The organism is Arthrobacter sp. StoSoilB13 (assembly GCF_019977255.1).
Classification (GTDB): Bacteria; Actinomycetota; Actinomycetes; order Actinomycetales; family Micrococcaceae; genus Arthrobacter.
In genome coordinates, this window is sequence record NZ_AP024648.1 from 461372 (window position 1) to 519042 (window position 57671).

The 57671-nt window shown below is 61.9% G+C and carries 42 protein-coding genes, 3 rRNA genes and 9 pseudogenes (1 of these 54 cut by a window edge); 31 read left to right on the forward strand and 23 right to left on the reverse strand.

Going from position 1 to position 57671, the window contains the following annotated elements; translation table 11 throughout:
• Positions 1-23: 23 nt before the first annotated feature.
• The 5 genes and pseudogenes from LDP01_RS14415 to LDP01_RS14435 form a co-directional block, all read right to left on the reverse strand.
• Positions 24-1535 (reverse strand): amino acid permease, encoded by a 1512-nt coding sequence (locus LDP01_RS14415; RefSeq protein WP_224093486.1) that lies wholly within the window; start codon positions 1533-1535, stop codon positions 24-26.
• A gap of 142 nt (positions 1536-1677) precedes the next feature.
• Positions 1678-3094 (reverse strand): annotated as a pseudogene (locus LDP01_RS14420) (aspartate ammonia-lyase).
• A gap of 13 nt (positions 3095-3107) precedes the next feature.
• Positions 3108-4133, reverse strand: coding sequence for an asparaginase (locus tag LDP01_RS14425; protein ID WP_224093487.1), 1026 nt, complete (start codon positions 4131-4133; stop codon positions 3108-3110).
• Complete coding sequence (locus LDP01_RS14430) at positions 4130-4858, reverse strand: FadR/GntR family transcriptional regulator (protein WP_224093488.1); 729 nt, start codon at positions 4856-4858, stop codon at positions 4130-4132. Before LDP01_RS14430 ends, LDP01_RS14425 begins: the two co-directional genes overlap by 4 nt.
• A 251-nt stretch (positions 4859-5109) precedes the next feature.
• Positions 5110-5256, reverse strand: a complete 147-nt coding sequence (locus LDP01_RS14435; RefSeq protein ID WP_224093489.1) for a helix-turn-helix domain-containing protein — start codon at positions 5254-5256, stop codon at positions 5110-5112.
• Positions 5257-5264: 8 nt separating this feature from the next.
• Here LDP01_RS14435 and LDP01_RS14440 point away from each other — a divergent pair, with 8 nt between their 5' ends.
• The 3 genes from LDP01_RS14440 (at position 5265) to LDP01_RS14450 (ending at position 6980) form a co-directional block, all read left to right on the forward strand.
• Entirely contained in the window at positions 5265-5771 is a 507-nt protein-coding gene (locus LDP01_RS14440) for a hypothetical protein (RefSeq protein ID WP_224093491.1), read from the forward strand.
• A gap of 78 nt (positions 5772-5849) precedes the next feature.
• Entirely contained in the window at positions 5850-6458 is a 609-nt protein-coding gene (locus LDP01_RS14445) for a hypothetical protein (protein WP_224093493.1), read from the forward strand.
• Positions 6459-6518: 60 nt separating this feature from the next.
• Positions 6519-6980, forward strand: coding sequence for a DUF3817 domain-containing protein (locus LDP01_RS14450; protein ID WP_224093495.1), 462 nt, complete (start codon positions 6519-6521; stop codon positions 6978-6980).
• A gap of 109 nt (positions 6981-7089) precedes the next feature.
• Here LDP01_RS14450 and LDP01_RS14455 read toward each other — a convergent pair whose 3' ends face one another.
• From LDP01_RS14455 to LDP01_RS14475, 5 genes are all read right to left on the reverse strand, one after another.
• Positions 7090-7707, reverse strand: coding sequence for a hypothetical protein (locus tag LDP01_RS14455; protein WP_224093497.1), 618 nt, complete (start codon positions 7705-7707; stop codon positions 7090-7092).
• Positions 7708-8038: 331 nt separating this feature from the next.
• Positions 8039-8719 carry a DUF6318 family protein gene (locus LDP01_RS14460; RefSeq protein WP_224093499.1) on the reverse strand — a complete coding sequence of 227 codons (681 nt, stop codon included), beginning with the start codon at positions 8717-8719 and terminating at the stop codon, positions 8039-8041.
• 110 nt (positions 8720-8829) lie between these two features.
• Positions 8830-9207, reverse strand: a complete 378-nt coding sequence (gene hslR, locus LDP01_RS14465) for an Hsp15 family ribosome-associated heat shock protein (protein WP_055975330.1) — start codon at positions 9205-9207, stop codon at positions 8830-8832.
• Between the two features lie 59 nt (positions 9208-9266).
• The gene (locus LDP01_RS14470) at positions 9267-10370 is read right to left on the reverse strand and encodes a sulfite oxidase (RefSeq protein WP_224093502.1); all 1104 of its coding nucleotides are present in this window, start codon (positions 10368-10370) and stop codon (positions 9267-9269) included.
• A gap of 161 nt (positions 10371-10531) precedes the next feature.
• Complete coding sequence (locus LDP01_RS14475) at positions 10532-11566, reverse strand: aldo/keto reductase (protein WP_224093504.1); 1035 nt, start codon at positions 11564-11566, stop codon at positions 10532-10534.
• A gap of 289 nt (positions 11567-11855) precedes the next feature.
• On the opposite strand from LDP01_RS14475, the gene LDP01_RS14480 reads away from it, so the two are divergent.
• Positions 11856-12347 carry a flavin reductase family protein gene (locus tag LDP01_RS14480; protein WP_224093506.1) on the forward strand — a complete coding sequence of 164 codons (492 nt, stop codon included), beginning with the start codon at positions 11856-11858 and terminating at the stop codon, positions 12345-12347.
• On the opposite strand, the gene LDP01_RS14485 is transcribed toward LDP01_RS14480, so the two are convergent.
• The gene (locus tag LDP01_RS14485; protein WP_224093508.1) at positions 12344-13213 is read right to left on the reverse strand and encodes a hypothetical protein; all 870 of its coding nucleotides are present in this window, start codon (positions 13211-13213) and stop codon (positions 12344-12346) included. The two genes, LDP01_RS14480 and LDP01_RS14485, sit on opposite strands and share 4 nt — an antisense overlap.
• Before the next feature lie 186 nt (positions 13214-13399).
• On the opposite strand from LDP01_RS14485, the gene LDP01_RS14490 reads away from it, so the two are divergent.
• On the forward strand, positions 13400-13804 hold the full coding sequence (locus LDP01_RS14490) for a YchJ family protein (protein WP_224093512.1): 405 nt from the start codon (positions 13400-13402) through the stop codon (positions 13802-13804).
• 111 nt (positions 13805-13915) lie between these two features.
• Here the strand turns inward: LDP01_RS14490 and LDP01_RS14495 are convergent.
• Positions 13916-15881 (reverse strand): annotated as a pseudogene (locus LDP01_RS14495) (acyl-CoA dehydrogenase family protein).
• A gap of 62 nt (positions 15882-15943) precedes the next feature.
• Complete coding sequence (locus LDP01_RS14500) at positions 15944-16246, reverse strand: hypothetical protein (RefSeq protein ID WP_224093514.1); 303 nt, start codon at positions 16244-16246, stop codon at positions 15944-15946.
• 342 nt (positions 16247-16588) lie between these two features.
• Between LDP01_RS14500 and LDP01_RS14505 the strand changes: the two genes are divergently transcribed.
• The 3 genes and pseudogenes from LDP01_RS14505 to LDP01_RS14515 all read left to right on the forward strand — a co-directional run bounded on the left by LDP01_RS14505 (position 16589) and on the right by LDP01_RS14515 (position 22579).
• Positions 16589-18046 carry a DUF3375 family protein gene (locus tag LDP01_RS14505; protein WP_224093516.1) on the forward strand — a complete coding sequence of 486 codons (1458 nt, stop codon included), beginning with the start codon at positions 16589-16591 and terminating at the stop codon, positions 18044-18046.
• Positions 18039-18860, forward strand: a pseudogene (locus tag LDP01_RS14510) (DUF4194 domain-containing protein); the annotation flags it as partial. The gene LDP01_RS14505 and the pseudogene LDP01_RS14510, both read left to right, overlap by 8 nt.
• Positions 18861-19108: 248 nt before the next feature.
• Positions 19109-22579: an ATP-binding protein gene (locus LDP01_RS14515; protein ID WP_224093517.1), complete on the forward strand. Its 3471-nt coding sequence runs from the start codon at positions 19109-19111 to the stop codon at positions 22577-22579.
• Between the two features lie 65 nt (positions 22580-22644).
• Here the strand turns inward: LDP01_RS14515 and LDP01_RS14520 are convergent, their stop codons facing one another.
• Positions 22645-23148 (reverse strand): FBP domain-containing protein, encoded by a 504-nt coding sequence (locus tag LDP01_RS14520; RefSeq protein ID WP_224093844.1) that lies wholly within the window; start codon positions 23146-23148, stop codon positions 22645-22647.
• A 370-nt stretch (positions 23149-23518) separates the two neighbouring features.
• Here LDP01_RS14520 and LDP01_RS14525 point away from each other — a divergent pair, with 370 nt between their 5' ends.
• From LDP01_RS14525 to LDP01_RS14550, 6 genes and pseudogenes are all read left to right on the forward strand, one after another.
• Positions 23519-24601, forward strand: coding sequence for an iron-siderophore ABC transporter substrate-binding protein (locus LDP01_RS14525; protein ID WP_224093518.1), 1083 nt, complete (start codon positions 23519-23521; stop codon positions 24599-24601).
• 5 nt (positions 24602-24606) lie between these two features.
• A complete protein-coding gene (locus tag LDP01_RS14530) occupies positions 24607-25722 on the forward strand; it encodes a FecCD family ABC transporter permease (RefSeq protein ID WP_224093520.1) in 1116 nt (371 codons plus the stop codon).
• Positions 25719-26831 (forward strand): FecCD family ABC transporter permease, encoded by a 1113-nt coding sequence (locus LDP01_RS14535; protein WP_224093521.1) that lies wholly within the window; start codon positions 25719-25721, stop codon positions 26829-26831. The genes LDP01_RS14530 and LDP01_RS14535 overlap by 4 nt, the downstream gene beginning before the upstream one ends.
• A gap of 1 nt (position 26832) precedes the next feature.
• On the forward strand, positions 26833-27657 hold the full coding sequence (locus tag LDP01_RS14540; RefSeq protein WP_224093522.1) for an ABC transporter ATP-binding protein: 825 nt from the start codon (positions 26833-26835) through the stop codon (positions 27655-27657).
• Positions 27654-28706 carry a siderophore-interacting protein gene (locus LDP01_RS14545; protein ID WP_224093523.1) on the forward strand — a complete coding sequence of 351 codons (1053 nt, stop codon included), beginning with the start codon at positions 27654-27656 and terminating at the stop codon, positions 28704-28706. Before LDP01_RS14540 ends, LDP01_RS14545 begins: the two co-directional genes overlap by 4 nt.
• A gap of 310 nt (positions 28707-29016) precedes the next feature.
• Positions 29017-29854: pseudogene (locus tag LDP01_RS14550) on the forward strand (SGNH/GDSL hydrolase family protein).
• Positions 29855-29870: 16 nt separating this feature from the next.
• Here the strand turns inward: LDP01_RS14550 and LDP01_RS14555 are convergent.
• On the reverse strand, positions 29871-30158 hold the full coding sequence (locus LDP01_RS14555; protein ID WP_224093524.1) for a YciI family protein: 288 nt from the start codon (positions 30156-30158) through the stop codon (positions 29871-29873).
• Between the two features lie 68 nt (positions 30159-30226).
• Between LDP01_RS14555 and LDP01_RS14560 the strand changes: the two genes are divergently transcribed.
• Both LDP01_RS14560 and LDP01_RS14565 read left to right on the forward strand, forming a co-directional pair.
• Entirely contained in the window at positions 30227-30706 is a 480-nt protein-coding gene (locus LDP01_RS14560; RefSeq protein WP_216927438.1) for a MarR family winged helix-turn-helix transcriptional regulator, read from the forward strand.
• Positions 30707-30755: 49 nt separating this feature from the next.
• Positions 30756-31520: an SGNH/GDSL hydrolase family protein gene (locus tag LDP01_RS14565; protein ID WP_224093526.1), complete on the forward strand. Its 765-nt coding sequence runs from the start codon at positions 30756-30758 to the stop codon at positions 31518-31520.
• Positions 31521-31544: 24 nt separating this feature from the next.
• Here LDP01_RS14565 and LDP01_RS14570 read toward each other — a convergent pair whose 3' ends face one another.
• The 3 genes from LDP01_RS14570 to LDP01_RS14580 are packed head-to-tail and all read right to left on the reverse strand — an operon-like array spanning position 31545 to position 34256.
• The gene (locus LDP01_RS14570) at positions 31545-32366 is read right to left on the reverse strand and encodes an FAD:protein FMN transferase (RefSeq protein ID WP_224093527.1); all 822 of its coding nucleotides are present in this window, start codon (positions 32364-32366) and stop codon (positions 31545-31547) included.
• Positions 32350-32799, reverse strand: a complete 450-nt coding sequence (locus LDP01_RS14575; RefSeq protein WP_224093531.1) for an FMN-binding protein — start codon at positions 32797-32799, stop codon at positions 32350-32352. The genes LDP01_RS14570 and LDP01_RS14575 overlap by 17 nt, the downstream gene beginning before the upstream one ends.
• Positions 32796-34256: a ferredoxin reductase family protein gene (locus LDP01_RS14580; protein WP_224093533.1), complete on the reverse strand. Its 1461-nt coding sequence runs from the start codon at positions 34254-34256 to the stop codon at positions 32796-32798. The genes LDP01_RS14575 and LDP01_RS14580 overlap by 4 nt, the downstream gene beginning before the upstream one ends.
• 395 nt (positions 34257-34651) lie before the next feature.
• Here LDP01_RS14580 and rpmB point away from each other — a divergent pair.
• The 6 genes and pseudogenes from rpmB to rrf all read left to right on the forward strand — a co-directional run bounded on the left by rpmB (position 34652) and on the right by rrf (position 41806).
• Positions 34652-34890 (forward strand): annotated as a pseudogene (gene rpmB, locus LDP01_RS14585) (50S ribosomal protein L28).
• Positions 34890-35057: a 50S ribosomal protein L33 gene (gene rpmG / locus LDP01_RS14590; protein ID WP_003798558.1), complete on the forward strand. Its 168-nt coding sequence runs from the start codon at positions 34890-34892 to the stop codon at positions 35055-35057. Before rpmB ends, rpmG begins: the two are co-directional and overlap by 1 nt.
• 4 nt (positions 35058-35061) lie before the next feature.
• Positions 35062-35367, forward strand: a complete 306-nt coding sequence (gene rpsN / locus LDP01_RS14595) for a 30S ribosomal protein S14 (protein ID WP_216927432.1) — start codon at positions 35062-35064, stop codon at positions 35365-35367.
• Between the two features lie 981 nt (positions 35368-36348).
• Positions 36349-37872: ribosomal RNA gene (locus LDP01_RS14600) — 16S ribosomal RNA — on the forward strand.
• Positions 37873-38389: 517 nt separating this feature from the next.
• A 23S ribosomal RNA gene (locus LDP01_RS14605) occupies positions 38390-41542 on the forward strand.
• Between the two features lie 147 nt (positions 41543-41689).
• A 5S ribosomal RNA gene (gene rrf, locus LDP01_RS14610) occupies positions 41690-41806 on the forward strand.
• Together the 16S, 23S and 5S rRNA genes form the textbook arrangement of a ribosomal RNA operon.
• 157 nt (positions 41807-41963) lie before the next feature.
• Here the strand turns inward: rrf and LDP01_RS14615 are convergent.
• The gene (locus LDP01_RS14615; RefSeq protein WP_224093538.1) at positions 41964-43019 is read right to left on the reverse strand and encodes a patatin-like phospholipase family protein; all 1056 of its coding nucleotides are present in this window, start codon (positions 43017-43019) and stop codon (positions 41964-41966) included.
• A gap of 251 nt (positions 43020-43270) precedes the next feature.
• Here LDP01_RS14615 and LDP01_RS14620 point away from each other — a divergent pair.
• Both LDP01_RS14620 and LDP01_RS14625 read left to right on the forward strand, forming a co-directional pair.
• Positions 43271-43763 (forward strand): annotated as a pseudogene (locus tag LDP01_RS14620) (SRPBCC domain-containing protein).
• A 265-nt stretch (positions 43764-44028) separates the two neighbouring features.
• The gene (locus tag LDP01_RS14625; protein ID WP_263433792.1) at positions 44029-44289 is read left to right on the forward strand and encodes a GNAT family N-acetyltransferase; all 261 of its coding nucleotides are present in this window, start codon (positions 44029-44031) and stop codon (positions 44287-44289) included.
• Here LDP01_RS14625 and LDP01_RS23975 read toward each other — a convergent pair.
• The 3 genes and pseudogenes from LDP01_RS23975 to LDP01_RS14635 all read right to left on the reverse strand — a co-directional run.
• On the reverse strand, positions 44253-44591 hold the full coding sequence (locus tag LDP01_RS23975; RefSeq protein WP_527249080.1) for a substrate-binding domain-containing protein: 339 nt from the start codon (positions 44589-44591) through the stop codon (positions 44253-44255). The genes LDP01_RS14625 and LDP01_RS23975 overlap by 37 nt on opposite strands.
• A gap of 136 nt (positions 44592-44727) precedes the next feature.
• Positions 44728-45024, reverse strand: coding sequence for a hypothetical protein (locus LDP01_RS23980; protein ID WP_527249081.1), 297 nt, complete (start codon positions 45022-45024; stop codon positions 44728-44730).
• 395 nt (positions 45025-45419) lie between these two features.
• A pseudogene (locus tag LDP01_RS14635) lies at positions 45420-47117 on the reverse strand (glycoside hydrolase family 13 protein); the annotation flags it as partial.
• 205 nt (positions 47118-47322) lie between these two features.
• On the opposite strand from LDP01_RS14635, the pseudogene LDP01_RS14640 reads away from it, so the two are divergent.
• From LDP01_RS14640 to LDP01_RS14670, 7 genes and pseudogenes are all read left to right on the forward strand, one after another.
• A pseudogene (locus LDP01_RS14640) lies at positions 47323-48622 on the forward strand (sugar ABC transporter substrate-binding protein).
• A 116-nt stretch (positions 48623-48738) separates the two neighbouring features.
• Positions 48739-50427 carry an ABC transporter permease subunit gene (locus tag LDP01_RS14645; protein ID WP_224093540.1) on the forward strand — a complete coding sequence of 563 codons (1689 nt, stop codon included), beginning with the start codon at positions 48739-48741 and terminating at the stop codon, positions 50425-50427.
• A gap of 32 nt (positions 50428-50459) precedes the next feature.
• The gene (locus tag LDP01_RS14650; RefSeq protein WP_224093848.1) at positions 50460-51365 is read left to right on the forward strand and encodes a sugar ABC transporter permease; all 906 of its coding nucleotides are present in this window, start codon (positions 50460-50462) and stop codon (positions 51363-51365) included.
• Positions 51366-51367: 2 nt separating this feature from the next.
• Positions 51368-53288, forward strand: a pseudogene (locus tag LDP01_RS14655) (glycoside hydrolase family 13 protein).
• A gap of 92 nt (positions 53289-53380) precedes the next feature.
• The gene (locus LDP01_RS14660) at positions 53381-54838 is read left to right on the forward strand and encodes an FAD-binding oxidoreductase (RefSeq protein WP_224093542.1); all 1458 of its coding nucleotides are present in this window, start codon (positions 53381-53383) and stop codon (positions 54836-54838) included.
• 357 nt (positions 54839-55195) lie between these two features.
• Positions 55196-56560: an MFS transporter gene (locus tag LDP01_RS14665; RefSeq protein ID WP_224093544.1), complete on the forward strand. Its 1365-nt coding sequence runs from the start codon at positions 55196-55198 to the stop codon at positions 56558-56560.
• A 35-nt stretch (positions 56561-56595) separates the two neighbouring features.
• Positions 56596-57108 carry a pyridoxamine 5'-phosphate oxidase family protein gene (locus tag LDP01_RS14670; protein WP_527249082.1) on the forward strand — a complete coding sequence of 171 codons (513 nt, stop codon included), beginning with the start codon at positions 56596-56598 and terminating at the stop codon, positions 57106-57108.
• 81 nt (positions 57109-57189) lie between these two features.
• On the opposite strand, the gene LDP01_RS14675 is transcribed toward LDP01_RS14670, so the two are convergent.
• Positions 57190-57671 carry the end of an amidohydrolase family protein gene (locus LDP01_RS14675; protein ID WP_224093548.1) on the reverse strand. Its footprint extends 748 nt past the window's final position, so only the last 482 of its 1230 coding nucleotides appear in the window; its start codon lies off the right edge, out of view; the stop codon is at positions 57190-57192.

Sequence of the window (57671 nt, forward strand, 5' to 3'; positions counted from 1 at the left end):
GAACTGGAGCTATTGGGGACCCGTTAGGAGTCGCCGCCGCGCATGGGGCGGTTGGCAATAACCGGGGCGCTGCCGGTGTAGCCGTCGCGGGTCGCAGCAAGCTCATGGATCTGCTTGCGGCACAGGTACCAGCCAACCACCATCAGTGCGCATGCGATCGCCGTGACCAGCATGGTGAGCGGGGAGTCGATGAAGACCATCACCAACACACCTACCAGGAACAGGAGCGAGAGGTAACCGGTGTACGGCGCACCGAACATCCGGAAGGACGGGCGCTTGAGCCAGCCCTTGTCCGCCCAGCGTTTGAGTTGCATCTGGCACAGGACGATGGTGGCCCACGTGACGATGATGCCCACGGAAGCAACGTTCAGGACGATTTCGAACGCCTGTGACGGGACGAGGTAGTTCAGCGGAACGCCGAGGAGCGAGACACCTGCCGTGATCGCAATGCCACCGTAGGGGACACCGGCCTTGTTCATGCGCTGGGCAAACTTCGGGGCGGACCCTGCAACGGACATCGAGCGCAGGATACGGCCGGTGGAGTACAGGCCGGCGTTCAGCGAAGACAGCGCGGCGGTGAGGACCACGAGGTTCATGATCACGTCCACGCCCTGGATGCCGATGGAACCGAAGAACGTCACGAACGGGCTGACGCCCTTCTCGTAGGACGTGTAGGGGAGCAGCAGAGCGAGCAGGATGACCGAGCCAACGTAGAACACTGCGATACGGAAGACCACGGAGTTGATGGCCTTGGGCATGATCTTCTCAGGGTTCGGAGTTTCACCGGCGGCGGTGCCGATGAGCTCGATCGATGCGTAAGCGAACAGCACACCCTGCATGAGGATGATCATGGGAAGGATGCCATTGGGGAAGATGCCGCCGTTGTCGGAGAGGAGGCTGAAGCCAACTTCCTGGCCCTCCACCGGGGTGCCGAAGATGACGAAGTAGCTGCCTACCACCAGGAAGGCCACCAAAGCAGCGACCTTGACCAGGGCGAACCAGAATTCAAGCTCGCCAAAGACCTTGACCGAGACCAGGTTCAGGCTCAGGACCACGACAAGTGCGATAAGCGCCCATGCCCACTGTGGAACCACACCGATCCACGGGACGTATTTGCCGAAGAAGTTCATGTACAGCGCCGCTGCTGTGATGTCCACGATGGTGGTGGTGGCCCAGTTGATCCAGTAGAACCAGCCGGAAACGAAAGCTGCCTTCTCACCGAAGAACTCACGGGCGTAAGAAACGAAGGATCCGGACGAGGGGCGGTGGAGAACGAGCTCACCGAGAGCGCGGAGGATCAGGAATGCGAAGAAGCCACATACGGCATACGCGATGACGAGCGAAGGGCCCGCAGCGTTGAGGCGGCCACCGGCGCCGAGGAACAGCCCGGTGCCGATTGCACCGCCGATCGCGATCATTTGGATCTGGCGGGGCTTCAGATCCTTGTGGTAGCCCTTGTCCTCCTTGTGGAGGGCTTTCTCGCTGGCATGCGCTTGGGCCGGGACCGTGTGGTCCGTGATGGGTGGGTTGGTCATTGGAATCCTTAGGGGTGTCCTGTTGGGGGTGTCCTGGACGCGTCCGATCGGGGGCCGGAGCGCAGGACAGGGCCTCGTGGGGGTGTGCCTTATCGGGCGGGACGGCTCTCTTGAGCCGCTGGGCTTACTGGCCGGTTTCGGCTTACTTGCTCAGGTTTGCCAGACGTTCCGGGCTGAGCAGTTCCTCAAGCTGGGCAGCAGTCAGCAGACCGTGCTCCAGGACGAGTTCTGCAACACCCTTGCCGGTAGCCAGCGCTTCTTGGGCGATGGCCGTGGCGGAGGCATAACCGATGTGGGGGTTCAATGCCGTGACGAGACCGATCGACTGCTCCACGGTAAGCCGTAGCCGTTCGGTGTTTGCTGTGATGCCCCGGACGCAGCGTGCCGTAAGGGTGCGGCACGCTGCTTCCAGGTGGGAGATGCTCTTGTGCAGGCTGTGCACAATGATCGGTTCGAAGGCGTTCAGCTGAAGCTGGCCCGCCTCCGCGGCCATGGTGACTGTGACATCGTTGCCGATGACTTCGTACGCCACCTGGCTGACCACTTCCGGGATCACCGGATTGATCTTGCCGGGCATGATCGACGAGCCGGACTGAACAGCCGGCAGGTTGATCTCGCCCAAACCCGCACGCGGTCCAGAGGACAGCAGGCGGAGGTCGTTGCAAATCTTGGAGAGCTTCACTGCCACACGCTTGAGGACGCCTGACAGATGAACGAAAGCGCCAACGTCCTGCGTGGCCTCAATGAGGTCCGCAGACGTCAGGAGCGGAAGGCCAGTGATTTCGGCCAGATGACGGCAGGCAGCATCTGCGTAACCGACTGGCGCGTTCAGGGCCCGTGCCAATGGCGGTGGCCCCAAGGTTGATCTCGTGGATCAGCATGTGGGACTCGTCCAGGCGGGCACGGTCCTCGCCAATGGTCACGGCGTACCCACCGAATTCCTGGCCCAAGGTCATGGGAACGGCGTCCTGAAGCTGGGTGCGGCCCATCTTCACTACCGTGCGGAATTCACGGCCCTTCTCGGCAAACGCCAACTCGAGTTCTTCCAGGGCGAGGAGGAGTTCCTTCACCGAGAAGATCGTGGCGAGGTTCACCGCCGTCGGGTAGACGTCGTTGGTGGACTGGCTCAGGTTGACGTGGTCATTGGGGTGCAGCTTTGAGTAATCACCCTTGGGGTGGCCAAGGATTTCCAGTGCACGGTTGGCGATGACCTCGTTGGCGTTCATGTTGGAGCTGGTGCCCGCGCCGCCCTGGATCACGTCCACCATGAACTGCTCCTGGAGCATGCCATCCATGACGTCCTGGCATGCCTGGTCAATGGCTCCGGCGCGTTCGGCATCCAGGAGGCCGAGCTCATGATTCGTGCGGGCTGCCGCTTGCTTTACCGCGGCGAGGCCGCGGACCAGATGGCGGTTGGTGGACAGAGGCTGTCCTGTGATGGGGAAATTCTCGATGGCCCGCAGGGTGTGGACGCCCCAGTAGGCGTTCCCGGGGATATCGCGGTCCCCCAGGAGGTCGTGTTCGGAACGGATGGGGATCGCCTGATCGACGGTGGTCATAGCTGTCCTTGGTTTAGTTCTTGCTGAAAAATTGCGCTGCGCGGAGCTCGCCGACCGGAAGGCCGCCGCCCAGCACCGGTGGGCTTTGAAGCGTGTCCAGGCTGCCGCCGTCGACGCCCAACTGGCGGAGAACCTCAACGGTGACGGGCATGCGCGCGCGGTCACCGCCGTCGGAAATCTTCACGGCCACGCCGCGGCCGTCCGGCAAGCCCACCAACTGGAGGCCTTCAAAACCGTCCTTGGCCAGCAACCCCGGGACTGCGCGCATCAGCGCAGTGACGTCGCGGCCTTCCCCGGCAACCATCTCCGGGAAACGGCGCATGGCGTGGGCAACCTTGCCTTCGACGGTGCTTTGGTCAGCGGCGGCGAGGCGGCCATAGGCGCGGGCCATGCCGTGAAGCGTGTGGGCAAAAAGCGGCGTACCGCAGCCATCCGTGCTCACTGCGGCTGCATCCTCGCCGGTCAGTTCGGTGATGGTGTCACGAACCAGGACCTGAAGCGGGTGCTCCGGGCTGAGGTAGCCCTCCACGGGCCAACCGTTAATAACGCACACTGCGGTCATGGACGCGTGCTTGCCGGAGCAGTTCTGGGCAAGTTGGGTTGGGCCGTTGCCAGCGCGGAGCCATTCTTCGCGCTCAACGACGCCGTATGGCAGGTCAGTGCTGTTGCCCAGTGCCGCTTCGGTGAGGCCGTGAAGCGCCAGGATCTCGGCGGCGCCGTCGCGATGCGCTTTGCTGCCCGAGTGGCTGGCCGCCGTCAGGGCGAGGAGGTTCTGGGGGATGTCCAAGCCAGCGCGGAGGAGGGCAACGGCCTGCAGCGGCTTAAGGGAAGAACGCGGATACATCGGCGCGTCCGGCTCGCCGGCTTCGATGGCACTGCTGCCATCGGCGTTCAGGGCGATCAACGATCCATAGTGGATGCTCTCCACCAAGCCGTCGCGGGTCTGTTCGACGAGCGGGACGTGGTTGGGTGTTCTCTGTGCTGTTTGGGCCGCTGCTGCCGCGGTCGCTTGAGGCATGGTGTCCTTTGGGTGGTTCATTTGCTGAGGATCGTGTCCAGTGCGACGCTGACGGCCTGAAGGTGATCGGCCATCGCTTTGCTCGCTGCTTCGGCGTCGCCTGCTTCGATTGCGTTCAGCACGGCAACGTGTTCCTCGTCCGAGCGGTGTTGCCGGTCAGCGACGAGGTTGAGGGTTTCGGACTGGTGGGCCAAGGCGTCGCGGATATCGGAGACGACGCTGGCGAACACCCGGTTGCCACTGGCCCGGGCGACGGCGGAATGGAAGCTGGCGTCCAGGTTTACCCACGCTTCGGGATCGTTCTCGTTGAGCATTTCCTGGACGATGTCCTTCAGGTGCTCAAGTTCTTCCTCGGTGCGGCGCTGCGCTGCCAGTCCGGCTGCGGGAATCTCAATGTGCGGACGTGCCTCGTTCAGATCACGCGCACTGTACTGGCCCAAGGTAAGGTCATTGGCGACCTTGTTGGCCACAATGAACGTGCCCTTACCGGTCTTGGTCACGGTCAAACCCAGCGTGTTGCAGGACCGCAGTGCTTCGCGGATGACCGAGCGGCTCACGCCATACTGGGCTGCCAGCGTTGCTTCAGAACTCAGCTTGGTGCCGATATCGAACTGACCGCCCTCGATAGCCCTTCTGAGTGCCGCGAAGACAGCCTCAGCCGCGGAAATGCGGGAGATCGGCGTATGCCCAGCGGAAGAGCCCTGAGGGGCTGGCTGTCCGGCTGTCCGGCTGTCTGACAGGTTCACGTTATCGAATATGGCACGGGTCACAAGGCCGTGTCAACGCTGAAAGATTCGCTTCACGCTTTGGGGCCGGGGGCGCTCCGCTGATTGCGGCGGGGACCTAGCTCACGCGCGCATGACCCTCGATAGACCGGAGGATGCCGAACAGCTTCACCACACCTTTCGTCGCCGAACAACACGTCAGGACCTGACGGTGCCAACTCGTTGTAGGCCGCAGTGGGTCCCATCCATAAACGTGGCGAGTGCTCGGGCATTTACCATCGGACCAGGCCAGTCTCGCTGTTGCGTATGGCAATTTCGAATCCCAAGGCTTGGAAGACGTCCATGAATTTCGACGTCTCCACCGTGGCCTTGCCGGACTCAACGTCGCAAGCCCGGCACCGCAGACGCGCGGTTGACACAATGGACCATGCTCTTCACCAAAAAGTCCCTCACCGCCCAAGGTTTCACGGGCTTCCGAGCCTTGGACGACCTCGACGTCATGCGCTTCCCCCAAGGTCCCGGGGTCTTTGCCCTGCTTTGCCCTGCCGGCTTCGAGCCCGTTTTCCTCAACAAGAGCACCGCCGGAACCTTCAAGAAGAAAGACCCATCCCTCAAGCGTGACGGTTTGGAGGCGGAGTGGGTTCCCGATGCTTCCCTGTTGTACCTGGGCAAAGCCAGCGCCGGAAGCCAGGGAAACCGGGGGCTTCGGAAGCAGATCCAGGAGTTCATGGATTACGGCCGCGGGCGACCCACCGTCGTCTGGGATGCCCGCCTCATCTGGCAGCTTCGGGACGCCTTGGACCTGATCATCGCGTGGAAAGAACTACCTCCTTCGGAAGTGAACGCAGCCGAGGCTGCCTACCACGCTGATTTCGTTGCGACCTATGGCCGCCTGCCGTTTGCGAATCTGGTTCAAGCCCGCTCCAGGAAGTAGGGCGTCAAGCACGACGGCGGCACTGGGCTTCTGTTCGGGGCCTGCCATGGGAGCGGCGGGCGGCGCATAATGTCATGCATGACGGCCAGTAACCCCGCTGGAGGCAAACCGCATGGACCTCGGATCACTGTCGAGGTGCCTGTCCTCCGCATAGGCGCCGGGCAAACCGACTACGAGGGACTAAGCCATTACGTCGACTTCCTCCGGAAGCCGCAAGGGCTGCACATGACGTTGCTGCACGTGGGTATCCTCGATGATCTGGTCCAGGACATTGAAGCCTGGACCAAAGGAATTTCGCGGTCAGAGAAGGTACTTCCGGAGCTTGTGGGTTGGCTGACAGGGTTGCCTGTATTGCAAGGATTTCTGGGAAAGTCGGACAAGCTGATCCCCCTGGGCGGTGGCCGCCTCATGGGCCTGGAAGTGGACGTTCCCCAAGAGGTGCACGACTATCAGGCCCTTCTGGTCCAGGGGCTCCATGTGCTTCTGGACGACCTGGGCCTGAACAACATCGACGACTTCATCCTGAGTTCACCTGCCCTTGGTTACAGGTCACCCCGGTGGTTGCCCCACATTGCTGTTGGCAAGGCCCGGACCCGCCATGAGCCGCCGATGGAAATTGCCCCCGTGCCTGTCGAATTCGGGGACTCGCAGATCCGGAATCGCGGCTCGCTTCCTCTCCTGGGGTGAACGTGTTTGTCCTGTCACGGTAAATTGGACGTGACTCCCGTTTCCCAGCTGAGGACTTCCATGCTGCCCCGCACCCTGTTTCGTACCGTTGCTTTTGCCGAAGCTGTGACGTGGACGCTGTTGCTGATTGGGCTGTTCCTTAAGTACGTCACGCACACCACGGAAGTGGGCGTCAGTGTAGCCGGAGGCATCCATGGCTTTGTCTTCCTTTGCTATGGAGCCACAGCAGCCTTCACATGGATCAACCAGAAATGGAATGCCCGCACAGGACTGCTTGCCATCGTTTCGGCGGTAATTCCCTATGCGACCATCCCGGTGGAGAGGTCGCTTGATCGGCGGGGATTGCTCGACGGCGGGTGGCGGCTGGCCGCTGGCGGCGAGAAGCCCCGCGGCGCCCTGGAAAAGGCGCAGGCATGGGTGCTGGGCAATCCCATTCTGGCGGTTGTTTTGGTTTTGCTGGGCGTCGGTGCAGTATTCAGCTTCCTGCTTTTCATGGGACCGCCGGACACCTGGTTCTCCTGATCACTCTCGCTCTGTGGCTCCTTGACCTTGTTTGGAGCCCAAAGCTGCACTTTTCCGGCGATTTGGGTCTCTTTTTGTCTCCATGAAGGTCAGGAAGCCACGGGCTCAGTCATTTTTCGGCGTTGGGGCAGCCCCAGGATGTGGGGTTTTCCTGGCAGCTGTCGGCGACGAGTGCTTTTTCTGTTTTCCAGACCTGGATGGTTTTTGGTGGGGTGGTCAGGTCCAGGGTTCCGTTGATGGGCAGGGGTGGGCCGTTGTTCACGGAGTAGGTGCCGGTGAAGCTGGTGGTGATGGTGGCGGGGTAGTTCCCTGTAGCCGTGTAGCTGTGGCTGGTGCGGGTGTCGTTGAGGAGCCAGTCGGCTTCGGGGATCGAATAGCCGGCTGCGGGGGTGGGGCCGAGGCTGGTGCCGTCGCCGAAGGTGTAGGTGAAGCTTGCCGGGGTTGCTCTCAGGTGGACGGTTTGGCCGAGGATGGTGATGTTGAAGGCTTGTTCGGTGGTGGTGGTGTAGAAGTTTGTTGGTCCGCCTTTGAGGGTGTGGGGGAAGGGTTGGGCTTGGAGGGTTCCCGGGTTGACGGGGAGTTGGCGGAAGTCGTTCAGGATCCGGGCTGCGATGTTCGCCAGGACGTTCTGGGGGTTGGCGTCGTACAGGCAGGTGGGTCCGCTGATCGCCGGGTAGTCTGTCCACTGCGGGTTCGCGATTGACTTTGGAGCTTGTTTCCAGATCACGGGTGTTCCTTCTTCGCCACCTGGCGTTTTAGCGGGGCATTCCATCGTTAGGCAGCCCCTGTCCGGTGTGTCTGACCCTCCCGAGCGGCAGTGCACATCGGCCATGTACTGGTTGGGGTCGTCAGTGGCGGAGGACGTGGTAGCTCCACCAGCGCTGGGTGTGGCTGTCCCTGTCGTCGGGTCAAACTCCCATCTGGATCCAACGTCTATGGTTCCGGCGGTTTTGTTAGCCGTAGCCCAGTCCTCTTCATGCTGGGCGGCCCTGCTGAGCGGCGACGTGGCTGACAGGCCTGCGATTAGGGTAGGTACCAGAGCGAGCCTCCATGCATAATCAGCGAATGACACCCGTGTCAACCACCTTCCAGCTCGTTTGGAAGGTGGCAACCACAACAAAGGCATCATTCGTTTCTGCATCTGCCTGACGTCCCTCAGTACCGTCTGCGTTGTAGTAGTTGATGGCGTCCTGAATAACCTGGACCTTGGCTTGATGGGTGTTCTCTGTGTCGTCCCAAACAATCTCAATGGTTGGGATACGCACCTTGCCGCCCACTAGCCAGCGGCCATTCTTGTTGCTGTCCGTTGAGGCTTTTTGGAAGTATGTGCATGCTTGGCATTCGGGAGTGCTCAGTGCTCGGAGGTTTGAGATGTCGCCCGTCTCGTCGGCATAGTTACCGACTGCGTACCAGTACCGGATAAACGCCTCTAGCCCCGCCTTCGAGTTCTCCTTCGCCAATTCGGGCATCACCGGCACTGGCACATTCTTTGCCTTGCCCTTCGCGTCGGCTGGCTTGTAGACAGCGGCGGGAGTAGCACTCCCCGAAGATTCAGTAGCCGAAGGACGTGGCGACAAAACCCCTGAGGTGGGTGACGCCGTCGTCGAGCTTGTTTCGGAAGGAGGACCGCCGGGCTGGCCGCCCTGACAGCCAGTGAGAAGCAGCGAGGCTGTCAGTCCGAGTCCGAAGACCGTTCCTCGAACAAGGGCACGTGAAGAATTGGCAGAAAGGCGTGACATGACAGGCTCCCCCAGCAGCTGTTTGACGATGTGTCGGCCAGTCTAGGCGGGGCAGAGGCAGGGTTTCACGTCGAAGAGGACCGCTTGTGGATAACTATTAGGGCTCGTCCCTAACCCCGCAATTTCTCCATGTCCCGCCGGTCCTTCTTGGTGGGTCGGCCGGCGCCGCGGTCGCGCTGGGGAAGGCCGAGCTTGGGGGCGACGGGCCGTGGGGGAGTGTGGTCGGTGAAACAGTGCGACGCAGCCTCGGCTCCGACGCGTTTGGCGATCAGTCGCCTCACTTCGAGGATCCGTTCCCAGCCGGATTCGCGGACCCTGATGGTGTCGCCAATAATCACGCTTTGCGAGGCTTTCGCGGGGTTTCCGTTGATGCGGATGTGGCCGGCGCGGCAGGCAGCGGTAGCCGCGGATCGGGTCTTGTAAGCGCGGATCGCCCACAACCAGGCATCCACCCGGACATTCGCTGGAGATGAAGACGGGATACTCATGATTTGAACGAGTCTAGTCCGGCGTTGACAGCGATCTCGAGAAGCCGGACGGACAAGCCCTACCGAACTGTTACCTCAACCCGCTGGGCCATGTTGTTCCCTATGCCCTGGTAGTTCCACACTTGATCGCTGGGCTGCAGCGCACCCGAGGAGTCCATCGCACGGCACCGCAACTCGTGCTCTCCCGGGCTCGCGACCCACACCATGGTCCACGAACGCCAAGCAAAGTCACCGACAGCAGGTTCCAGGTGGGCCGGCATCCACTCGCCGTCGATTCCTACCTCCACGCGTTCCACTTCACCGTGCCCGGACCACGCCCTGCCGTGCAGCATGACTGGGCCGGCATCCACTACCCGGCGTCGGGTGAAGAAGTCAGGAATCCCGGGCGGCACCATCAGGGAACGGACGCGAATGTGCGTCACGGGCAAACCTGGCCCATCGGGTCCCTGGAGGTAGTGGTAGGCCACGGCCTGTTGGAATCCCATGAACCGTGAAGTCACTGCCTCAATGGACGTCAACCACTTCACGCTTGCCATGCCATACCAGCCCGGCACCAGCAGCCGCAGCGGGAAACCGTGCTGGATCGGGAGCGGGTTGCCGTTCATGGCGTAGACCAGCATGACTTCGGGGTGCATCGCCTCGGCGATCGAAAGACTGCGGGCGTATGGTTCCTCAACTCCGCCTTGGATACCGCTGTCGGCGCCCGTAAAGACAAGCTCGACGGCGTCATCCGCCAAACCTGCCTCCTCCAGCAGTGGTGCCAAAGGGGTTCCTGTCCACTCTGCAGTGCCTACTGCTCCCAGCACCCAGGGCTGGCTGAGCGGACGTGGCTGCAGGAGCGAGCGTCCATTTCCGGCGCATTCCATGGTGACTGGCATGGTCACGGAGGGCCGCGCCTTGATGTCGTCGAGGCTCAGTTCCAAGCTGTGATCAACCGCGCCACCGAGCCGCAGGCGCCATGCCTCGGCGGAAACGTGCGGGATATCGAAGTGTATGAGCAGATAGTGCAGGCCCGCCGGCGTGATGTCGTCGTGGAGGGCTTCGAGCGGCATTGAATGGTTGCGGCCGGAGAGCTGCAACTCTTCGTGGGTCAGGGGACCTTCGGTCGGCTGTCCCGGGATGACGGCTTTCGCCGCTTCTTGCTTGACATGGGGTTTGGACATGGGAGGCGGCGTTCTACTGGACCTGACGCTGCGGGCGTGCCGCAGCACTTAGGACAAGGATCACGCCATGGTCCAATGCCGTCAATAGGTGATTGTGCGCCCTGCCCGACGTGCTTCACTAGGACTGAAGGCCACGGAGCGGGCCTCACAGCGCAAGGAACCTACCGGCGTCGAAGTTCCGGGTACTCCAGATGGGGAGCGACCGTGCCGGCGTCCCGCTCAAGGAAGTTGACGGCGGGGGCCACGATGTCATCGATTTCATCCAACACCGCTTCGCTGAGCACCACGTCGGCGGCCTTCAGGTAGTCGGTGAGATGGTCCTCGGTCCGCGGTCCAATGATCACACTGGTCACGGCGGGGTGGTTCAGGGCAAAGGCGACGGCAACCTGGATGAGGGTCAGTCCGTACCTGGCCGCCAGCTGTGCGAGTGCGTCCGCCGCGTGCAGCTTGCTCTGGTTGAAGGGAGCGGCCACGTCGAAGCGGCCGGGAACCGCAGCCGCACGTGAGCTTTCGGGCTGGCCCGCGCCAACGCGGTAACCGCCAGCCAGCCAACCGCCGTCGAGTGGTCCATAACTCAAAACCCCGACGCCGTATTGCTGGGTGATGGGGAAGACGTCGCGTTCGTTGGCGCGAACCAGAAGGGAGTAGGGAACCTGGTCCACCACCGGGGGCGTCAGGTGGTTGGTGTTCGCGATCCACTGTGCCTCGACGAGCTGCGCCGGACTGAACACTGAGGTGCCGTAGTAGAGGATCTTGCCCTGCCGGATGAGATCGTTCAGGGTGGTGATCGTCTCAAGAAGATCAGTGTTGTAGTCGGGACGGTGCGCTTGGTAGAGGTCGATCCTGTCCGTGTTCAGCCGCCTCAAGCTGTCCTCCACAGCCCGGACAATCCACCTGCGTGAGTTCCCGGCATGCGCTGGATTGGACCCCATCTGGCCGTGGAATTTGGTGGCGAGAAAAACGTCGTCGCGCCGTCCGTGGATTGCCTGGCCCACCACGACTTCGGCCTCACCCTGCGAGTAGATATCGGCGGTGTCGATGCTGGTGATGCCGCCGTCCAATGCCGCCTGGATGATGCGGATGCTCTCCGCAGGGCCGGTGGGAGCGGTCCCGGTGCCAAAGTTCAAAGTACCCAGCGTGAGGGGGCTGATCAGGGCGCCAGTGCGTCCAAGCGTTCGTAGCTCGTTGAGGCTCATGTCGGCTTCCTGTGGTGGGTCAGTGGTTTGACAGCTGCGGGCCAGTGGATGGCTCAACCGTCATCAAGGGATGTCCAATCGAGGCTACACAGGGCCGTGGGACCCCGAAATGCAAACGGTAGAACTTCTTCGTTTTTCGTCTTGCGAGGTAATGGAAGGGGCCTTACTTCGCGACATTTCTTGACACGCGGCAACACAAATGTCTTTCGAATCAACAAATATTGCCGTTCCCGGAAGCGGGTGAATTATGGGAAAGGAACTCAAGCAACGCACGATAGGGGACAGCACAATGACACAGACGACCGTGGAAGAAACGGCGGCCATCAAGGCTGCATTTGCGCAGTTCCCGTCCGGAGTGGCTGCCTTCAGTGCCATGGTGGATTTCACGCCGGAGGCACTGGTGGCGTCGTCCTTCACTGTGGGCGTGTCATTGGAACCGCCGTTGGTGATGTTCGCGGTACAGAACTCCTCCACAACGTGGCCCAAGCTTCGGCAGGCCAGCAGGTTGGGTGTGTCCGTGCTGGCCGAGGGCCAGGAAGCTGCCTGCCTTCAGCTGTCCTCCAAGACCCGGGACCGCTTCGCCGGATTGTCCACCAGTGTCAGCGACTCGGGGGCCGTTCTTATCGACGGCGCGGTGCTGGGTTTCGAATGCGAAGTTGTCTCCGAAACGCCGGCGGGGGATCACGCGATCGTTGTCCTCGAGGTCAAGGCCACCACCATCAACCACGAATCCAAGCCACTGATCTACCACGGAGCATCGTTCCGGCAGCTCGCAGCCTAGGAGTTGCGGCTTGCCCCGCTGAGCGATCCTTTACGGATGGGGCTCGAAGACTTTCCATTCTTGGAAGTGTTCGGGCCTGATTTCTTCGGGCTGTTCCCTTGGGTGGGGCCGTTCCCTTGGCCGGACCTGTTGGATTGAGGCCCGGACTTTTCAGGACCGCTGCCAGGAGACTGCTGCGCGTCCGGGGCCTTCGGGGCGGACGGTTCGTCTTTGCTGGACGGCGGTGTTGGCTCGTCCAGCTCCCGGACCGTCACCTTGATGGCGGGCGGTTCCTCTGCCTTTGCGCGCTCGGCCGCCCTCCGGTCAGCTTCCGCGACGGCGTCGGCCCAGTCCTTTGCAAGTACGGGGGGTTCCTTGCTGGCGGCCACAAGCAAGGGGTGGTGGGCGGTTTGCGTTTCCACCACTTCCTTAACGTGGACCGGCTTGGGCACCTTTTTATGGCGAACCTTCCACGCACCGTCCTTGACGGCAGAAGTGGCATCCGAGACCCGGCGTCGAACATCGCCAAGGAGGTCCTTCTTGGGTTCCGCGGCAGCAGGATTGTGTGCGGGCTCGGCAGCGGGTCCGGCAGGAACGTAGGCAAGATCTTCAAGCGGCGACTCAACACCGCGACTGGAGTAATCGACGTCGTCACCCGCCGGTGAGGGTACGCGTTCCGGAGCCGGGGGCAAGTGGACGATGGTGACTGTTTCCTTCTTGGGGAAGATGCCGACCATCGCCAAAAGAATCACCGACACAAGCCGTCCCACTCCGGCAACTACCAGAGTGATGATGACGACCACACCCAGGCCCAGGAACATGAGGATAGCCATCCCCACTGTGCCCAAATATGTCAGGTTGATGGCGAGTGTTGTCGGATCCTCCACGTAGCCTCCCCTGGCTGTCGTTTTGCGATGCGCGCATTGCCCACCCAGCTTGCACATCTAGCCTACGGTCCAGCACCGACGGAATCACGCCGCGCACCACCCTCGGGCAGGGTTGTTTCGAAGCTGTTATACGGCGTGGGAAAATGTGTTGCCCAGCTCTCATTTTCAGCCTCAGATTGGGACCCAGTGACCCCTGATTTCAGCCGACTCCGCGACGGTGCATGCCCCTGCCTCTCCGGAGAGCAGTACGACGATTGTTGTGGGCGGTTCCACCGCGGTGAGGCCGACGCACCCACAGCCGAGCAGCTGATGCGCTCCCGGTATGCGGCATTCGTCATTCTGGACCCGGCGTACCTCCTGCGAACGTGGCACGCCTCAACCCGCCCGGCTTCCTTGGAACTGGACGCTGACATGCACTGGCGCAGGCTCGACATCCTGGGCACGTCCAAGGGCGGGCCCCTGGACAGCACCGGGACTGTTGAGTTCGCTGCGCACTATCGGTCCGACGGGGAACGGGGCGTCCAGCGGGAACTCAGCCGTTTCGTACGCGAGGACAAGGTCTGGTACTACGTGGACGGCGACGTGCGCTAACGCTCCTTCCCGGTTGCCACGGCAAAAACGGCCGAACCGGAGCTTCAGCCCGCGTATCCTTGCGGACGCGGCGAGGTGCGCCTGGGACTAAATGGGAAGGAACGCGCCGGATTACCGATACTTGCGGTGCAGGTTCTCCTTGCTTGAGGCACCAGGGGACGCATCGGCGATCCACGGCCCGGTGCCTTCGGACTGGTCCAGGACTCCGGCCTCAAGCCAGGCGTAATCCCCGGCGAGGACTTTGCGCGAAAGGTGGTGGTCGCCGTCGTCGGTGTTCCGCCACAGCTGGTCGAAGTATTCGTCCACCCGCACCCGAGCCTGCTCACAGTAGGCCTCGGCGAGTTCAAAGGCGGTGGCGCCGTGTTCCGGATGGGTACGAAGCAGCATTTCGGCACGTGAGCAACATGCTGCCATGGCGAACAGTTCGGCGCCGATGTCCACGATCCTGCCCAGGAACGCTTGCTTGTGTTCCAGCTTCGCCTGCCAGCGCCCCATGCCATAGAAAGTCTGCCTGGCGAGCCGTCGCGAGGACCTTTCAACAAACCGCAGGTGCTTGCCCAGACGCCCGAACTCGCCGTAGGAGCGCGGGTCCATGCCTGCCCCGGCAACGAGTTTCGGCAGCCAGCGGGCGTAGAAACCTGAAGCGCCGACGGCGGCTCTCGCCTTGTCCTGCAGGCTCGCGTCCGCTGAGGCGAGGTCACCTGCGGCGGCAAGGTGCGCGTCCACGGCTTCGCGGGCGATGAGGAGTTTCATGATCTCGCTGGAACCCTCGAAGATCCGGTTGATGCGGAGGTCCCGGAGGAGTTGCTCGGCCGCCACGGCGCGCTCGCCCCTGGCTTCAAGGGACTCGGCGGTTTCAAAGCCACGGCCGCCGCGGATCTGAACCAGTTCATCGGCGATCCGGCAGCTGAGTTCGGTGGACCAGAGCTTGGCCAGCGCGGCTTCGATGCGCACGTCCTTTTGGCCGGCGTCGGCCATCTCGGCCGACAACTCAAACACGGCTTCCAACGCGAAGGTCGTGGCGGCGATGAACGCAATCTTCTTTCCAACGGCCTCATGCTTGCCTACCGGACGGCCCCATTGCGTACGGGCGTTTGACCATTCGCGGGCAATCTTCAGGCTCCACTTCCCAGCCGCAACGCAGAGCCCGGGGATGGAAAGACGTCCCGTATTGAGCGTGGTGAGAGCGATTTTGAGGCCCTGGCCCTCGCGGCCCAGGCGGTTCTCCACCGGCACGCGCACTTGGTGGAAACGGGTCACGCCATTCTCGATACCGCGCAGGGCCCATGAAGCTGTTCCGGTTTTCCACCGTAATGCCGGGGGAGTCCATCTCCACGACGAACGCGGAGATGCCGCCTTTGTGCGTGGTGCCGTCGGCGTCGGTGTGGGCCGGAACTCTTGCCATGACTACCACGAGTTCGGCGATCACACCGTTGGTGGTCCAGAGTTTCACGCCGTCCAAAAGGTAAGACCGGCCGTCGTCCGACAGAACGGCAGTGGCGCCCATCCGGGCGGGGTCGCTGCCGACGTCGGGCTCGGTCAGGAGGAAAGCCGTGATGGCGCCGGCGGCGCAGCGCGGAAGGTATTCCTGCTTCTGCTCGGGCGTGCCGAATTCTTTGACGGGCTCCGGAACGCCAATGGACTGATGCGCCGAAATCAGTGCGCCCAGGCTCGGATGGACGGAGCCCACCAAAGCCAGCGCGCGGCCATAATAGACCAGGGACAATCCCAGGCCACCGTATTCGCGGGGGATTTTCATGCCGAAAACGCCCAGATCCGCGAGGCCTGCAAGGTACTCATCCGGGATCTTCGCGTCGCGTTCGATCACCCGTCCGGACATGGACCTGCAGAACGCCTCGAGCTTGGCCATGAACTCTTCACCGCGCTCCACGTCCTCCGTTTTGGCTTGTGGCCACGGATGGATCAGGCTGAGGTCGAAGCTGCCCAGGTACAGGCCCTTGGCAAAGCTGGGCCGGTTCCATTCAGTTTCGCGGGCGGCCTCGGCGACGGCGCGGGCTTCTTCTGCTGTGGCGTTGACGCTTGCGGCGGTGAGACTGTTGTCAGTAGCGGACGTCATGGAATAACTCCTCTAGCCGGTTGTGCCGGATGGAGCCAGGGTCCGCCTCGGGTGGGAACCCTTCAGCTGTCCCTCAATGCTACCCGCGGGTAGCTACCCGTGCCAGAGGAAACCTGGGGCTGGAATTCGGCCGGGATTTCCACTTGTCCTGCGTGATGGACCAGGCTGTCCCACGCAAAATTGATGCCATGCACCAAGCCGCCCAGGACTGCCTTGACGGTGTACCAGGCCATTCCCATGGCACCGATCAGAACGATTGTTGCTATGGCCGCTGCTGCGATAAACGCCACCAAAATGGCGGCGAAGACCAGCGTTCCAATGAATACGTAGGTGGCTGTTTCCAGAGCAGTGAAGTCGAAATCCATGGTTCCCCCTATGCGACAGTGCGTGGGTAGACGCGGCGTGGCTGCGTCGATGATCCGACATTAGGGGTGGGCGTGGTTTTCGGCCAGCACAGAATCGCGCCGCGGCCGTGTCGATATGGGATCGAAACCGAACCGGGCGGTATGTAACGGAATGAGTACGACGGCGGCGTGCGGCTTCGGCACCTGCCCCGCCCAACTGTGAGTCTAGGTCGCAGTAGAGCGCGTTTAGGGGCCCGTAAACGTGCTCTGCTGCTACTTAGATGGGTAGGGACGCTCTGCGTTAACCTTGTACGGGGCAGTTTCCGCTGCCAGCCAGGTTTCGCAGCAGCTGAAGGAGAGTAGTTGTCCCGTTCAGCGATGTCCTCCGCCGACGCCATCAGTGCCCGGCTTCGCGACCTTGAGCAACTGACCAAAGGTCCCGCCTGGGCCCTGACACGTTCGGCACCTTGGGTGATCGCGGTGCTGCAGGCTTCCTTCACCCGCACCCGGCCGCAGCTTCCGCTGGAAGAGTTCCATGCCGACGTCGACGCCTTCCTTGAGCAGCTCCGCCGCCAGGAACCAGGGCTGGGTGGCCAGCAGAACGGCAAGGCCTTCGGCGACGAGTGGACGCGCAAGCAGTTCCTGACACGCCGCAACCAGTCCGGCCAGATTGTCTACGAGGTCACCGAAGCAGCAGCGCGTGTGCTCGCATTCCTGGACAGCCTTTCCAGCGAGCGCTCCACGCTCAACGGTTCCCGCCTGGGCACGCTGCTTGGCGATGTGGAGAAGCTCGCCAACGAGACCAACCCGGACCAAAGCGCACGTTTGGAGGCACTGGAGGAAGAAATCCAGGAGCGCCAGCAACTCGTCCAGGACATTAGCTCCGGCGAATTCGACGGCCTCCTGGACGACGAAGAAGCTGTTGAGGCCGCAGGCAATATCCTTGACCTCGCCGCCAGCCTTCCCGCTGATTACAAGAAAATGCGCGACCGCATCGAGGAGTTGGTGGGCGAGCTCCGCAACCAGATCATCGAGGAGTCGCTGAGCAAGGGCGCAACCATGGCCCAGGTCCTGGAGGCCGACAAACGCCTGCGCCAAAGTCCCGAGGGCAGGACGTTCCGCTCCTTCACAGCCTTCCTGGAAGACCCGCAGCAGCAATTGCGTTTCCGATCCGCGATTGGCGAGGTCCTCAGCCGGCAGTTCGCGGACGATCTTTCGCACGAAGACCGCGAAACGCTGAAGAACCTCGTGGCTGAACTGCGAACCCAGCACAGCCAGATCCAGAGAATCTACGGCAAGCTCTCCGAAAGCCTGAACACCTACATCCAGAGCGACGACGTCCGTCAGTCCGTCAGCCTGCGAAAGGTTCTCGCTGAGGCAGAGCAAGCCATCCGGTCCATGCCCTACGAACGTGACCGGCCCGGCCTGGTACGCGGCCCCGTTCTGTATAACGCCGGATTCGAGTCGTTGGCCATGGTCAAGCTCTTTGACCCGGACGAGTTCGCGACCCCGCCCCGGCTGGCGGACCCCATCGCCTTCAGCGATTCGGACCGGGTGCGCTCGGCACGCACCGGCAAGGCCAAACCGGCTGTTGTGCGGGCCGCGATGGCCGGCGCAGCCACCCTGGGCGAGGCATGGGAAAACCTGCCCGCCGAGGAACGACACATCAACACCGTCCGATCCCTGCTGTCCATGGCGCTGCACACCGGCGCGGGATTCGACCGGGCCGCCTGGGAACACATCGACTTCGAACAAATCGACGGCAGTATCCGCACTGCGTACCTGCCTGTCGTCACGCTGAATGAGGATTCTGATGACTGAGGAAATCACGACGACGGACGTCACCGAGGAGGAACAAGTCACCCTTGAGGAGGCTGAAGTCCCGGCTGAAACGGCGCCCCACGCCAGCCAAGGCGACCCATTCCGCGTTACCCCGCGGGACACGTTCGTTGACGGCGCTGCGCTCTTCCCCGGTGACACAGGCGTGCTGCCGATGAAGGTCCGTCACGCGCTGGTCAAACTGCTGAAAGGCCCCTACATCGACGGCGGCCGGGACGAGAAGCTCTGGACCACCCTCCTGGACAACCAACTCATCCTCCGCAGCCGCCTTTCGGAACTGTTCCTCACCCTCCAGCTCGATCACGACCGTAAGATCGCAGTCCTCCGCCCCGTTGACCCTGAGATCATCGGCGCCAGTTCACGATCAAGCATCCTGAGGCAGCAGCGTGCACTGAGCCGTGTGGAAACCATCGTCCTGCTCCGCCTGCGGCTCCTCCTTGACCGCCACGTCACAGCCCAGACGGACCCCACCATCACCCGCGAAGAGATCTCGGACCTCGTGGCCAACTACACTCCCCCCGGCCAGCAGGATGCACTCCGCGACTCCGACGTCGTCACCCGCACCATCACCAAACTCCTGGCCCGCCAACTCCTCCTCCCCACCCCCTTGGACGACACGTACACCATCAGCAACGCCCTCCCCCTGGCTCTCCCGTTCGAAAACATCGGCGACATCCCGGTCCAAATCGAAGCCCTCATCGCCGTAGCAGCCGACGAGTCGGGCACGGAGCCCCTACTGGACATCGACCCAGACTCAAACGACCTGGACGACGACGCGGAAGGTGTCGGGCCCACGGAGGTGAGCGCCGACGTCGAGCGTTTTTCGAATGAAACCGGTGGTGCCGGTTCTGGGGCCGGGAACGGCACGAGCGGCGACGCCGGGGACATGCGGCAGCATGCGTCTAAGGTGGGCCCACAACCGCAGGGTTCCCTAACCGAGCTTGCGAGGTCAGGGGGCGGTTGGGGAGGCACGAGCGAGCATGCAGAGCATGTGTCCGGTACCGCCGCGGACGCAACAATGACCGACAGCGAAGGAGCAGCCAAGTGACCATCGCAACCATGCTCCCGCTCGGCGAGCTCACCAACCCGGGCCAGATGCGTTTGGCACTCGTGCAGGTGGTCAACTGGGGCACCTTCCATGGGGCCCATACGATGCACGTGGATCGCAACGGGACCCTCCTGACGGGCAATTCGGGCGTCGGCAAGTCGACGCTGTTCGATGCCATGCTCCGTGTCTTTGATGCCCGACCGCGCTCAAATGAGGCCGCTGCGCAGCGTTCCGGTGGCGCTGTGGAGGACAAGAGGACCACGTTCACTTATATGCGCGGCAAGGTCGGTGATAAGGCTGTTGGGGATGGTTCGGCCAGTGCCTTCCAGCGCCCTGGTGCCACTTGGTCCGCCGTCGCTCTGACGTTTGATAATGCGGCAGGCACGAAGGTGACGGTCTCTGCGCTGTTTGATTTGCCGAAAAATGGCACGGAGTCCAGCGTCGGGCGTTTTTACGTGATCGACAACAAGCCGCTGGACCTGGAAGCGATCGAGGGGATCGCCCGGAAGAGGTTCACCAAGGGTGCGCTGGAATCGATCTTCCCTGACGGGCAGGTCTTCGACGTCCATAAGGCGTTCGCGGAGCGGTTCCGCAGGCTCCTGGGCATCAACTCTGACCAGGCGCTTCCCCTGCTGCGCGTCATCCAGGCCGGGAAAGGCCTTGGCGGCAGCGTTAATACGTTTTTCCGCGACCAGGTACTCGATGCTCCGGCTACGTTGGCTGCGGCTGATGATGTGGTGGAGGAATTCAGCAACCTGATGTCTATCCGGCAGCGGTTGGAGGATGTCCGGCAGCAGCGCGATCAGCTGGCGCCGGTACCTGGGCTGAATAAGGATTATGCGCAGGCGTTGTTGGACGCGAACAGGCTTCGCGAGTTGGCTGGCGAGGAATTTGAGGCGTACAAGCAGCAACTTGCTGTCACCGTCCACGCCAAGACCTTGGCGCGTTTCAAGGAATTGGCACAGTCCAAGGCACAGGAACTCGCTGCCGAGCGCACGGTCCGGGATGCTTTGGCCAAGGAGCTCCGTGAGCTGGAGCTGGATTACAACAACCGCGGCGGTAACGCGATTTCGGCTATCGAGCAGTCGTTGGAGAACGCCCGCGTCAGTCTGAAGTTGCGACAGCAGGTGGAGGAATCTGCCCGGAAGGCGCTGGCCGATGCTGGGCTGAACCTTGACTGGTCGGCCGAGGGCTGGGACCAGGCCCATGAGCAGGCGGCTGCCCGTTCGGCGGAGTTGAAGGACGACTCGGAGGCTTTGAAGGAGCTCCGTTTCGAGGCCTTCGACGGCCACGCGACCAAGAAACGCGAGCTGGCTGCGGCTGAGCAGGAGCTGTTGTCGTTGCGGTCGCGCAAGTCCCTCTTGCCGCCGTCGAGCATAGAAAACCGGGCCGCGATCGCAGCCGCGACCGGCATCCCCGAGGAACGGATGCCGTTTGGCGGTGAGCTGATCGACCTCGCCGAGGGCCAGGATCAGTGGCGTCCGGCCGCGGAACGTGCGCTCCGCAACCTCGCCACCACGCTGTTGGTCCCGGGAGAGCACTTCGCTGCGGTTACGCGGTACTTGAACGACAACACGGTCCGGGGTGCACTGCGCGCAGTTGATGTGTCCAAGCCCGTTGCCGGTGGCGCGCTGGCTGTGGAGGACGTGTCCGACGGCGACCTCTTGACCAAGTTGAGCATCCTCACCTCGGGCGCCAACGCCGACGCCGGGGCATGGATCCGCGAGCGGATCGCCTTGGACTTCGCGTACCCGTGCGTGGAGGACCCGGACGAGCTTGCGGCGATGGACAAGGGCCTCAGCCTGGGTGGCGTGGTCAAACGCAACCGGCACACCGTGGAAAAGGACGACCGTTTCACGAGCCGGCAGGATTACGTCCTCGGCTTCGACAACGCATCCAAGCTCGAACTGGTGGCGGCCCGCGTGGGCGAGCTGGAAAACGAGCTGGCCAAAGCTGCCGAATTGGCGCAAAGCCGTGAAGATTCCCACCAAGGGATGGCCCGGCAATTGGAAGCCCTTCGCAGGGTGGCCGAGGATGAGCGTCCATGGGAACAGGTCTCCGCAGCGGTTGCCGCGGAGGAGCTTGCCCGGATTGAGCAGCGGCTTTCCGATGCGTTGGCTGCCCAGGCGGACCTTGAACCGTTACGCGCCAACATCGAGGCAGTACGGGAAAAGCACCAGTCCGCCACAGGTGCGGCGGCCGTGCTGCAGAGTGAATACAAAGCGCTCGACCAAAAGATGATCACGGCTGATGGCCTGCTCGATGCCGCCAGGTTGAAACTTGAGCAAGCACCGCCGTCGAGCTCCACCGTGGCCGCGCTGGAACCGTACTTTGCCGGCGTCGGCGAGGTATCCGAGCTGTACGAACTCGACAACCTGGCCAACAGCGTCCGCAACAAACTGCTCGACGAGCTGCACGGCGCCGAATCGCGCAGCCAGGCGACGGCCGAGCGTTTGACGCGAATTTTCGAGGCCTTCGTGCGTGATTGGGGCAGCGCCATCAGCGCTGACCATGGCACGTCCATCGGGGCTGCCGGGGACTTCGAATCGCGCTATCACGCGATCGTGAGCGATGGCCTACCCGCCCAGGAGGCCGAATTCCGGCTGTTCTTCAACCAGCGCACGCACGAATCATTCAGTACGCTGCTGCACCTGCTCGATGAGGAGCGCCGGAGTATCACCAGCCGGATCCTGCCCCTCAACGGCATCTTGTCAGAGGTCAATTTCCACGAGGGCAGCTATCTGGAACTGGACATCAAGCAGACGCTTCCGGCTACGGCCAAGCAGTTCAAGGATGCGATCCAGAACGCGCTGAAGGCCAAGCACACGCGGCCCTCCCGCAGCGCATCTGCCGCAGCTGGAACGGAGGTCGACGACGACGCCGAGCTCACCGCCCGCTACAAGTCGCTGGAGACCCTGGTGAAGCGTCTCGGTTCCCAAACCCCTGAGGACCGCCGTTGGCGCGCCGAAGTGCTGGACGTCCGCGGCCACCTGTTTATCCAGTGCAAGGAGCACAAGGAGGTGGCCGGGAAGTCGGCGAAAACCGGCAAGACCGGCAAGAAGAAGACCGAGGTCTTCATGCATGCCGATACGGGCTCCATGTCCGGCGGTGAACGTCAGCGCTTCACGGCGTTCATCATGGCCGCGGCCCTGAGCTACCAGCTGGGTATTGCCGAGCAGGGCTTCACTACCTACGGCACCGTGATGATGGACGAAGCGTTCGTGCTGGCATCCGAGGAATTCGCAGGAGCCGGCATCAAGGCGCTTCACGAGTTCGGCTTCCAGTTATTGCTGGCCGCGCCGGAAAACGTGATCGACCTCTCGCGTCACCTTGGCTCGGTCACGGAAATCCTTCGGGACAAGCGGACCAACCGGTCGGGCGTGCTCACGTCTCCCGTCATTGCGGGCACGGGAGAGCCCGGCGCATGGCGGTCAGAGGCGAATCCCGTGGATATCGTCCTGCGCTAAAGCAACGCGGGGTCACCTACGGCCCATGCTGAGGCCATTTATGGGCCGTAAGTGACCTCGCGTTGCTAGCGGGTGGAGGTGCCCCGGACCCGGTCCAGGAACTGGGCTGTGCGCTCCTCAAGCCCGGCGATTTGCCGAACCACGACGACGGCCGGGTCAGGGTTGATTTCATTGGCAGGCGGCTCCTTGCGCACATTGGCGCTGCAGCCGAACTCGGCACAGATCAGGGTCCCCACGGTGTTGCCGTCCTTGCCTGACTGTCCGGCCTTCTTGGCGACCCACAGATAGACGTCGTCTTTGGAGAAGACGTCACGGCACAATTCACAGAGGACCACACGCTTCTTTCCGGAGCCTCCTTCAGGCGCCCGGAGCATGATTCCGGTGAGCTTGCCCCGGTGCGGGACAACCAGGTAGCCGCGCTGGGGCATTTTTTCGTCGCGCCAGCCGAGGAATTCAAGGTTTTCCCAGTCGATGGTTTCAAAGTCGCGCGGAAGGTTGAGCCTGGCGGCTTCGGACCGGCTGGCATTGATGAATGACGAACGGATTTGTTGGGCAGTAATTTTCTGCATGGCAAAGCTTCTTTCGGAGTTGATCGACGGCGCGCTGAACAGGAGCGCCAGCTGGAAAGGAGCGTCGGTCATCTGTGAAAGCGAGGCACAGCAAAGAGACCCAAACAGGAGTTCGGAGTGCGTGTACCTAGAGTGATGCCGACGGGTGGGGGAGTGCCAAGCAGGCCAAAATGGCCACCTCGCCATCCATGGCTGCAGCAACTGAAATCGTGCGCACGCTCATCTCCTCGTCGTTCTCCTTGGAAGCGGTAGTCCGCTGCCGATATCTTAGCAATGTGCACGGTGGACATTACGTGACGCAAACGTTTCGTAATTATCCAAAGGGTAGGCTAGCCTTACTTAGGTTCGCATCCCTTACCTAAGGAGTCCCGTGGCTTCCCTTCTTCCACGCCGCGCCCTGCTGAAGACCGCAGGCACCGCGACAGCCGCTTTGGCCGCCGTCGCCCTTTCCCTCACTGGCTGCTCCACCGGGCCCGCCACCTCCACTCCGGCAACGGAGCAGGCAGAAACCGCTGCTTTCCCGGTGACCATCAAGCACGCTTTCGGTGAGACCACCATCAAGGAACAGCCCAAGCGCGTAGTCACCATCTCCTGGGTGAATGACGACGTCGCAATAGCCCTGGGCGTTGTCCCGGTTGGCGTTCCCAAGAACGAGTGGGGCAACAACGACAAGGGCTCCACCCCGTGGAAGGATGCCGCGCTGGAGAAGCTTGGCGCCGGATTCGGTTCGGACAAGGCTCCCGTGCAGTTCTCCGAGGCGGACGGGATCAACTTCACTGAGATCGCCAAGCTGAACCCGGACGTCATCCTCGGCGCCTACTCCGGCCTGGAGGAAGCCGATTACAAGAAGCTTTCCGAAATCGCTCCCGTGGTTGCCTACCCGGAGCTCGCCTACGGTACGCCCTGGCAGGAAAGCACCACCATCATCGGTAAGGCCCTCGGCAAGGAAGCCGAAGCCAAGAAACTGATTGAAGACACTGAAGCCACCGTCAAGGACAAGGTTTCCAAGTACCCGCAGATCAAGGACAAGACCTTTATCTACGGCAACCTCGAACCGGCCAAGGGTGACGGCGTGAACGTCTACACGGCCATCGATAACCGCCCGCGCTTCCTCTCCGAAATCGGCATGAAGCTCGCTCCGGTAGTGGAGCAGAACACGAAGACCAACAAGGACTTCTTCATTGCGTGGTCCGCTGAAAAGGCCAACGAGCTCGAGTCCGATGTCTTCGTGACGTGGGTGCCCGAAGCCGCCACGGCCGACGCCATCAAGGCCGACCCCCTGCTGGGCCAGATACCCGCGGTCAAGTCCGGCGCACTCGTCGCCGACGCCGATCAGACCCTGACGCTGTCCATTTCCGCCTCCTCGCCGCTGAGCCTGCCGTGGGCCCTGGACACGTTCCTGCCGCAGCTGGGCAGTGCAGCGGACAAGGCAACGGACGCGGCAGGCAAGTAACTGCAATGAAATTGAGTACGACGACGGCGGCTTCCGTGGGGCAGGTTGGCGGCACATCTGTGCCTGGTAACCAGCGCGATAGCGCACCCCGGAGCAATGTGGCCGGAGGGGGAACCGGTTCCAGGGCAACAAGCGGGCGGAGTGCCTGGCTGCTGGTCGCCGTCGTCGTACTCGTCGCCGCGTGCGCAGCATCCTTGGCGATCGGCGCGCGCGGGCTTCCCCTGTCCACCATTTGGGAAGCCATCACCAACTTCAATCCTGAAAGCGGCGACCACGCAGTGGTCATCGCACGGATTCCCCGCACAGTATTGGGTCTCCTGGCAGGCGCCGCCCTGGGCTTGGCCGGAGCCGCAATGCAAGGAGTGGCCCGCAACCCCCTGGCTGATCCCGGGATTCTGGGACTCAATGCGGGTGCGGCCCTTGCGGTTGTCGTGGGCATCTATGTTTTCGGCGTCGGTTCGCTCACCGGCTACATTTGGTTCGCCTTCATCGGCGCCGCAGCTGCCGCCGTCGTCGTTTACGCCATCGCGTCCAGGGGACGTGACGGTGCGACGCCGGTCAAGCTCGCCCTCGCGGGCGCGGCGCTGAGTGCCGGCCTGTTCTCGCTGATGAATGTCATCCTGGTCTCAAGCCAGGACACCCTGGACCGCTTCCGGTTCTGGCAGGTGGGAAGTATTGGCGGACGCGACTGGTCCGTTCTGCTACCTGCTCTTCCCTTCCTGGCCGTCGGCGCCGTAATCGTTCTGGCCAGTGGCCGCATCTTGAACAGCCTCGCCCTGGGTGACGACATCGCACGTGGACTCGGTCAGAATGTTGGCCTATCCCGTGGAATCATCGGCCTTGGGATCGTCTTGCTGTGCGGATCCGCCACCGCGTTGGCTGGACCCATCGCCTTCCTCGGCCTGGTGATTCCGCACGCTGTCCGCTCGCTCACCGGTCCGGACTACCGCTGGGTCCTGCCGTTCTCCATGATCTCGGCGCCCATCCTGCTGATCATCGCCGATGTGATCGGCCGAGTGGTCCTGCTTCCCGGCGAAGTTCCGGCCGGAATCATGACCGCGCTCGTGGGTGCGCCGGTGTTCGTCTGGCTCATCCGCCGCGGAAAGGAGGCCGGACTATGACCACCCTTCGCAAACTCCCCGCCGAGTTGGCACTTAATGGCAATGTTCCCCGGAAACATTCGTATCAATTGTCATTTCGGCGCGTGCCCAGCCCAACGTTCTTCCTCGGCTTGGCCCTCGTTGTCATGTTCGCCGTGTACGTGCTGCTGGGCAGCTACACGGTGACCATCCCTGATTTCTTCAAGATCGTCATCGCACACTTGACCGGCGGCGAGAAGATCCCCGGGGCCAGCTTCATCGTCATGGAGCACAAACTGCCCCGCGCTGCCATCGGAACACTGATCGGCGTGGCTTTTGGCCTGGCCGGCGCGCTTTTCCAAACCATGCTGCGCAACCCCTTGGCCAGCCCTGACATTATCGGCATCAGCTACGGAGCCAGTGCAGCGGCCGTGACGGCGATTGTCATCTTTGGTGCTTCCGGAGCCGTCGTTTCCTGGGCAGCCCTTGGCGGTGCGCTGGGTGTTGCTGCCATTATCTACGCGATTTCGCGCGGCACCGGGTCCGGGGCAGGCGGAGGCAGCCGTGGCAATGCTGCCGGCAACCGCCTCATACTCGCAGGTGTGGGCATCGCCGCGGCACTGCACGCAGTGGTCAACTTTCTCATGACCCGTGCTGACATCCGTACCGCGGCTGACGTCCTCGTCTGGCTTAACGGTTCGCTGAATTCTGCCAATTGGGAGCGCACCGGGATCCTCATGGCCTCCTTGCTGGTCCTGGTTCCGGCTGTCATCATCCTTGCCGGCCCGCTGCGCATCCTCGAACTCGGTGACGATGCAGCTGCCGGCTTGGGCATCAGGGTCAACGCCACCAGGCTGGGACTGGTCTTGACCGCCGTCGGGCTTGCCGCCTCCGCGACGGCGGCTGCCGGTCCCGTTGCCTTCGTCGCTTTCCTGGCCGGACCAATCGCCCGACGCATCGTCCGCAAACCCAGCCTGCCGGCGTCGGCCTTTACCGGCGCGCTGATCGTGTTGGCCGCAGACTTCTTCGCCTCCAACATCGCACCCGCCATCCTCGACGGAACCGTCCTCCCGGTCGGCGTCATCACGGGCGCCCTCGGTGCACCCTTCCTGCTGTGGCTCCTGGTCACCTCGAATCGAAAGGAAGCCTGACATGGCCATGCTTAAAGCCAAGGACCTGACACTCCAATACGAGCAGCGCAAGGTGGTTGAGGGCCTCACCACGGAAATCCCCGAGGGTAAAGTCACGATGATCGTGGGCGCAAACGCCTGCGGTAAATCCACGCTTCTCCGTGGATTGTCGCGGCTGCTCAAGCCCGCCGGCGGGGCCGTGACCCTCGACGGCAAGGACATCCATTCCCGACCCGCCCGTGAGCTCGCCCGGACGTTGGGCCTTCTTCCGCAGCACCCCACCGCTCCGGACGGTATTAGCGTGCGCGACCTCGTGGGACGGGGCCGGTATCCGCACCAGGGCTTCTTCCGGAGTTGGAGCGATTCCGACGACGCCGCGGTGCAGCGGGCGCTCCAAGCCACCGCAACGCTGGAGCTCGCAGAGCGAAGCGTCGACGAATTGTCGGGCGGACAGCGCCAGCGCGTCTGGATTGCCATGGCCCTTGCGCAGGAAACTGACGTGCTGCTGCTTGACGAGCCGACCACATACCTGGACCTTGCGCACCAGGTGGAAGTGTTGGACCTCGTTACGGACCTCAACCGCAGCCGGGGCACCACCGTGGCGATCGTGCTCCACGACCTCAACCTCGCCGCGCGCTACGCCGACCACGTCATCGCCATGAAGGGCGGATGCATTGTGGCCGAAGGACCCGCACCCGTTGTGGTGACCGAGCAACTGGTCTACGACGTCTTTGGCCTGGAATCCCGCGTGGTTCCAGACCCCATCTCAGGAACACCGCTCATTGTCCCCATCGGACGCCATCACGCACAGCCCGTTTCAACCAACGAACTGGAGATCGCCTCATGAGTGCACAACCAACACGGACCCAAGCGAGCGCCAGCGTGGAACCCATGACCCTTGCCTTCGACGTCACGGTCTCGGCCGTGCAGGACCTGAGCCCGAATTTCCGGCGGATCACGTTCGGTGGCTACTCGCTGCGGGGCTTCGGCGTTGCAGGGGATACCTTGGACCTGCGCGTGAAGCTGATGATTCCTTCATTCGACGCCCAAGGACAGCAGATCCCCCTGCCCGAATTCAAGATGGAAGAAGCCGGGTGGTACCAGGAATGGTTGGCCATGGATACTTCCGTCCGGGGAGCCATGCGCACTTACACGGTCAGGGCTGAGCGACTCGACGCCGTGTACCCCGAAATCGACATCGACTTTGTCATGCACTTTGACGACGCAGGCCATGGCGGACCCGCAGCCAACTGGGCTGTCGCGGCGACGCCAGGTGACGCCCTCACCATCATCGGCCCGAACAACCGTGCAGCCCAATGCACCACGGCCGGTGCCTACGGCGGCATCGAATGGCGGCCCGGGCTGGCCCAGAGGGTCCTGCTCGCCGGAGACGAGACAGCAGTGCCGGCAATCAGCGCCATCCTCGAGAGCCTGCCCGCGGACATGACCGGCCACGCATTCCTTGAAGTACCCGAAGCCGGCGACTTCCAGGACATCAGCACACCTGCCGACGTCGAAATCACCTGGCTCGCCCGCGGCGCAGCGATTGGGCGCTCCCGCCCACATGGCGAACTCCTCAAAGAAGCCGTCGCCAAGGCCGTTCCCGTCCCCGGTTGGGTAGGAATCAAGGGATCCGAAGCTGCCGGTCCCGAACCCGAAGACGTCAACGTGGACCAGGACATCCTCTGGGAAACCCCGCAACGCATGGACACTGCCGCCATCGAAGCCACCAAGAACCCCACTTCGCCTGCCGGTGCGCTGCCCTTCTACGCCTGGATCGCCGGGGAAGCGTTCGTCATCAAGGAAATGCGGCGGTACCTGGTGCGGGACGTCGGAATCGATCGGAAGCAGGTTGCTTTCATGGGCTACTGGCGACGCGGCAAGGCAGAGGGCTAAGGCTGTTTGGCGTCGTGGCTGGGTCGGCCGCTTGGGTCCGGCCGGTTGGCGGCCATCCTCTGCGTGCTGCTCCTTCGTCGCTTTGACGCACGCTGCCGGATGACCGCCAACCGGCCCCGTGCGTCCCTCACCCTCCGATGCTCTCTCACTTCCCGTTCGTTTTTTCGGTTTGCTCTCTCACTTCCCGCCCGTTTATTCGGTTTGTTCTCTCACTTCCCGCTGGTTTTTTGGGGATGCTCTCTCACTTCCCGCTCGACCTGTTCACTTTGGGTTGGTTGGGGAGTAACCGGGGGTGGGTAGCGTTGTCTGGATGCGGGATGGTTGCGCGGCTGGGGACAGCGGACGACGGCGGTACGTCGCCCTTGGCGATTCCTTCACCGAGGGCGTGGGGGATCCGAGCAAGGTTTTGCCTAACGGGGTACGCGGCTGGGCAGATCGTGTCGCCGAGAAATTGGCCAAAGCGCAGCCTGGATGGGAGTACGCGAATCTCGCCGTACGCAGCAAACGGCTCCGGCACATCATCGATGAACAACTCGAACCTGCCCTCGCCATGGAACCAACGCTCATCACGCTTTATGCCGGTGGCAATGACATCCTGGACTTTGGCACGGACATGGACGCGCTCCTCAACGACTATGAACTGCTGGTCGCCCGGCTTGCTGGCACCGGGGCCCACGGTGGTCCTTTTTACCGGTTTTGACGTGAAGGTCTCAGCCGTCCTGGAACCGTTCAAGAAGCGCAACACGATGTACAACCAAAAGGTCCGTGATGTGGCCGCAAAGTACGGGGCCATCCTGGTGGATTACTGGTGCTTCGACGCCTACAAAGATTCGCGGATGTGGGCTCCCGACCGGCTTCACATGTCCAAGGCCGGCCACAAATATCTTGCCGCCCAGGTCCTTGACCATCTGAACGTCCCGCACAAGATTTCTCCGAAGCAATGGGACCCACCCCAAAGAATGACAATGCGCGAATGGGAACGCAGGCAGCGGCGCTGGGTGAACGACTGGGTTCTGCCTCTCTTTGGACGTAAACTCCGCGGCATCACCCTGGGGGACTCCCTGAATCCCCGTTGGCCCCAGCCTGTGAAAGTCCCCCGGAAGGGCGGACTGAAGAAACTGGTCGAAAACCAGCAGGCCACGCAGTGAAGGCAGCCAGCAGGCCTTATTTCTCGAGCAGGTTCTCGTAGCCGTCGGCCACAGTGGTGGCCGTGAATTCGATGATCTCGAACTCGGCCACGCCGTTGCTGAAGAACGGGTCTTTGGCCAGTGAGTTATCCAGGGTTTCCCGGTCAACCTTTGACAGCAGCACGCCGCCCGTGGCTGGAACGCGACGTCCCGACGCAAGGAACACGCCGGCGTCGAACGCGTCTTTAAGCCAGGCCATGTGGGCTGGACGGTGGAAATCGACGATTTCGTCGGGAACTTTGTAGGTCAAGGCGACAACAAACATTCCGCCAGCCTACCGTTTGCGGCTGCAGCAAGGCCGGGGCAACCGGCTAATTCTCCTAAGATGGATCCATGACTGAACCCCGCTGGCTTAATGCCGACGAACGCCGTGCCTGGTTGGCCCTCTTGAGCATCAATACCTTGCTCCCCTCGGCGCTGGATACGCAGCTTCAGTCTGCTGGAAAATTGTCGCTGTTCGACTACAACGTGCTGGCGATGCTCTCGGAAACCGAGGGCAGGTACCTGCCCATGAGCGAGCTTGCCGCCCGGACCAGTGCCTCGCTGTCGCGCCTGTCGCACGTGGTCACCAAACTCCAGAAGCGCGGCTGGGTGGAACGTCAGGCACACCCCGGCGACGCGCGCGTCACCGTCGCCCACCTGACCGAGGCCGGCATGTCCACCATTGTGGCACTGGCCCCCGGTCACGTTGAGTCCGTGCGGGCGCTGATGCTCGATTCACTCTCGCCCGACGACGTCGCGGACCTCGCGCGCATCGGCGAGAAGATTGTCTCCAGGCTGGACAATAACCATTGGATCCTGCGCGAATCGTAGCCTTGTCCGTGCTTTGTAGGTAGCGGTCGCCTAATGGCAGACTGACGGCATGGATTTTTCTGCCCGTTATGTTGCCTTGGGGGATTCCTTCACTGAGGGCGTTGGCGACGACGACCCAACGCGACCCAACGGCGTCCGCGGGTGGGCCGACGTCGTTGCCCGGCAGCTGGCCCACAGCAACGAGGACTTCGGCTACGCCAACCTCGCCATCCGCGGCAGGAAGCTCCGCCAAATCATGGCGGAACAAGTGGACGCGGCCGTCGCGCTGAAGCCCACTTTGGTGACGATGTATGCCGGTGCCAACGACATCCTGCGGCCCAAGATCGATATTGACTCGCTTTTGGAGGATTACGACGCCGGCATCGCCAAGTTAAGCGCGACCGGCGCCACCGTTGTGCTCTTCACGGGCCTTGACGCCCGCGGTTCGAAGGTTTTCAGCACGATGCGTGGTCGGACCGCGATCTACAACGAACTGCTCCGCGAAATCGCCGAGAACCATGGTGCCCTGCTGGTGGATTACTGGCGGTTCGATGAATACTACGACGTCCGGATGTGGGCGCAGGACCGGATGCACATGTCGACGGCGGGCCACGTCAATATGGCCAAGCGCGTGCTGGACGTCCTCGAGCATGAGCATGTGCTCGAAGTCCCGGAGCTCGCACCGCTTCCCACGCTGAACCGATCCGAAGCTATTCGGGCAAACGCGCGATGGGTCCGGGAATTCGCCGGCCCGTGGGTAGTGCGCCGTGTACGGGGTACGTCCTCGGGCGATGGGCTTAGCCCGAAGTATCCGGCTCTGATCCGCCCGGTGTAGTTAAGCCGGGCGAGCAGAACTCGCTCAGCCCGCGCTACGAAAACCGGGTGTGGCGAGCAGCGTTCCGGTCCTGCCAACCGCGAGCACGTCGACGCCCCATTTCTCCACAGCGTGATCCAGGGTTTGCGGTCCGCCTGCGACGATGGCTGTTGCCAGGACGTCGGCCGTGACAATGTCCTGTGCCGCGACGGAAACCTGAACGAACTCCGGCCGCACTGCACCGACGGTCCAAATGTGTTCCCCGCGTTCCGCCGAGCCTGACGTTGCAAGGGCCCTCACTCCGCGTTCCGCCGAGGCACTGAGGCGGTATGTACTGAGCAGCTTCCGGCGGTCAAACGGATCAACGATGCCGGCCAGCCACGGATTGGGTTCTTCAAACCCGGAGTCCACCGGCTCCGGTGATCCGCTTACCAGCACGTCCCCGCCGGCGTTGAGGCACCAATTGTGCAGGCCGAGGGCACCCAGGGACAGTGCAGCTTCGCGCATGGCGTGGGCTTTGACGATTCCGGAAAGATCCAACGCACCGTCCGGTCGCTCGGCCGTGAACGCACCTTCGGTCTCCACGCGCCATTCCGAGGCCACGGCATAGAGCTCCTGCATTCGCTCCGAGGCATAAGCCAACGTCAGTTCGCCACGGGCCAGCCGGCTTGCCTCAGATCCTTCCCGGTAAAGGCTGAACGTCAGGTCCAGCTGCGTAAATATTTCCCCTACGACGTCGACGGCGGACTGCAGCTCATCGACGCCGGTTTGGGCGGAGGTTCCGCTCGCCACGGTCAGGCTCACCACAGTGCCCATGCTGCGGAACGTACGCGCACGGAGCTGTTCGCCGTTAAAAGTTGGCTGCATCGAGGGCCGCCTGGAGGGAGGTCAGATAGGCCTCACTGGTGACTGTTGCGCCACTGACAGTTTGGACGTTGGCTGACTGGGCCCGCAGGACTTCGGATCGCAGGACAGGTGCTGCCCGGCTGCTGATCTGTGCAGACTTCCGTTCCGCATCGGTGAGTTGCAGGGGTGTGACCTCGGTGATCTTGCCATTCTGGATAGTCACCTGGACCTGAACCGTGCCGAAGCGGGTCTGGACCGACGCGCCGTCGTACGTTGCCGCCGTCGTGCTTTCCGCGGTGCTGCCGTTCGCCGCTGAACTGCCGGCCGACATGCTGCTGCTCAGGCTTGTTGTTGTGGACGTGGTTGTTTCGGCAACATGAGCTCCTGATTGCCAGCCTGCGAGCAGTATGCCCGCGGACGCCAGGGCCGTTGCCATCGCTGCGCGGATTCTCACCAGTCGAACCTTTCGTAGTGGAGTTGTTCTGCAGGTGCCCCGGCGGCCTGTGCGTCCTGGACCACCTTGCCGGCCCAGCCAGCAGGGCCGCAGACGTAGACGTCGGCGTTGGCCGCGTCCGGGATATAGGAACGGAGTGTGAACCCGGCTTGGACGGCTGATTCGGGGAGCCATGCGTTGGGGCGTGCGGAGCGCGGGCCGGTCAGGTGGAAGAGGGTCGCGCCGCGGGCTTGGCAAAGGGCCATGATTTCCTGACCAAGGAAGAGCTCGGATTCGTCGTGTCCGCGCAGCAGGACCGTTGCATTGCCAGGCTCAAAAGGCGTGGATTCCAACAGCGACCGCAGAGGAGCAATGCCGATGCCGGCGCCGATCATCACCACTCTGTTGCGGGACCGGGCGGCGGTGCTGAACATCCCATAGGGTCCCTCAAGGGCGACCCTGGTGCCGGGCCTGAGGCGGGCAAGCCGGGCCGATCCGTCGCCTAGATTTCGGACGGTGATACGGAGTTTGCCCACGGCAGTGCCCGTAGCGGGGAGTGGCTCCGCGGATAGGCTGAAGGGATGCGGCTGCCACCAGAACCCGGGAGCCAGGAACCTCCAGATGAAGAATCTCCCGCCGCTGCCAGCCAGCTTTTCCAGATGCAGTCCGGTCATTTCGATGCTGAAGACATCAGGTGCAACACGGACTACACGACTGACCGTGAGCTGATGCCGGACTGTCGCAGCGAGTGGCAGGTAAATCCTGAAGAACAGGAGCGCCGCGCCCGTCCCGATGCAGAAAGCCAGCCAATACCAGCGCTGCCAGGTTCCTTCGGCAAAGAGTCCGCCAACACTGAACTGGTGGGGGATGGCCGCTGCCACTGCTGCGTAGGTCAGGAGATGGATTACGTACCAGAATTCGTACGGGAACTTTCGTCGCACCGCCACTAACGAGGTCACGACCACGGCGAGGAACAGCGCCATCGCGACGAACGCGAGCCACATATCCGGGACGTTGACCCACAGGGACACCGATTCGCTGATGGGGTCGAGGCCTTCTGCGGCGCCATAGCCGACCGCCAGGAGGATCCCATGTGCCAGCAGCAGGTAAAGCGCCGGCTTACCCAGTGATTTATGGATCTCAAGAGCGCGGTCGTGGCCGATTGTGTTGTCGATCAGCGGGATCCGGGCCGCCAGGAGCAGCATGAGGAGGACCACGTCCATGCCGACCAAACCAGCCACGATTCCCAGGCCTGTCGCGCCACTGGCAAAGGAGGAGAACCCGCCTGCGCCGCCGTCTGCGAGCCACAAGGCGACCGCGGCCACCGGGGACACCCACCCAAGGAAACCCAGAATGTCAGCCCGGGCCAGCCGCCGTCGGGCTTGCCCCTGGAAGGGTTCGACGGCGGCCGGCGGTGTCCGTGGGCCCGGCGCCGCGGACTGTTCAGCACCCGAAACACGTGAAAGAAGCGATGTCATGATCCAAGACTCGCCAGGCATCCTTTCGTTCTGCTGTGAAAGGGCTTGCGAGGGCTTATGATTCCTGATTGGTCTTAATTTGGCCTGGCCCGTAGAATAGTTAGGCGCTAGGTAGTGCGGATCGTGTGCAATTGCTCCGGTTGGCGGTGAGGTCAGTCTGACTGACATCCCGATGGCCGGTAGTTAGGGGCTCAAGTTGCGTGCATTCCTGTATTCGCCCGGTATCCCAGGATCTGTTCCAGTGTTTATCACTGACCGGTTCTGAGGCCCAACCTTCTTCGCCGTACTTGATGCGGAAACTACCGAAATGGTATGGATCGGACGCGAACGCTGCCTGTCGCACGGTAACGCAGGAACATCTGCACACCGTTACATTCAATCTTTGGAGGAGAGTCATGGCAGCACACTGCCAAGTGACCGGGGGCCCGAGCCGGGCTTTGGACACAGCATTTCGCACTCGCACCGCCGCAACAAGCGTCGGTTCGACCCGAACATTCAGAAGAAGCGCTACTGGGTTCCGTCCCTGCGCCGTAACGTCACGCTGACCCTGTCAGCCCGTGGCATCAAGACAATCGACGTACGCGGCATCGACTCTGTCGTCGCCGACATCCTGGCACGAGGAGTAAAGCTCTAATGGCAAAGGACAAGGACGTACGTCCGATCATCAAGCTGAAGTCCACTGCGGGCACGGGTTACACCTACGTAACGCGCAAGAACCGTCGTAACGATCCTGACCGTCTGGTCCTGAAGAAGTACGACCCCAAGATCCGCCAGCACGTCGAATTCCGAGAGGAGCGCTAAACACATGGCAAAGAAGTCAAAGATTGCTCGCAACGAGCAGCGCAAGGTCATTGTTGAGCGTTACGCTGCCAAGCGTCTCGAACTGAAGAAGACCCTGGTTGACCCCAACGCGACTGACGAAGCACGCGAAGCTGCACGCCTCGGCCTGCAGAAGCTGCCCCGCAACGCCTCCCCGATCCGTCTGCGTAACCGCGACCAGATCGACGGCCGTCCCCGCGGCACCTTCCAGAAGTTCGGTATCTCCCGTGTTCGCTTCCGCGACATGGCTCACCGCGGTGAGCTCCCGGGTATCACCAAGTCTTCCTGGTAATCACGAAGCTCTGAAAGGGCCGGCAACCGTTATGGTTGCCGGCCTTTTCTGCGTTTAACGCTGTTTGTGCGTGGGTGGGCGCCGAATGCGGCTCGGTGGCGCGGCGCGAAGGTGGCTGGGTGGTTGGCGCGTGGGTGGCTGGGTGGTTGGCGCGAAGGTGCGGTCTGCCTCTGCGCGCTCGGTCGTTCCTCCCTTGGGACGCGCGCTGCCGGATGAGCGCCGCCTTCTTCGGATGTTCTCTCATGTCGTGCGGGGTTTGGGGGATCGTTCTCTCACGTAGTCGTGGTTTTTTAGCGTCGTTCTCTCAGATCGTGCGGGGTTTTGGTGGGTTGGGGGGTGTGGTGTTCGACGGCGGTGGTTGGCGTGGGTGTTTGGCGGCGGGGTGGTGGGTTGTGGTTGGTGTGACGGGCTTCACTGGGGTTGGTTTTTGGGGTTTTGGGGTGGTTTTGGAGGGTCTGTGGCGTTGTTTGGCCTGTGTTTGGGCGGTTTTGACCGGTTTTTGGGTGGTGTTGGGGTGGATTTGTGTGGGGGCTGGTGGGCGTGTAATGTCTTCTGAGTCGCCGCGAGTGAGACAGCCTGGTGCTGGGAACTGCGGGGGCCGACCGCCTTTGATAACAGCCTGGAATATGGTGCGCTTTTGGGCGTGCTGGTTGCCGGGTGGGGCCGGGACCTGGATCGGGAATCGCGGAAACGTTGATTTGCCAAGATCGGGTTGATCGGGTAAGTTTGAAAAGTTGCTCCGGAGCGATCCTGTGGCCCTGTAGGGGTTGTGGGTGGTGCCGGTAAGTGTCTGTTGTTTGAGAACTCAATAGTGTGCCAAGTTTGTTGATGCCGATTGTTTTTTGATTGGTTGAAATTATGGCCAGGCTGCTGCGCACCCCCGTGTGTGGTGGTTTGGTTTTCAGCTGGTTTCGAATTTTGTGCAGCCGTGTTCGCCGTTATTTCCGGTGGGTGTGGTTGTGTCTGTTTGATTTTTTGTTTTCAACGGAGAGTTTGATCCTGGCTCAGGATGAACGCTGGCGGCGTGCTTAACACATGCAAGTCGAACGATGATCCCTGGCTTGCTGGGGGGATTAGTGGCGAACGGGTGAGTAACACGTGAGTAACCTGCCCTTGACTCTGGGATAAGCCTGGGAAACTGGGTCTAATACCGGATATGACCATCTGGCGCATGTCATGGTGGTGGAAAGCTTTTGTGGTTTTGGATGGACTCGCGGCCTATCAGCTTGTTGGTGGGGTAATGGCCTACCAAGGCGACGACGGGTAGCCGGCCTGAGAGGGTGACCGGCCACACTGGGACTGAGACACGGCCCAGACTCCTACGGGAGGCAGCAGTGGGGAATATTGCACAATGGGCGAAAGCCTGATGCAGCGACGCCGCGTGAGGGATGACGGCCTTCGGGTTGTAAACCTCTTTCAGTAGGGAAGAAGCGAAAGTGACGGTACCTGCAGAAGAAGCGCCGGCTAACTACGTGCCAGCAGCCGCGGTAATACGTAGGGCGCAAGCGTTATCCGGAATTATTGGGCGTAAAGAGCTCGTAGGCGGTTTGTCGCGTCTGCTGTGAAAGACCGGGGCTCAACTCCGGTTCTGCAGTGGGTACGGGCAGACTAGAGTGCAGTAGGGGAGACTGGAATTCCTGGTGTAGCGGTGAAATGCGCAGATATCAGGAGGAACACCGATGGCGAAGGCAGGTCTCTGGGCTGTAACTGACGCTGAGGAGCGAAAGCATGGGGAGCGAACAGGATTAGATACCCTGGTAGTCCATGCCGTAAACGTTGGGCACTAGGTGTGGGGGACATTCCACGTTTTCCGCGCCGTAGCTAACGCATTAAGTGCCCCGCCTGGGGAGTACGGCCGCAAGGCTAAAACTCAAAGGAATTGACGGGGGCCCGCACAAGCGGCGGAGCATGCGGATTAATTCGATGCAACGCGAAGAACCTTACCAAGGCTTGACATGAACCGGAAAGACCTGGAAACAGGTGCCCCGCTTGCGGTCGGTTTACAGGTGGTGCATGGTTGTCGTCAGCTCGTGTCGTGAGATGTTGGGTTAAGTCCCGCAACGAGCGCAACCCTCGTTCTATGTTGCCAGCGCGTTATGGCGGGGACTCATAGGAGACTGCCGGGGTCAACTCGGAGGAAGGTGGGGGACGACGTCAAATCATCATGCCCCTTATGTCTTGGGCTTCACGCATGCTACAATGGCCGGTACAAAGGGTTGCGATACTGTGAGGTGGAGCTAATCCCAAAAAGCCGGTCTCAGTTCGGATTGGGGTCTGCAACTCGACCCCATGAAGTCGGAGTCGCTAGTAATCGCAGATCAGCAACGCTGCGGTGAATACGTTCCCGGGCCTTGTACACACCGCCCGTCAAGTCACGAAAGTTGGTAACACCCGAAGCCGGTGGCCTAACCCTTGTGGGGGGAGCCGTCGAAGGTGGGACCGGCGATTGGGACTAAGTCGTAACAAGGTAGCCGTACCGGAAGGTGCGGCTGGATCACCTCCTTTCTAAGGAGCTGCTAACAACCGTTGTCGGTTCCCGTGCATGCGGGGGCTGGTGGTTGTCAGTGTTGCCCATTGCGCAGGCGTATGTTCTGCGGTGGGTGCTCATGGGTGGAATATCAACGAATCAAACGTTTGTTTGGCATGGCCTGACCGGTTGTGTCCTGGTGTTAGTACGGCAGTGCGTGCCCCTTTGGGGGTGTGTGGTGTTGGGAACGTGCCGGGGCGTGGTTTGTGTGGGTTGTGTTTGGCGCACTGTTGGGTCCTGAGGCAACAGGACCTTTTTGCAGCAATGCAGGGGGACACAGTTCTGGTGTTTCTTTTGTTCCTGCTTCCGGTTCGTACCGGCACCCTGTGTGGGTGTTGGGGGTCTGGTTGACGGGGTTGTTGTTTGAGAACTACATAGTGGACGCGAGCATCTAGAACACGCACATGTTTTGTGTGTGTTCTTACAGCAATTTCTTATGAATGAACCTGGCCTTTTGTGGTCGTGGTTCTCTCGAGTAAGTTTTTGATCTTGTGTGGTCAAGTTTTTAAGGGCACACGGTGGATGCCTTGGCATTAGGAGCCGAAGAAGGACGTAGGAATCTGCGATAAGCCTGGGGGAGTTGATAACCGAGCGTTGATCCCAGGATGTCCGAATGGGGAAACCCCGCACAACGCTGGGTGATTGTGTGACCCGCATCTGAACACATAGGGTGCGTGGGGGGAACGCGGGGAAGTGAAACATCTCAGTACCCGCAGGAAGAGAAAACAAGAGTGATTCCGTTAGTAGTGGCGAGCGAACGCGGATCAGGCTAAACCGTTTCCATGTGTGATAGCCGGCGGGCGTTGCATGGGCGGGGTTGTGGGACTTTCCGTACTGGTTCTGCCGGACCGGTGGGGTGTGTAGTGCAGGCATAGGTGAACGGTCTTGAAAGGCCGGCCAGAGAGGGTGTGAGCCCCGTAACCGTAATGTTGTGTACCGCCTGGAGAGGATCCCAAGTAGCACGGGGCCCGAGAAATCCCGTGCGAATCTGTCAGGACCACCTGATAAGCCTAAATACTTCCTAATGACCGATAGCGGACCAGTACCGTGAGGGAAAGGTGAAAAGTACCCCGGGAGGGGAGTGAAACAGTACCTGAAACCGTGTGCTTACAATCCGTCGGAGCAGTCGTGAGTAATCACTAGTAACTGTGACGGCGTGCCTTTTGAAGAATGAGCCTGCGAGTTAGTGTTACGTCGCGAGGTTAACCCGTGTGGGGTAGCCGTAGCGAAAGCGAGTCTGAACAGGGCGAGTGTAGTGGCGTGATCTAGACCCGAAGCGGAGTGATCTACCCATGGCCAGGTTGAAGCGACGGTAAGACGTCGTGGAGGACCGAACCCACTTCAGTTGAAAATGGAGGGGATGAGCTGTGGGTAGGGGTGAAAGGCCAATCAAACTCCGTGATAGCTGGTTCTCCCCGAAATGCATTTAGGTGCAGCGTTGCGTGTTTCTTGCCGGAGGTAGAGCTACTGGATGGCCGATGGGCCCTACAAGGTTACTGACGTCAGCCAAACTCCGAATGCCGGTAAGTGAGAGCGCAGCAGTGAGACTGTGGGGGATAAGCTTCATAGTCGAGAGGGAAACAGCCCAGACCACCAACTAAGGCCCCTAAGCGTGTGCTAAGTGGGAAAGGATGTGGAGTTGCGAAGACAACCAGGAGGTTGGCTTAGAAGCAGCCATCCTTGAAAGAGTGCGTAATAGCTCACTGGTCAAGTGATTCCGCGCCGACAATGTAGCGGGGCTCAAGTACACCGCCGAAGTTGTGGATTTCACACGGTACCCTAGCCTTCGTGGTTCAGGGGTGTGGAGTGGTAGGGGAGCGTCGTGTGGGCAGTGAAGTCGCGGTGGAAACCAGCGGTGGAGCCTACACGAGTGAGAATGCAGGCATGAGTAGCGAAAGACGGGTGAGAAACCCGTCCGCCGAATGATCAAGGGTTCCAGGGTCAAGCTAATCTGCCCTGGGTAAGTCGGGACCTAAGGCGAGGCCGACAGGCGTAGTCGATGGACAACGGGTTGATATTCCCGTACCGGCGAAAAACCGCCCATGCCAAGCGGGGGATACTAACCGCCCGGAGCCTGCCCGCCCGCCCTTGTGGTGTGTGGGTTTTGGCCGAGCGCGGGACCTGATCCCGGGAGGTAAGCGTATTAACAGGTGTGACGCAGGAAGGTAGCCGGGCCGGGCGATGGTTGCCCCGGTCCAAGGATGTAGGGTCAGGGATAGGCAAATCCGTTCCTGTGTGTTTCGAGCACGATCCTGAGATCTGATGGGACTCCCGTTCGGGGGGATCCGGTGATCCTATGCTGCCTAGAAAAGCATCGACGCGAGGTTTTAGCCGCCCGTACCCCAAACCGACACAGGTGATCAGGTAGAGAATACCAAGGCGATCGAGAGAATTATGGTTAAGGAACTCGGCAAAATGCCCCCGTAACTTCGGGAGAAGGGGGGCCTGCCCCGTGATGGAGACTTGCTCTCCGTGAGCGGGTGTGGGCCGCAGAGACCAGGGGGAAGCGACTGTTTACTAAAAACACAGGTCCGTGCGAAGTCGCAAGACGATGTATACGGACTGACTCCTGCCCGGTGCTGGAAGGTTAAGAGGACCGGTTAGCCCCTTGCGGGCGAAGCTGAGAATTTAAGCCCCAGTAAACGGCGGTGGTAACTATAACCATCCTAAGGTAGCGAAATTCCTTGTCGGGTAAGTTCCGACCTGCACGAATGGAGTAACGACTTCCCCGCTGTCTCAACCATAAACTCGGCGAAATTGCAGTACGAGTAAAGATGCTCGTTACGCGCAGCAGGACGGAAAGACCCCGAGACCTTTACTATAGTTTGGTATTGGTGTTCGGAGTGGCTTGTGTAGGATAGGTGGGAGACGTTGAAGCCCGGACGCCAGTTCGGGTGGAGTCATCGTTGAAATACCACTCTGGTCACTTTGGACATCTAACTTCGGCCCGTGATCCGGGTCAGGGACAGTGCCTGATGGGTAGTTTAACTGGGGCGGTTGCCTCCTAAAAAGTAACGGAGGCGCCCAAAGGTTCCCTCAGCCTGGTTGGCAATCAGGTGTCGAGTGTAAGTGCACAAGGGAGCTTGACTGTGAGAGAGACATCTCAAGCAGGGACGAAAGTCGGGACTAGTGATCCGGCGGTACATTGTGGAATGGCCGTCGCTCAACGGATAAAAGGTACCTCGGGGATAACAGGCTGATCTTGCCCAAGAGTCCATATCGACGGCATGGTTTGGCACCTCGATGTCGGCTCGTCGCATCCTGGGGCTGGAGTAGGTCCCAAGGGTTGGGCTGTTCGCCCATTAAAGCGGTACGCGAGCTGGGTTTAGAACGTCGTGAGACAGTTCGGTCCCTATCCGCTGCGCGCGCAGGAAATTTGAGAAGGGCTGTCCTTAGTACGAGAGGACCGGGACGGACGAACCTCTGGTGTGTCAGTTGTACTGCCAAGTGCACCGCTGATTAGCTACGTTCGGATGGGATAACCGCTGAAAGCATCTAAGCGGGAAGCTCGCTTCAAGATGAGATTTCCATACACAATACGTGTGAGAGGCCCCCAGCCAGACCACTGGGTTGATAGGCCGGATGTGGAAGCGAGGACCAAAGACTCGTGAAGCTGACCGGTACTAATAGGCCAACAACTTACACCACACACAACACACTGCACGCGTCCACTATGTGGTTCCCGAACAACAACCGTTCCAGGAACCAACAACTAAATACACAACACCACAGTTGTAACCACACAGTCTTCCCACCCCACACCACACACACGGTGCGCGGGACGGGTAACAAGGTTACGGCGGTCATAGCGTGGGGGAAACGCCCGGTCCCATTCCGAACCCGGAAGCTAAGACCCACAGCGCCGATGGTACTGCACCCGGGAGGGTGTGGGAGAGTAGGACACCGCCGGACACACATTAGGTAGAGACCCCCAACCCACACAGGGTTGGGGGTCTCCCGCATTCAAGCGACTGCATTCAAACGAGAAAAAACAGACCAACACAAGACAAGCCCCGACCACACAGCCGGGGCTTGACCCATTTAACCCGTGTTTAGCTATGCCCCGTGTTTAGACGTTCCAGAACCCATCGAGTCGCTCCGCCAGTGTTCGGCCTTGTTCGTAACCGGCCTTCGCAGCTGCCGGACGCAACGACAGGTCCATTGCATTCGCTCCGAACAGGTGCTCGGAGCTGCCCTCCGGGAAGATTGTTTCGACCCGGCTGCCGCCGGCACGTAATTCGTCGACCTGCGCGGCGAGATGCAGGCCCCACTCCAGCGGAGTCCGTGTTCTGCCCCCAAATGGTGACAGCACCAGGACGCGTGCGTATACCGAAGCCAGGTCCGCATTCTCGGCGTTGGATCGGTAACCGCCGTCAATGTATCGGCTGTCACCGATGCTGTAGGCGAACCCACTGGCGCAACTGGCGGCTACAGCATCCACCAGTTCCACTCCGCTGTGACGATCGAACTGGACCGGCTGACCCGTTACGGCGTCCACGGCAGTGATGAGCACTGTTCGCTGGGGCCATTGCAAACTTGGGAGTCGGGAGGCAACTGTTGCACGCCACTGTCTTTGCCTTGATTCGTCCGCACTAGCAGGCAGCTCGAGCGCTGCAGCGCCCATCTTGCGACGCATATCGGCAGGATCCTTCGACGCCTCAATGATCTTTTGTGTTCGTTCCAATTGATCCACCACACGCCGCACTGGACCGGACCGGACTGGACTGGATTGTGCTGGACCGGACTGTGCTGGACCGGACTGTACTGGACTGGGCTGTGCTGGACCGGACTGCGGCGGCCGTGGCTGGGGTGGCTCGGCAAGGATAGCTGCATACAGTTCCGACGGGCTCGCGCCAGCTATCTGTGCCGCTGCGGTGGAGCCAGCCGATGTGCCCACCGTCAAGTCGGCCGTGGTCACATCCAAGCCGGCATCGAACATTCCTGCGATGACGCCGATCAGCCACGCATTGCCCGTGGATCCACCGCCACCAAGCACCAGCGCTCGTCCGGCTGTTTGCCCGGGAATCGTGGCGGGTGTTTCCCGCGGCTGGTCCTGGGCAGACCGTGGCTGCCCGGAAGTGGTGGTCGAGGTGCCGGGCAGGGTTGAAAAAGGTGTTGTGTTCATGGGAGTCGCCTTTCGCGAATTGCCTCTGTGGCGCTCCCGTTGGCGACTAGCTGAGTCGCGAGATCGTGTCCTGCGGGGGAGCACCCATTTCGGATACTGCGTTCATGGGTCTCACCTCCTGTTGATAATCACGATCAACGGGACTCTAACACCGCGCTGACAAGCTGCGCAACAAAGCCATGCTCCAGCAGCCGGGGTGGACATGGTTGCCGGGGGAAATGCGCGTTTCGGCCCCGGTAGAGTTGGTGGTCATGGACAGTATTTTCAGTCATCCCGAGCCGGAGCCTGAGCCCTCGTCACAGGACACCAACGACCTCGAACCCCTGGTGGTGACAGTGGTGGTGCCAACCAGCGTTTCACATGCCTTTTTGGGTTTTACGGACCATCCCCATCTGTGGTGGCCGCTTGAGGAGGAGAGTGTGTTCGGCGCGGGATCACACGTGGAATTCGAGGAGAACCTGATCCTGGAGACGGCCGAGGACGGGCGCACTTCGGTTTGGGGAACCATCGATGACTGGCAGCCGCCGTTGTCCTTCCATGCAAGCTGGTATCCGGCGAGCACGCCCCTGGTCCACGGAATTGAGGGTCTCGTTCAGGGCGGTTGAGGGTGGCACGGAGGTGCGGTTGGTTCATGACGGTTGGGAAGGTGCAGAGGATCCTGCTGCCAGCCGGGCATCGTATGCGGAAGGTTGGCCTCGCGTCCTGGAACGCTATGTACGGTTCATGGGCGGGACAGTTGCCTAGGGTCAGGCGACTTCGTGCTGAGGATTGGTCACTCCTGAAGAAAGTCCGGCTGGAAATGCTGACGGACACGCCCATGGCTTATGTCGAAAGCCTGGAGGCAGCGCGACGGCAAACGGATGCGCAGTGGCAGGAGCGGACTGCCGCCATGGCCGGCGATTCCAGCGTGACGTTGGTGGCTGACGGCGGCGTGGATGGAAGTCCGTTCTGTGCACTGATGAGGGTTGTCGTGAAACATCCTCAAGACCCGCAGAAGCCCCTTCAGGCCATGCTGATAAGTGTCTACGTTGCCCCCGAACATCGAGGTTTGGGGTTGGCTGATGAACTCCTTCACGAGGCGTGCGAGGCTGCCCGGTCGATTTGGGTGCCAAGGTCTTGGAGTTGGGCGTCCACGAGGACAATACTAGGGCGCTGGCTTTCTACCGGCGGCACGGTTTCAACACCACAGGGACAGTCGGCCGTATCCGCAGGACACGTCCAAACGGGAACTGGTCATGGAAAAGGTCCTGGAGCAGTAGCCGTTGGTTGAGGCGGGAGCCCGGTTTCCGGGATGAGCGCCAGCCTAGGTAGCGTCGCTCCTGGGCACGGCCGTGCTCGAACGAACCACGAGCCTGGTGGGGTGTTCAGTATCGGATGGTTCAAGGACCAGGCCATTGTTGATGGCGCCCGTAAGGTGCGCACGGCCAGTGCTCCTTGCCCCTTCGCGTCCTGGTCGATGGTGGTGAGGCCCATGACCTTGCCGAGGTCGTGTCCGTCGATGCCGATGACCGAGAGGTCCTCTGGAATCCGCAGGCCGAAGTCACGCGCAGCAAGAATGGTGCCGATGGCCATCTCGTCTGATGCCGCGAAACCGCTGTTGGCCGCTCTGGTGCGCCTCCCAGCAATTGTCGGGCAGCGGCGTAAGCGCCTTCGATAGTGAAGTCGGCGGAAACGATCCATTCGGGCCGAACCTGGCAGCCGGCGTCGTTCATTGCTTTCTCGAAACCCCGCGCCGTGTCCCGGGAAGCTGGAAGTCCTGCTCGTATGCTTCTTCGCCGGTCATGTGGGCGATCTTGGTGTGACCCAGGCCGATCAGGTGGTTGGTGGCTTGCTGTGCAATCGCGGAATCATCGATCCGGATGGTGGACGCCCCCGGAAGGGGGCCGCCGATTCCAACGATCGGCCGGTGCACGGCGAGGAGCTGCTGCATCTCGTCCTCGCTGAGCTCCAGGGAGACTGCAATGACCGCGTCCACGCGCTTGCGCAGCAGGAAGTCGTTGAACACACTGTGCCGGTGTTGAGGGTCTTCCCCGATGTTGTAGAGCGTGAGGTCGTATCCGGCACTCAGGAGCGCCGCGGAGGCACCTCGATCACCGCTGAATAGAACCAGCGGTGGACCGAGGGCACCACCAGGCCAACGTTGTGGGTGGCGGCCGGAAGCCAGGCTCGAGGCGTGATAGGAGAGCACGAAGCCAAGCTCGGCTGCGGCTGCACGTGCCCGTTCCCGGCTGGCGGGGGAGACGTTGCCTTTGCCACTGAGCGCGCGTGAAACCGTGGCAACGGAGAGTCCGACTCTCGGCTACGTCCTTGATGCCGGTCATGCTGCTCCTCGGTGGGAAAGTTAGCTGGTTGTGAGCCAGATGCTCTCCCCGAGCTTAGTAGATCGGTGCCCTGCAGATTGGAGCCCACGGGATGGGCGCCGGCTGCTGCCGAACTGCGAAGTATTACCTTGCCGTCGGGAAGCGGCAGGGGCTGGTTACCCACATTCATGATCACCAGGATGTCGCCGTTGAGGTAGGCGAGCGAGGAGTCGGTGCAGTAGTCCTCCACCCATGCCAGGGAACCCTGGCCCAGCCGACGTTCGGCGCGTTCGGCGAGCATTTCCCGGTAAAGGCTAAGGTGCGACGCCGGATCCTCCTGTTGCTTGTCCCTCGCCAAGGCGGCCCAGGACTCTGGTTGCGGCAGCCAGGGTTCCTGGCCATCGCCGAAACCGGCATGCAACTCCGACGAACGCCAGGGCAACGGTACGCGGCAGCCGTCCCGGCCTATCCTTTCTCCGCCGGTCCGGGCGAAGGTTGGGTCCTGACGCATGCTTCCGGGAATGCTTGTGGAGTCAGGCAGCCCAAGCTCTTCCCCTTGGTACAGGTAGGCAGCACCGGGGAGGCCGAGCATGAACATGGTGGCCGCGGCAGCCCGGCGTCGTCCGAGTTCTTCATTGGGCTGTACGTCGTCGGGACCGATGCCGTCGCCGTCGCGGGGACCGGGACCCTCGTAACCGAAGCGGGAGGCGTGCCGGACGACGTCGTGGTTGGACAACACCCATGTGCTGGGAGCGCCAACCGCGTCCAGTGAGACCAGCGAATCGGTGATGATGTGGCGCAGGCGGTTCACGTCCAGGCCGGCGTGCAGGTACGGGAAGTTGAAGGCCTGGTGCATTTCGTCGGGCCGGACCCACTGTGCCAGCCGTGGAAGGGGATCGACGTTGGCTTCGGCGCAGAGGATCCGGTCGGGGCCATATTCCTCCAGGATGGAGCGCCAGCGCCGGTAGATATCGTGCAAGGCGGGCTGGCCGAACATGGGGGCATCGTGGCCGGGGTAGCCATCGGAGCTGTTGCCATCCGCGCGTCCGCCCCAGTTGGGCAGGCCGGCGGCTTTCACCAGCGCGTGGGCCACGTCAACCCTGAAACCGGAAATGCCGCGGTCCAGCCAGAAGCGGAGGACCCGCTCGAACTCGGCGTGCACGGCATCGTTGTCCCAGTTGAAATCCGGCTGGGAGGAATCAAAGAGGTGCAGGTACCACTGTCCGGGCTGGCCATCCGGTTCCATGATCCGGGTCCAGGCGGGGCCGCCAAAATGGGACTGCCAGTTGTTGGGAGGTTCGTTTCCGTCAGGTCCTTGGCCGTCCCGGAAGATAAACATGTCCCGCTCGCGGCTGTTGGCCGGAGCCGCGAGTGCGGCTTGGAAGGCGGCGTGTTGGTCGGAGCAGTGGTTGGGAACAAGATCTGCAATGACCCGCAGGTGCAGGCGGTTGGCTTCGTAGATGAGGGCGTCGAAGTCCGCGAGGCTGCCGAACAGCGGATCGACATCGCAGTAGTCGCTGACGTCATAACCTGCGTCCCGCTGCGGTGAGCGGTAGAAGGGCGAGAGCCAGACGGCATCAACGCCCAGTTCGGCGAGCTGGGAGAGTTCGCGGGTGATACCGGCGAGGTCACCGATTCCGTCGCCATTGAGGTCCCGGAAGGATCGCGGATAGATCTGGTAAATGACTGCGGAGCGCCACCATCCGTGGGCCCGGGAGGCCTCGTGGACGGGGGTCAATGCAGTGAAAGCTGCAGAGGGCGCGGACGCCTCAACTGGAAGCAATGAATCAACAGACATGAACACATCGTAGAAGACCAGGCATCAGATTGGAAACGCTTTCAGTCAAAATTATCCTTCCATGACAGCAATGTTTGGTGGCGGGGTTTACCAATCATCGTTTTGACATGTACTGTTTGGAAGCGCTTGCAGTTGTGAGCCACATCACCGACGTTGCCTCTGGGCGAGAGCCCCGCCGTCGAAGCACATAAGGAAAGGGACACCAATGAAGGTGCACAACACCCTCGCGACTCAGACCACCCGCCGCGTTTTCGCTACCGGCGCGATCTCCGTGGTCGCAGCCCTGGCCCTGAGCGCCTGTGGCGGCAGCGCCTCCACCGCTCCCAGCTCGGAAGCCACGAAGCAGGACCTCAAGGCAGCCGGCGCCGGCACTATCACCATGTGGGTGGACGCCGAACGGTCGCCGGCGTTGAAGGACATCACCGAAAAGTTCAAGTCCGACACCGGCATCGAAGTCAAGCTCGTAGTGAAGGATTTCGCTGCCGTCCGCGATGACTTCATCACTCAGGTTCCTACCGGCCAAGGCCCGGATCTGATCGTTGGACCGCATGACTGGATTGGAAAGTTTGTTCAAAATGGTGTGATCGCACCGGTGGAACTGGGCGACAAAGCCAGCCAGTTCCAGGATTCGTCCATCAAGGCCATGACCTACAACGGCGCCGTCTATGGCGTACCGTACGCGCGATCGAGAATATTGCCCTCCTGCGCAACACCAGCATCGTGGACAGCAAGGCGAGCACCTTGGATGAGGTAGTGGCCAACGGCAAGAAGGCCGTTGCAGAGGGCAAAGCCACCTTCCGTTCCTGGTGGGCATGGATCCCAAACAGGGCGACCCGTACCACCTGTACCCGCTGCAGTCATCCATGGGTTCGCAGGTTTTCGGTAAGAACGCCGACGGCGGTTACGATGCCAAGCAGCTGCTCATTGGTGACGCTGCCGGCGTCGAATTCGCCAGGAAGCTGGCCGCCTGGGGCGATGCCGGCGAGAAAATCATCAACTCCAACATCACGGGCGACATCGCCAAGGAGAAGTTCCTTGCCGGAGAATCTCCTTACTTCCTGACGGGCCCGTGGAACGTGCCGGATGTTCAGAAGAAGGGCATCAAGTTCGCAGTTGATGAGCTGCCCACGGCCGGTGGCGAGGCAGCGCAGCCATTTATCGGCGTCAACGGCTTCATCATCAGCGCCAAGAGTGCCAACGCCCTGGCCACCAATGAGTTCGTCACCAACTACCTCACCTCAGAGTCAGCCCAGGACTCCATGTACACGGCCGGCGGTCGCCCGCCGGCGCTCAGGGCATCCTTTGAGAAGGCAGCCAGCGATCCCGTAGTGGAGGCCTTCGGCAAGATCGGCGCCACCGGCGTACCCATGCCGGCCATCCCCGAAATGAGCGCCGTCTGGGCTGACTGGGGCGCCACGGAACTGGCCATCATCAAGGGCCAGGGCGATCCCGCTGAAGCGTGGACCAAGATGGCCGCGAGCATCAAGTCCAAGATCGGCGGCTGACGCCGCAACCGGTGATTCCACCGGTCTGCCCGGGGCCGGACGGTGCCCGCCGTCCGACACCGGGCCCACCGTCCGGCCCATGCCAGCCGCAAACTGCTTTACTCCAAGGATCAAAGATGCCAGAGCCAGATCTCCACGAACTGCCAGCCAGTCCAGCCAGTACGACGCCGGTGCAGCCGCCTCGCGGTGCTCCCCACCAGAAGGCTGCACACCAGAAGGCTGCCCGCCGGAACGCTGCACGCCGGAAAATAGGGAACGGCCTCCGGGGCCCCGACTCCATCAAGGGCACCATCCTAAAGATCGTCCTGTTGGGCGTGGTGGATGCCTTTGCCGTGTACGTGCTGATGATGCTGTTCCTGAGCCAATCATGGGCCGCGCTCGCTGTCTCCTCGCTGGTGGTCCTGGCGATTAACTGGATCTATTTGCGCAGGGGCGGGCTTCCGGCGAAGTATCTGGCTCCGGGTGTGCTGTTCCTGCTGGTGTTCCAGGTCCTGGTGGTGTTCTTCAGCGGCTATATCGCCTTCACCAACTATGGCGACGGGCATAACAGCACCAAGGAAGACGCCATCGCGGCCATCCAGCTGACCGCCCAGAAGCGCGTCCCGGATTCGCCCGCATACAAGGCTGCCGTGCTGACCAAGGGCGATACGTTCTACCTCTTGTTTACGGACCCCTCCGGCAAAGCCCAGATAGGCAGCACCGAGGCGCCGCTCACTGACGTCTCCGGGGCGGGAAAGGATGCCACCGGCAAGGCCAACTCCCTTCCCGGTTACGAAACACTGAAGTTCCAGGAGATCGTGGCCAACCAGCAGGAAATCCTGAAGATTACCGTTCCCGTCTCGGAGGACCCCGCTGATGGAACCCTGCGCACCGCCGATGGCAGCACCGCCTACCAGTTCAAGCCGGCGCTGAGCTACGACGCCGCCACCGATACCTTCACTGACAGCGAGACCGGTACGGCCTACCGCGACAACGGCAAGGGCGCCTTCGCGGACGCTGATGGAGAGACGTTGGCCACCGGCTGGAAGATCGACGTAGGCATGGAGAACTTCGCCCGCGCCTTCACCGATCCGAGCCTCCGCGGTCCACTCCTGGGCGTCATTCTTTGGACTTTCACCTTCTCCGTAGCCTCCGTTGCCTTGACGTTCGCCATGGGGCTGTTCCTGGCCATCACCTTCAACCGTGAGGATCTGCGCGGCAAGAAGATTTACCGGATCCTGATGATTTTGCCCTACGCATTCCCGGCATTCCTGTCTGGATTGGTGTGGTCGGGCATCCTCAACCCCGAGTTCGGGTGGCTCAACCAGACACTGCTGGGCGGGGCGAACATTGGCTGGCTCACGGACCCTGTCCTGGCAAAGATCAGCGTGCTGGTGGTCAATGTGTGGCTCGGATTCCCGTACATGTTCCTGGTATGCACCGGGGCACTCCAATCCTTGCCAACAGAAATTGACGAGGCTGCCCGCATGGATGGAGCATCCCCATGGCGAGTGTTCCGCTCCATCAAGCTGCCGCTGCTGCTGGTCTCGGTGGCACCGCTGCTGATCTCCTCCTTTGCGTTCAACTTCAACAACTTCAATGTCATTTACATGTTGACCGGTGGCGGCCCGCGCTTTGCTGACACCGATCGCGATATCGGAGCCACGGACATCCTGATCACGCTGGTTTACAAGGTGGCGTTCGGCCAAGGCACAGGGCGCGACTACGGACTGGCAAGCGCGCTCGCCATCATCATCTTCATCATCGTGGCCACGATTTCGGCCATTAGCTTCAAGCAGACCAAAGCACTCGAGGACGTGAACTAATGAGCGAGGCACAGGTACGCACCCTCCGCACCATGGAACAGGCGCACGACGGCGGTCCCGCATCGCTGGTGCCAAAGCGGCGTCCCTTTGGGGTTTGGTTCAAAGACAAGGGCTGGCGGCACGCTGTCGGTATCGTCACCACCATCTTCGCCGTGTTCCCGCTGCTCTATGTTTTGTCGGCGGCACTGGACTCCAACGGCACCTTGGTAGGCTCCAACGGTCTGTTCTCCAGATTCGATACCGGCAACTTCACTGCGCTCTTCAGCGATCCAAGCCGTCCCTTCGGCCGCTGGTTCCTCAATACCCTGCTGGTGGGCCTGGTTACTTCCGCCGCCACGGTCTTCCTGGGGGCGATGGCCGCGTACGCGTTCTCCCGTATGCGCTTCAAAGGCCGACGTGTGGGACTGTTGACCCTGCTCCTGCTGCAGATGTTCCCGCAACTGCTGGCCGTCGTCGCGATCTTCCTCCTCCTCAGCGGCATCTCGCAGGTGATCCCCGCCCTGGGCCTTGGCAGCCAACTGGGGCTCATTATGGTGTACCTCGGTGGCGCGCTGGGCGTGAACACGTACCTCATGTACGGCTTTTTCAACACGGTCCCGCAGTCCCTGGACGAAGCTGCCAAGATCGATGGCGCCAGCCATGTCCAGATCTTCTTCGGCATCATCCTGCGCCTGGTCACTCCCATCCTGGCGGTTGTTGGACTCCTGGCATTCATCGGTATCTCAAGTGAATTCGTGATCGCCAGCGTTGTCCTGACCGATCCTGATAGCCAGACACTCGCCGTCGGGCTCTATTCCTACGTCGCACAGCAGCGTTCGGAGAATTGGGGCGTCTTCGCCGCTGGCGCCGTCATCGCGGCTATCCCGGTCATGGCGCTGTTCCTCTTCCTGCAGAAGTACATCGTCAGCGGCCTTACCGCTGGCTCAGTAAAAGGATGACCATGTCGCTTGCCGTTCCACATCACGACGGATCCGCTCTTTATGTTTCGAGTCATGCTCCCGGTCGGATTTCCTTGGGCGAGGTTGTTCGGCTTCGCCTGCGGGTTCCGCAGGAGTGGGGTTCCGCGTCCCGCGTTTGGGTCCGTTCCGTGCAGGACGGCGAGCCGCGCTACGACGCCGCGATCCGGCTCGGCAGCATCGATGGCTGGGTCTGGTGGGAAATGGCGATGCTGGTGGCCAATCCTGTGGCGAAATACCGGTTCCTGCTGGAAATCGAGATCAGCAGCGCGAGTGGGCGGAACTACTGGAACCTCAACGCCCAAGGGCTTTTCAAGAGAGACGTTGCTGATTCAGCGGACTTCCGCCTCACCACATTTGCCCCGGCACCGCAGTGGCTGCATCAGTCCACCATGTACCAGGTGTTTCCGGACCGCTTCTCCCGCTCTGCCCAAGCCGATGCTCACCCCCTCCCGGACTGGGCTGTGGGCAGCTCGTGGGACGAAGCAGTAGTGGCTACCGGGCGGGAAACGCCCATTCAGTTCTATGGCGGTGACCTGCCCGGAATCACGGGGAAACTGGACCATCTCCAGGAACTGGGCATCGACGTTCTCTACCTGACGCCCTTCTTCCCGGGCCCGTTCCAACCACCGCTACGACGCCTCCACCTTCAACTCCGTGGACCCGCTCCTTGGCGGGAACCAAGCGCTGGTGGAGTTGGTGGAGGCGGCGCATTCGCGGGGCATTCGTGTGATGGGTGACCTTACCGCCAATCACACGGGCGATGCACACGACTGGTTCGTGAAGGCTCTCGCCGATCCCGGCTCGGAGGAAGCGGGTTACTACTACTTCAGCGAGGACCATTCGACGTACGAGTCGTGGTGGGGTGTGCCGTCGCTGCCGAAACTTAACTGGTCTTCGGACGCCCTCCGGCGGCGTTTCGTGACGGACGAGGATTCGGTGGTTGCCCGGTGGCTCAAGCCGCCCTTCAACCTGGACGGCTGGAGGATAGACGTCGGCAATATGACCGGACGCCTTGGCTCCGTGGATCTGAATCACGAGGTTGCCCGGCTCATCGCCGAGCGGGTCCGTGAGATCAACCCGGATGCAGCTTTGTTGGCCGAGTCCACATCCGATGCCGCGCCGGACTTCACGGGTGAGCACTGGCACGGTGCCATGACCTACTCCAACCTCACCCGGCCACTGTGGTCCTGGCTTGCGGGGGATGCACCGCACGTAAACTTCTTCGGGTCGCCCCAGGCAGGACCCAACAAGATCGAGGCCGAAGCCTTCCTGGCCACCCATCTGGACCTCACTGCGGGATTTAGCTGGGGTGTGCGAAATAACACGATGAATGCGCTCAACACACATGACACCGCACGCGCAGCGACAGTAATGCTCGACGGCGGCCAGGAAGTTGGCGCGCTGCTCACCTTCACCCTGCCGGGCGTTCCTGTCCTGTTCGCGGGAGACGAGTTTGGCCTTGAAGGCTTCAACGGCGAGGACTCCAGGACGCCCATGCCGTGGGGCTGGCAGGAAGGAAAATCCGGCCGCCACCGCGTCAAGGATCTGCGTTCCTTCTACTCGGCCCTGGGGCGGCTGAGGAGTGGGCTGCCCGCACTCACCGAAGGCGGGCTGCGCTGGATTCACGCGGAGGGAGACGCCGTGGTATTCGTGCGTGAGACCACTGATTCTGCAGTCCTGGTCATGGCCGTCCGCGACTCCGCCCGGGTCTGCCTGGATAAGGCCGTCCTTTCCAAGCTGCAACTCGAATCGCTGTCCGACGCACCCCTGCACAGCTTTGGGAACATCACGACGAGCCGGGGGAGTGAGGGCGACGTACTGCTATGCGCGGACGGCATTTCTGCTGGTATCTGGTCCCTGCCCGGAACCTGCCTTCCTACGGTGGTGGGTGGCGCTGATTAGACTGGGAGCACTGAAAACTCTGCGAAGACTGCCGATTTGGCGTGTCCGCGGAGCTCATGTGTGAAGGGACCACCTTGTCGGACGAAACGGCTATGGCCGGAACAACAGAGGAAAGCATCAAAGGCCGCACTGTCGGCCGCCCGGAAGCCGCGCAAACGGACGTCGGCCACAGTGCCAGGCAGCGCGCGTTCTTGGAGAGCCTTGCCGGCGGACTCCGGGCCGGCCAGATCGCCGGAGATGAAGCCACCCGCACGGTCTATTCCGTAGATCAAGGGCCATTGCTGGAGCGACATTTGCCGCTCGCCGTCGTCTGGGCCGAATCCGTGGAAGACGTCCAAAACATCGTCCGCAGTTGCGCAGCCTACCAGGTGCCAATCGTCGCGCGTGGTGCCGGAACGGGTGTCTCGGGAGGCGCACACGCCACCCAAGGCTGCATTGTGCTCAGCCTGGAACGAATGAACCGCATCCTGGACCTCAACCCCGATGACGAGACCGCCGTCGTCGAACCTGGCGTCATCAACGCCGAACTCAATGCCGCAGCCGCCGAACACGGGCTCATGTATGCACCGGATCCGGCCAGCTACAAGATGTCCACCATCGGCGGCAACGTAGCCACCAACGCAGGTGGACTGCGCTGCGCAAAATACGGGGTGACACGGGATTCTGTACTGGCCTTGGACGTTGTCCTGGCCGACGGTTCACTGCTCCACACCGGGCACCAAACGTTCAAGGGCGTTGCCGGATACGACCTCACGGCACTCCTGGTGGGCTCCGAAGGGACACTCGGAATCGTCGTGGGCGTGACGGTCCGCCTGAAGTACCTGCCACGCGAAGTCCACACCATCGCCGCGTTCTACCAGGACTTCCGCAGCGCCGCCGCAGGCGTCCTGGCAGTAGGCAAAGCCCGGGTCCAGCCAGCCATCATGGAGCTCCTGGACAACGGAACACTCATCCAGCTCGACGAGATGAACGGCTCAGACCTGCAAACCCGCGGAAAATCCCTGCTGCTGATCCAAACAGACGGTTTTGGAGCAGCCGCGGAAGCCGACGTCGTCCGGCAAGTACTCGTCGAAGGCGGAGCCAAAGTCACCACCGAAGCCAGCGAAGAAGCCGAAATGCTCGTCGAACTACGCCGCAACAGCCGCGGCGTGGAAATGGACGACGAATTCAGGGTCGGCGAGGACATCGCTGTTCCACGCTCCAGGCTGGTGGACTTCGTAGCTGAACTCGAAGCCATGGCCGACCGCTTCCAGGTCCGCCTCAAAGTGGTGGCCCATGCTGGAGACGGAAACCTCCACCCCACGTTCTGGATGGACCGGGTAGACCCCGCCACAGACGCCGACGCCCTGGTACGCCTCAACGCTGCCCTTGATGAATCGATCCGGATCGGCCTCGAAATGGGTGGCACGATTACTGGTGAGCACGGCGTGGGGCAGTACAAGCTCCGATGGCTGGGACTGGAACAACCTGAGCCGGTGCGGGAACTGCAGCGGCGGATCAAGGAGTTGTTCGATCCTGCGGGGATTCTTAATCCGGGGAAGGCTATTTAGGGGTTTGCCTGCGGGGCGGGGCGTGTGGCGGGCCCGGGTGGAGGGCCGCAGGGCCGAAACGCTCTGCGCGCTCGGTCGTTCCTCCCTTAGACGCGCGCTGCCGCGTTCCGGCCCTGCGGCCCTTTCGTTCGGCTCGCCGCGCGCGCTGCCGCGTTCCGGCCCTGCGGCCCTTTCGTTCGGCTCGCCACGCGCGCTGCCGCGTTTCGGCCTTGCTCCCCGCTCCATCCGAGATGGTATTCCAAACAGTTGCCCGCTGTTCTCAGTTCGCATTAGTAGCAGCATGTTTGGTGGGTTTACTTTGAGTCGCGCTCCTCGTAGTCTTGTTTGGTATACCAAAATTGCCATGAGGAGAATTGCGTGCGCGAGAAGCGTTTGGGGCTGGGTGGGCGGCGTTCGCGGGTGTCCCGTGTCCTGGTGTTGTTGGCTTTGGTGCTGGTCTCCGTCAATCTCCGGCCTGCCATCACCACCATTGCCGGTGTGATGAACCAGGTCCCGGGGGCGTTTCACTTGGATCCGGCTATGCTCCCAGTTTTGGGTACGTTGCCGGTCCTGGCCTTCGGTGTTTCCGGGCCGATTGGGCCGTGGCTTGCCCGGCGGCTTGGAACCGGGCCTGCTGTGGCGCTTGCACTGTTGTTTCTCGCTGCCGCGTTGATCGTCAGGGTCCTTGTACCCCCGCTCCTCCTGCCCGGCACGTTCCTTGCAGGCATGGCAATCATGACGGCCAGTGTGCTGGTTCCGCAGATCGTCAAGGCGAACCACGGCTCCGGCTGGTGGACGGGACTTTGCACCATGGGCTTTGGGCTTGGAGCAGCGCTCGGCGCAGGTTTGGTCCAGCCCCTTGCCCAGACTTTGGGCGGGAGCCTCGCCTGGGCGCTGGCGGTGTGGGCCGTCCCGGCACTGTTGGGAGCATGCCTCATCCAACGCTCCGGAAGACGGTCGACGCCGGCGGGCACCTCCACTCGCAAAGCCGGGTCAGCGGCAGGCGCCGTTTCGCCGCTGACGCAGGGCGCGCCGTCGTTCTCTGTATTCCCGGCGCCTGTCATCCCGGCGCCAGTCAGCCCGTCGGAAGTCACGCCGCTGCAAGTCACACCGCTGCGTAAGCAGCGCACAGCCTGGGCTGTCACGGCCTTCTTTGGACTTCAGGCCATGCTCTACTTCGCGATCACGTCATGGCTGGCGGTTTATCTCGTCTCCAAGGGGCTGTCATCGGCGGACGCTGCTGGGTTGCTGGCATGGTTCAGCCTTGCGGGGCTCCCCGCGAGCCTGCTGGCTCCTGTGCTGGCCGGTCGTCCTGCCATCCTGCGGATAATGGCACCCGGCCTGGGACTGGCGGTTGCCCTGGCACTTTTGGGAGTCCTCGCGGCGCCGTCCGCCCTGCAGTTCTTGATGGTGGGGATTCTGGGAATCGTCCAGAGCGCCGGGTTCGGCCTGGCGATGGCTTTGGTAGTGATCCGCTCCTCAGGTCCGCAGACAGCGGGAAAGCTCTCGGCCATGAGCCAAGGGCTGGGGTTCGCCCTTGCCTCGCTCGGTCCACTCGTCGCCGGGCTGCTCCATGCGTGGACCGGAGGCTGGGAAGTCACGTTCTGGGCACTCGCGGCCCAAGCGGTGGTTCTGGCCGCTGCAGGCTTCCTGGCCATACGTGGGCCCGTAGTGAATGTTGAGCCGGTAAGCAGTAATGCATCCCCCAACGGACTATTCACCCTCGCGCGCGGGGGTGAATAGTCCATCAGGCGGGGTTCGACCACTGTCGGCCGGCTATGCTCCGGCGTATCCTCTGCGATATGACCAACTCAACGTCTGGCGACAACACCCCCAACACTCCCGCCACTGAAGTCCTGGACACCAACGAATGCTGGGAACTCCTCCGTGGAGTTTCAGTGGGCCGGCTTGCCGTGTGGGTGGACAACCACCCGGACATCTTTCCGGTGAATTACAAAGTGGACCACGGGACCATGGTCTTCCGCACGGGGGAGGGCACCAAGCTTCATGCAGCCCTTGGTGATGCTCCTGTTGCGATCGAGGCTGACGGTGTCGATGCGCAAACCGGAGTGGCCTGGAGCGTGGTGATCAAGGGGCAGGCTTCCGCCGTGAAGCTGACGCAGGACGTGCTGGATACCATCGGCCTGCTGCTGTTTCCCTGGGAAGCGGGGCAAAAGGACCAGTTCATCCGCATTGTTCCATCGGACGTGTCCGGGCGTCGTTTCAAGGTGACGCCTCCTGCAACCTGGTGGACGCCACTGGATGACGCGCCCACAGCCAGGAGCGAGTAGCGCTTAACGCCGAAACCCGCTCTGTCCGCGCTCAGACCGTTGTACGGTCGGGAGCTCGGACACGAGCGGGTTTCGTAGCAGTTAGAGCAGTTCCAGTTGGTCGGCCACCACCTTGCCGGCGTGGATCACCGTGCGGTCCTTTCCACGGTCCATGACTGTGGAAGCTACAGTCTCGCCGTCCACCAGAAGCAGCTCGGCCGGATCTCCGACGTCGACGCCGGGACGGTGGGCAGTGTCCTTCAGCCTGGTAGCGCCGGGGTCAAGTATGCTCGCCCCACCGATGGTGGCGATCGCCAGGCAATGCTCGATTAACTCGTCCTTGCGGAAGCCATGGGTGAATGCGAGCTGCCAGGTGCGGTCCAGCATGTCCGTGTTGCCATAGGGGGACCAGTAGTCGCGCTGGCCGTCCTCGCCCAATCCATAACGCACCCCGGCCTCTGTCAGGAGCGGGATGGGCAGTTCGCCTGCGGCAGCCGGGGCAACCGAAGCCATGGATACGTCAAGTTCCGCGAAGGCATCAATGAGCCTGCGCGTTGTGGCCTCGTTGACGCTGCCCAGTTGGT

Bases quoted from the DNA above. Each gene is read 5' to 3' on its own strand.
- LDP01_RS14530 (WP_224093520.1), top strand. From the start codon at position 24,607: ATGAAATTGAGTACGACGACGGCGGCTTCCGTGGGGCAGGTTGGCGGC.
- LDP01_RS14425 (WP_224093487.1), bottom strand. From the start codon at position 4,133: ATGAACCACCCAAAGGACACCATGCCTCAAGCGACCGCGGCAGCAGCG.
- rpmG (WP_003798558.1), top strand. From the start codon at position 34,890: ATGGCAAAGGACAAGGACGTACGTCCGATCATCAAGCTGAAGTCCACT.
- LDP01_RS14535 (WP_224093521.1), top strand. From the start codon at position 25,719: ATGACCACCCTTCGCAAACTCCCCGCCGAGTTGGCACTTAATGGCAAT.
- LDP01_RS14450 (WP_224093495.1), top strand. From the start codon at position 6,519: ATGCTGCCCCGCACCCTGTTTCGTACCGTTGCTTTTGCCGAAGCTGTG.
- LDP01_RS14470 (WP_224093502.1), bottom strand. From the start codon at position 10,370: ATGTCCAAACCCCATGTCAAGCAAGAAGCGGCGAAAGCCGTCATCCCG.
- LDP01_RS14440 (WP_224093491.1), top strand. From the start codon at position 5,265: ATGCTCTTCACCAAAAAGTCCCTCACCGCCCAAGGTTTCACGGGCTTC.
- LDP01_RS14555 (WP_224093524.1), bottom strand. From the start codon at position 30,158: ATGTTTGTTGTCGCCTTGACCTACAAAGTTCCCGACGAAATCGTCGAT.
- LDP01_RS14625 (WP_263433792.1), top strand. From the start codon at position 44,029: ATGCTGATAAGTGTCTACGTTGCCCCCGAACATCGAGGTTTGGGGTTG.
- LDP01_RS14500 (WP_224093514.1), bottom strand. From the start codon at position 16,246: ATGGATTTCGACTTCACTGCTCTGGAAACAGCCACCTACGTATTCATT.
- LDP01_RS14560 (WP_216927438.1), top strand. From the start codon at position 30,227: ATGACTGAACCCCGCTGGCTTAATGCCGACGAACGCCGTGCCTGGTTG.
- LDP01_RS14615 (WP_224093538.1), bottom strand. From the start codon at position 43,019: ATGAACACAACACCTTTTTCAACCCTGCCCGGCACCTCGACCACCACT.
- rpsN (WP_216927432.1), top strand. From the start codon at position 35,062: ATGGCAAAGAAGTCAAAGATTGCTCGCAACGAGCAGCGCAAGGTCATT.
- LDP01_RS14540 (WP_224093522.1), top strand. From the start codon at position 26,833: ATGGCCATGCTTAAAGCCAAGGACCTGACACTCCAATACGAGCAGCGC.
- LDP01_RS14480 (WP_224093506.1), top strand. From the start codon at position 11,856: ATGACACAGACGACCGTGGAAGAAACGGCGGCCATCAAGGCTGCATTT.
- LDP01_RS14670 (WP_527249082.1), top strand. From the start codon at position 56,596: ATGCTCCGGCGTATCCTCTGCGATATGACCAACTCAACGTCTGGCGAC.
- LDP01_RS14520 (WP_224093844.1), bottom strand. From the start codon at position 23,148: ATGCAGAAAATTACTGCCCAACAAATCCGTTCGTCATTCATCAATGCC.
- LDP01_RS14460 (WP_224093499.1), bottom strand. From the start codon at position 8,719: ATGTCACGCCTTTCTGCCAATTCTTCACGTGCCCTTGTTCGAGGAACG.
- hslR (WP_055975330.1), bottom strand. From the start codon at position 9,207: ATGAGTATCCCGTCTTCATCTCCAGCGAATGTCCGGGTGGATGCCTGG.
- LDP01_RS14660 (WP_224093542.1), top strand. From the start codon at position 53,381: ATGGCCGGAACAACAGAGGAAAGCATCAAAGGCCGCACTGTCGGCCGC.
- LDP01_RS14580 (WP_224093533.1), bottom strand. From the start codon at position 34,256: ATGACATCGCTTCTTTCACGTGTTTCGGGTGCTGAACAGTCCGCGGCG.
- LDP01_RS14570 (WP_224093527.1), bottom strand. From the start codon at position 32,366: ATGCAGCCAACTTTTAACGGCGAACAGCTCCGTGCGCGTACGTTCCGC.
- LDP01_RS23975 (WP_527249080.1), bottom strand. From the start codon at position 44,591: ATGGCCATCGGCACCATTCTTGCTGCGCGTGACTTCGGCCTGCGGATT.
- LDP01_RS14565 (WP_224093526.1), top strand. From the start codon at position 30,756: ATGGATTTTTCTGCCCGTTATGTTGCCTTGGGGGATTCCTTCACTGAG.
- LDP01_RS14445 (WP_224093493.1), top strand. From the start codon at position 5,850: ATGACGGCCAGTAACCCCGCTGGAGGCAAACCGCATGGACCTCGGATC.
- LDP01_RS14475 (WP_224093504.1), bottom strand. From the start codon at position 11,566: ATGAGCCTCAACGAGCTACGAACGCTTGGACGCACTGGCGCCCTGATC.
- LDP01_RS14545 (WP_224093523.1), top strand. From the start codon at position 27,654: ATGAGTGCACAACCAACACGGACCCAAGCGAGCGCCAGCGTGGAACCC.
- LDP01_RS14415 (WP_224093486.1), bottom strand. From the start codon at position 1,535: ATGACCAACCCACCCATCACGGACCACACGGTCCCGGCCCAAGCGCAT.
- LDP01_RS14650 (WP_224093848.1), top strand. From the start codon at position 50,460: ATGGAACAGGCGCACGACGGCGGTCCCGCATCGCTGGTGCCAAAGCGG.
- LDP01_RS14645 (WP_224093540.1), top strand. From the start codon at position 48,739: ATGCCAGAGCCAGATCTCCACGAACTGCCAGCCAGTCCAGCCAGTACG.